The 56,900-nt window shown below is 68.9% G+C and carries 52 protein-coding genes (2 of these 52 running past the window's edge); 30 read left to right on the forward strand and 22 right to left on the reverse strand.

Translation table 11 applies throughout. The annotated features are described in order from the left end of the window. The 4 genes in view from AC04ME_RS12230 to AC04ME_RS12245 are tightly spaced (at most 55 nt apart) and all read left to right on the forward strand, a layout consistent with a single transcriptional unit that may run on beyond the window. Positions 1–465, forward strand: the 3' portion of a protein-coding gene (locus AC04ME_RS12230; protein ID WP_042541275.1) for a metal-dependent transcriptional regulator. Its footprint begins 168 nt before the window's first position; the window shows 465 of its 633 coding nt (coding positions 169–633); the start codon falls outside the window, past its left edge; the stop codon is at positions 463–465. A 55-nt stretch (positions 466–520) separates the two neighbouring features. Then, positions 521–1,330, forward strand: coding sequence for an HAD-IIA family hydrolase (locus AC04ME_RS12235; RefSeq protein ID WP_042541273.1), 810 nt, complete (start codon positions 521–523; stop codon positions 1,328–1,330). Between the two features lies 1 nt (position 1,331). After that, positions 1,332–1,901 carry a YdeI/OmpD-associated family protein gene (locus tag AC04ME_RS12240; protein WP_042541271.1) on the forward strand — a complete coding sequence of 190 codons (570 nt, stop codon included), beginning with the start codon at positions 1,332–1,334 and terminating at the stop codon, positions 1,899–1,901. Beyond that, the gene (locus tag AC04ME_RS12245) at positions 1,898–2,065 is read left to right on the forward strand and encodes a hypothetical protein (protein ID WP_194285971.1); all 168 of its coding nucleotides are present in this window, start codon (positions 1,898–1,900) and stop codon (positions 2,063–2,065) included. The genes AC04ME_RS12240 and AC04ME_RS12245 overlap by 4 nt, the downstream gene beginning before the upstream one ends. 27 nt (positions 2,066–2,092) lie before the next feature. Here AC04ME_RS12245 and AC04ME_RS12250 read toward each other — a convergent pair whose 3' ends face one another. From AC04ME_RS12250 to pyrE, 3 genes are all read right to left on the reverse strand, one after another. Next, positions 2,093–3,259 (reverse strand): anhydro-N-acetylmuramic acid kinase, encoded by a 1,167-nt coding sequence (locus AC04ME_RS12250; protein WP_475435200.1) that lies wholly within the window; start codon positions 3,257–3,259, stop codon positions 2,093–2,095. Positions 3,260–3,544: 285 nt separating this feature from the next. Then, a complete protein-coding gene (locus AC04ME_RS12255) occupies positions 3,545–4,447 on the reverse strand; it encodes an ROK family protein (RefSeq protein ID WP_475435202.1) in 903 nt (300 codons plus the stop codon). Beyond that, the gene (gene pyrE, locus AC04ME_RS12260; RefSeq protein WP_042541265.1) at positions 4,444–5,004 is read right to left on the reverse strand and encodes an orotate phosphoribosyltransferase; all 561 of its coding nucleotides are present in this window, start codon (positions 5,002–5,004) and stop codon (positions 4,444–4,446) included. The genes AC04ME_RS12255 and pyrE overlap by 4 nt, the downstream gene beginning before the upstream one ends. 37 nt (positions 5,005–5,041) lie before the next feature. Here pyrE and AC04ME_RS12265 point away from each other — a divergent pair, with 37 nt between their 5' ends. Next, entirely contained in the window at positions 5,042–5,890 is an 849-nt protein-coding gene (locus AC04ME_RS12265) for an exodeoxyribonuclease III (protein ID WP_475435204.1), read from the forward strand. A gap of 38 nt (positions 5,891–5,928) precedes the next feature. Beyond that, positions 5,929–6,744, forward strand: coding sequence for a Cof-type HAD-IIB family hydrolase (locus AC04ME_RS12270; RefSeq protein WP_475435205.1), 816 nt, complete (start codon positions 5,929–5,931; stop codon positions 6,742–6,744). A 64-nt stretch (positions 6,745–6,808) separates the two neighbouring features. Here AC04ME_RS12270 and AC04ME_RS12275 read toward each other — a convergent pair whose 3' ends face one another. The 4 genes from AC04ME_RS12275 to AC04ME_RS12290 form a co-directional block, all read right to left on the reverse strand. Further along, positions 6,809–8,737: an MSCRAMM family protein gene (locus AC04ME_RS12275; protein ID WP_475435207.1), complete on the reverse strand. Its 1,929-nt coding sequence runs from the start codon at positions 8,735–8,737 to the stop codon at positions 6,809–6,811. A gap of 139 nt (positions 8,738–8,876) precedes the next feature. Beyond that, complete coding sequence (locus AC04ME_RS12280) at positions 8,877–9,503, reverse strand: dihydrofolate reductase family protein (protein ID WP_475435209.1); 627 nt, start codon at positions 9,501–9,503, stop codon at positions 8,877–8,879. 69 nt (positions 9,504–9,572) lie between these two features. Then, complete coding sequence (locus tag AC04ME_RS12285; RefSeq protein WP_042541257.1) at positions 9,573–9,851, reverse strand: winged helix-turn-helix transcriptional regulator; 279 nt, start codon at positions 9,849–9,851, stop codon at positions 9,573–9,575. Next, a complete protein-coding gene (locus AC04ME_RS12290) occupies positions 9,848–10,252 on the reverse strand; it encodes a VOC family protein (RefSeq protein WP_042541255.1) in 405 nt (134 codons plus the stop codon). Before AC04ME_RS12290 ends, AC04ME_RS12285 begins: the two co-directional genes overlap by 4 nt. 110 nt (positions 10,253–10,362) lie before the next feature. Between AC04ME_RS12290 and AC04ME_RS12295 the strand changes: the two genes are divergently transcribed. The 6 genes from AC04ME_RS12295 (at position 10,363) to AC04ME_RS12320 (ending at position 17,066) form a co-directional block, all read left to right on the forward strand. Beyond that, complete coding sequence (locus AC04ME_RS12295) at positions 10,363–11,685, forward strand: sensor histidine kinase (RefSeq protein WP_475435211.1); 1,323 nt, start codon at positions 10,363–10,365, stop codon at positions 11,683–11,685. Continuing rightward, complete coding sequence (locus AC04ME_RS12300; RefSeq protein WP_367824446.1) at positions 11,682–12,410, forward strand: response regulator; 729 nt, start codon at positions 11,682–11,684, stop codon at positions 12,408–12,410. The genes AC04ME_RS12295 and AC04ME_RS12300 overlap by 4 nt, the downstream gene beginning before the upstream one ends. A 25-nt stretch (positions 12,411–12,435) precedes the next feature. Further along, positions 12,436–13,608 (forward strand): benzoate/H(+) symporter BenE family transporter, encoded by a 1,173-nt coding sequence (locus tag AC04ME_RS12305; protein WP_475435213.1) that lies wholly within the window; start codon positions 12,436–12,438, stop codon positions 13,606–13,608. A gap of 98 nt (positions 13,609–13,706) precedes the next feature. Beyond that, positions 13,707–14,903, forward strand: coding sequence for a hypothetical protein (locus AC04ME_RS12310; RefSeq protein ID WP_475435215.1), 1,197 nt, complete (start codon positions 13,707–13,709; stop codon positions 14,901–14,903). A gap of 172 nt (positions 14,904–15,075) precedes the next feature. Then, the gene (locus AC04ME_RS12315; protein ID WP_475435216.1) at positions 15,076–15,972 is read left to right on the forward strand and encodes an ABC transporter ATP-binding protein; all 897 of its coding nucleotides are present in this window, start codon (positions 15,076–15,078) and stop codon (positions 15,970–15,972) included. Further along, positions 15,969–17,066 (forward strand): ABC transporter permease, encoded by a 1,098-nt coding sequence (locus AC04ME_RS12320; protein ID WP_475435218.1) that lies wholly within the window; start codon positions 15,969–15,971, stop codon positions 17,064–17,066. Before AC04ME_RS12315 ends, AC04ME_RS12320 begins: the two co-directional genes overlap by 4 nt. Positions 17,067–17,163: 97 nt before the next feature. On the opposite strand, the gene AC04ME_RS12325 is transcribed toward AC04ME_RS12320, so the two are convergent. Continuing rightward, on the reverse strand, positions 17,164–20,661 hold the full coding sequence (locus AC04ME_RS12325; RefSeq protein WP_475435220.1) for a proline dehydrogenase family protein: 3,498 nt from the start codon (positions 20,659–20,661) through the stop codon (positions 17,164–17,166). 147 nt (positions 20,662–20,808) lie between these two features. On the opposite strand from AC04ME_RS12325, the gene AC04ME_RS12330 reads away from it, so the two are divergent. Next, positions 20,809–21,762, forward strand: a complete 954-nt coding sequence (locus tag AC04ME_RS12330) for a LysR substrate-binding domain-containing protein (protein ID WP_079113709.1) — start codon at positions 20,809–20,811, stop codon at positions 21,760–21,762. A 54-nt stretch (positions 21,763–21,816) separates the two neighbouring features. Here AC04ME_RS12330 and ppk2 read toward each other — a convergent pair whose 3' ends face one another. Beyond that, on the reverse strand, positions 21,817–22,644 hold the full coding sequence (ppk2, locus tag AC04ME_RS12335; protein ID WP_042536803.1) for a polyphosphate kinase 2: 828 nt from the start codon (positions 22,642–22,644) through the stop codon (positions 21,817–21,819). A gap of 262 nt (positions 22,645–22,906) precedes the next feature. Between ppk2 and AC04ME_RS12340 the strand changes: the two genes are divergently transcribed. Beyond that, on the forward strand, positions 22,907–23,494 hold the full coding sequence (locus AC04ME_RS12340; RefSeq protein ID WP_475435222.1) for a nitroreductase family protein: 588 nt from the start codon (positions 22,907–22,909) through the stop codon (positions 23,492–23,494). Between the two features lie 89 nt (positions 23,495–23,583). On the opposite strand, the gene AC04ME_RS12345 is transcribed toward AC04ME_RS12340, so the two are convergent. Further along, the gene (locus AC04ME_RS12345) at positions 23,584–25,806 is read right to left on the reverse strand and encodes an ATP-dependent Clp protease ATP-binding subunit (RefSeq protein WP_079113711.1); all 2,223 of its coding nucleotides are present in this window, start codon (positions 25,804–25,806) and stop codon (positions 23,584–23,586) included. Between the two features lie 78 nt (positions 25,807–25,884). Further along, entirely contained in the window at positions 25,885–27,099 is a 1,215-nt protein-coding gene (coaBC, locus tag AC04ME_RS12350) for a bifunctional phosphopantothenoylcysteine decarboxylase/phosphopantothenate--cysteine ligase CoaBC (RefSeq protein WP_475435224.1), read from the reverse strand. A 70-nt stretch (positions 27,100–27,169) separates the two neighbouring features. Here coaBC and AC04ME_RS12355 point away from each other — a divergent pair, with 70 nt between their 5' ends. Beyond that, positions 27,170–27,871, forward strand: coding sequence for an NRDE family protein (locus tag AC04ME_RS12355; RefSeq protein ID WP_475435226.1), 702 nt, complete (start codon positions 27,170–27,172; stop codon positions 27,869–27,871). Between the two features lie 85 nt (positions 27,872–27,956). Here the strand turns inward: AC04ME_RS12355 and AC04ME_RS12360 are convergent, their stop codons facing one another. Then, positions 27,957–28,931, reverse strand: a complete 975-nt coding sequence (locus AC04ME_RS12360; RefSeq protein WP_475435266.1) for a GlxA family transcriptional regulator — start codon at positions 28,929–28,931, stop codon at positions 27,957–27,959. 309 nt (positions 28,932–29,240) lie between these two features. On the opposite strand from AC04ME_RS12360, the gene AC04ME_RS12365 reads away from it, so the two are divergent. Both AC04ME_RS12365 and AC04ME_RS12370 read left to right on the forward strand, forming a co-directional pair. Further along, complete coding sequence (locus AC04ME_RS12365) at positions 29,241–29,768, forward strand: hypothetical protein (protein WP_475435228.1); 528 nt, start codon at positions 29,241–29,243, stop codon at positions 29,766–29,768. Between the two features lie 15 nt (positions 29,769–29,783). Continuing rightward, a complete protein-coding gene (locus AC04ME_RS12370) occupies positions 29,784–30,380 on the forward strand; it encodes a hypothetical protein (protein ID WP_475435230.1) in 597 nt (198 codons plus the stop codon). A 9-nt stretch (positions 30,381–30,389) separates the two neighbouring features. Here the strand turns inward: AC04ME_RS12370 and AC04ME_RS12375 are convergent, their stop codons facing one another. Together AC04ME_RS12375 and AC04ME_RS12380 are read right to left on the reverse strand one after the other, a co-directional pair. Continuing rightward, the gene (locus tag AC04ME_RS12375) at positions 30,390–31,610 is read right to left on the reverse strand and encodes a glycosyltransferase family 4 protein (protein WP_475435232.1); all 1,221 of its coding nucleotides are present in this window, start codon (positions 31,608–31,610) and stop codon (positions 30,390–30,392) included. Then, positions 31,607–32,833: a glycosyltransferase gene (locus AC04ME_RS12380; RefSeq protein WP_475435234.1), complete on the reverse strand. Its 1,227-nt coding sequence runs from the start codon at positions 32,831–32,833 to the stop codon at positions 31,607–31,609. Before AC04ME_RS12380 ends, AC04ME_RS12375 begins: the two co-directional genes overlap by 4 nt. 120 nt (positions 32,834–32,953) lie before the next feature. Between AC04ME_RS12380 and AC04ME_RS12385 the strand changes: the two genes are divergently transcribed. From AC04ME_RS12385 to AC04ME_RS12415, 7 genes are all read left to right on the forward strand, one after another. Then, the gene (locus AC04ME_RS12385; protein WP_475435236.1) at positions 32,954–33,544 is read left to right on the forward strand and encodes a hypothetical protein; all 591 of its coding nucleotides are present in this window, start codon (positions 32,954–32,956) and stop codon (positions 33,542–33,544) included. A gap of 83 nt (positions 33,545–33,627) precedes the next feature. Beyond that, positions 33,628–33,936: an SAV_915 family protein gene (locus tag AC04ME_RS12390; RefSeq protein WP_475435238.1), complete on the forward strand. Its 309-nt coding sequence runs from the start codon at positions 33,628–33,630 to the stop codon at positions 33,934–33,936. Next, positions 33,933–34,229, forward strand: a complete 297-nt coding sequence (locus AC04ME_RS12395) for a hypothetical protein (RefSeq protein ID WP_042536811.1) — start codon at positions 33,933–33,935, stop codon at positions 34,227–34,229. Before AC04ME_RS12390 ends, AC04ME_RS12395 begins: the two co-directional genes overlap by 4 nt. Beyond that, a complete protein-coding gene (locus tag AC04ME_RS12400; RefSeq protein ID WP_042536812.1) occupies positions 34,226–35,353 on the forward strand; it encodes a hypothetical protein in 1,128 nt (375 codons plus the stop codon). The genes AC04ME_RS12395 and AC04ME_RS12400 overlap by 4 nt, the downstream gene beginning before the upstream one ends. Before the next feature lie 4 nt (positions 35,354–35,357). Continuing rightward, positions 35,358–36,134 carry a hypothetical protein gene (locus tag AC04ME_RS12405; protein WP_475435241.1) on the forward strand — a complete coding sequence of 259 codons (777 nt, stop codon included), beginning with the start codon at positions 35,358–35,360 and terminating at the stop codon, positions 36,132–36,134. 34 nt (positions 36,135–36,168) lie between these two features. Then, entirely contained in the window at positions 36,169–36,654 is a 486-nt protein-coding gene (locus AC04ME_RS12410; RefSeq protein ID WP_475435242.1) for a MarR family winged helix-turn-helix transcriptional regulator, read from the forward strand. After that, positions 36,651–37,307 (forward strand): hypothetical protein, encoded by a 657-nt coding sequence (locus tag AC04ME_RS12415; protein ID WP_475435244.1) that lies wholly within the window; start codon positions 36,651–36,653, stop codon positions 37,305–37,307. Before AC04ME_RS12410 ends, AC04ME_RS12415 begins: the two co-directional genes overlap by 4 nt. Here the strand turns inward: AC04ME_RS12415 and AC04ME_RS12420 are convergent, their stop codons facing one another. Both AC04ME_RS12420 and AC04ME_RS12425 read right to left on the reverse strand, forming a co-directional pair. Continuing rightward, positions 37,308–37,718, reverse strand: coding sequence for an MmcQ/YjbR family DNA-binding protein (locus AC04ME_RS12420; protein WP_042536815.1), 411 nt, complete (start codon positions 37,716–37,718; stop codon positions 37,308–37,310). 60 nt (positions 37,719–37,778) lie between these two features. After that, positions 37,779–40,775, reverse strand: coding sequence for an alpha-mannosidase (locus AC04ME_RS12425; RefSeq protein WP_475435246.1), 2,997 nt, complete (start codon positions 40,773–40,775; stop codon positions 37,779–37,781). Between the two features lie 165 nt (positions 40,776–40,940). Between AC04ME_RS12425 and AC04ME_RS12430 the strand changes: the two genes are divergently transcribed. Continuing rightward, the gene (locus AC04ME_RS12430) at positions 40,941–41,972 is read left to right on the forward strand and encodes a LacI family DNA-binding transcriptional regulator (RefSeq protein WP_042536817.1); all 1,032 of its coding nucleotides are present in this window, start codon (positions 40,941–40,943) and stop codon (positions 41,970–41,972) included. Between the two features lie 32 nt (positions 41,973–42,004). On the opposite strand, the gene AC04ME_RS12435 is transcribed toward AC04ME_RS12430, so the two are convergent. Beyond that, positions 42,005–43,315: a glycoside hydrolase 5 family protein gene (locus AC04ME_RS12435; protein WP_475435248.1), complete on the reverse strand. Its 1,311-nt coding sequence runs from the start codon at positions 43,313–43,315 to the stop codon at positions 42,005–42,007. 211 nt (positions 43,316–43,526) lie between these two features. Here AC04ME_RS12435 and AC04ME_RS12440 point away from each other — a divergent pair, with 211 nt between their 5' ends. Genes AC04ME_RS12440 through AC04ME_RS12455 form a run of 4 tightly spaced genes read left to right on the forward strand, consistent with a single transcriptional unit; the run spans position 43,527 to position 49,929 of the window. Then, on the forward strand, positions 43,527–44,828 hold the full coding sequence (locus tag AC04ME_RS12440; protein WP_042536819.1) for an ABC transporter substrate-binding protein: 1,302 nt from the start codon (positions 43,527–43,529) through the stop codon (positions 44,826–44,828). A gap of 3 nt (positions 44,829–44,831) precedes the next feature. Beyond that, the gene (locus tag AC04ME_RS12445; RefSeq protein ID WP_197065931.1) at positions 44,832–45,758 is read left to right on the forward strand and encodes a carbohydrate ABC transporter permease; all 927 of its coding nucleotides are present in this window, start codon (positions 44,832–44,834) and stop codon (positions 45,756–45,758) included. Continuing rightward, positions 45,755–46,690: a carbohydrate ABC transporter permease gene (locus AC04ME_RS12450; protein ID WP_042536820.1), complete on the forward strand. Its 936-nt coding sequence runs from the start codon at positions 45,755–45,757 to the stop codon at positions 46,688–46,690. The genes AC04ME_RS12445 and AC04ME_RS12450 overlap by 4 nt, the downstream gene beginning before the upstream one ends. Then, positions 46,687–49,929 (forward strand): GH92 family glycosyl hydrolase, encoded by a 3,243-nt coding sequence (locus AC04ME_RS12455; RefSeq protein ID WP_475435251.1) that lies wholly within the window; start codon positions 46,687–46,689, stop codon positions 49,927–49,929. The genes AC04ME_RS12450 and AC04ME_RS12455 overlap by 4 nt, the downstream gene beginning before the upstream one ends. 38 nt (positions 49,930–49,967) lie before the next feature. Here AC04ME_RS12455 and AC04ME_RS12460 read toward each other — a convergent pair whose 3' ends face one another. Next, on the reverse strand, positions 49,968–51,176 hold the full coding sequence (locus AC04ME_RS12460) for an endo-beta-N-acetylglucosaminidase H (RefSeq protein ID WP_475435253.1): 1,209 nt from the start codon (positions 51,174–51,176) through the stop codon (positions 49,968–49,970). Between the two features lie 180 nt (positions 51,177–51,356). Beyond that, positions 51,357–52,988 carry a fucose isomerase gene (locus AC04ME_RS12465; RefSeq protein WP_079113723.1) on the reverse strand — a complete coding sequence of 544 codons (1,632 nt, stop codon included), beginning with the start codon at positions 52,986–52,988 and terminating at the stop codon, positions 51,357–51,359. 182 nt (positions 52,989–53,170) lie between these two features. Between AC04ME_RS12465 and AC04ME_RS12470 the strand changes: the two genes are divergently transcribed. Beyond that, positions 53,171–53,536: a hypothetical protein gene (locus AC04ME_RS12470; RefSeq protein WP_042536822.1), complete on the forward strand. Its 366-nt coding sequence runs from the start codon at positions 53,171–53,173 to the stop codon at positions 53,534–53,536. 16 nt (positions 53,537–53,552) lie between these two features. Here the strand turns inward: AC04ME_RS12470 and AC04ME_RS12475 are convergent, their stop codons facing one another. The 3 genes from AC04ME_RS12475 to AC04ME_RS12485 all read right to left on the reverse strand — a co-directional run. Then, a complete protein-coding gene (locus AC04ME_RS12475) occupies positions 53,553–54,548 on the reverse strand; it encodes a LacI family DNA-binding transcriptional regulator (RefSeq protein WP_475435255.1) in 996 nt (331 codons plus the stop codon). A gap of 65 nt (positions 54,549–54,613) precedes the next feature. Further along, complete coding sequence (locus tag AC04ME_RS12480; protein ID WP_475435257.1) at positions 54,614–56,311, reverse strand: long-chain-fatty-acid--CoA ligase; 1,698 nt, start codon at positions 56,309–56,311, stop codon at positions 54,614–54,616. 59 nt (positions 56,312–56,370) lie between these two features. After that, positions 56,371–56,900, reverse strand: the 3' portion of a protein-coding gene (locus tag AC04ME_RS12485) for a dihydrodipicolinate synthase family protein (RefSeq protein WP_042536825.1). Its footprint extends 340 nt past the window's final position; 530 of the gene's 870 nt are visible here — the last part of the coding sequence; the start codon falls outside the window, past its right edge; the stop codon is at positions 56,371–56,373.

Genomic DNA, 56,900 nt, shown 5'->3' on the forward strand with positions numbered 1-56,900 from the left:
CCCTACGGCGCGGTGCGGCTGACGGATGCCGGCACGCAGCGAGCTCTGGCCATGGTGCGTCGGCACCGCCTGATCGAGACCTGGCTGGTGCAGGAGTTCGGCTACGGATGGGACGAGGTGCACGACGAAGCCGAGGTGCTCGAGCACACGATCAGCGACCGTCTGCTCGAGGGCATCGACGCACGCCTCGGACGCCCGCGGTTCGACCCGCACGGCGACGCGATCCCCGATGCCGCAGGCGTCGTCGAACGCGAGCCCTTCGTGCTTCTCGCCGATGCGCCGTCGGGGCACGTCGGACGCGTGCTGCGCGTCGATGACCGAGACCCGGAACTGCTGCGTGCTCTCGAGGGGGCGGGCGTCACCGTCGCCGCGAACATCACGACGACCCCCACGGGCATCGAGCTCGAGGGCACCGCGACCGAGCTCCCCGACGGCGCCGCACAGGTCGTCTGGCTCAGCGCCTGAGAACCTCGTCAGAACCTGACACCTGCCCGTAACCGCCGCCGCATAGGCTGTGCACATGGCACACCGCGACAACATCGAATGCTGGCTGACCGACATGGACGGCGTGCTCGTTCATGAGAACGATGCCATCCCCGGAGCGTCCGAGCTGCTCGCAGGGTGGGAGCAGAACGAGATCCCCTACCTCGTGCTGACGAACAACTCGATCTTCACGGCGCGTGACCTGTCGGCCCGCCTCCGCGCCAGCGGGCTCATCGTGCCCGAGGAGCGGATCTGGACCTCGGCACTGGCGACGGCCGACTTCCTCGCGCAGCAGCTGCCCGGCGGCTCGGCCTTCGTGATCGGCGAGGCGGGCATCCTCACGGCCCTGCACGAGGCCGGCTTCATCATGACCGAGACGAACCCCGACTTCGTGGTCGTCGGCGAGACCCGCAACTACTCGTTCGAGGCGATCACCAAGGCGATCCGGCTCATCATCAAGGGCGCGCGCTTCATCGTCACGAACCCGGATGCCACCGGGCCGTCAGCCGACGGCGTGATGCCGGCGACGGGCGCGATCGCGGCCCTGATCACCAAGGCCACGGGCAAGGAGCCGTATGTCGTCGGCAAGCCGAACCCGATGATGTTCCGCTCGGCCCTCAACAAGATCGGCGCGCACTCGAAGAAGACCGGCATGATCGGCGACCGCATGGACACCGACATCATCGCCGGCATCGAGGCGGGGCTGCACACCGTGCTCGTCATGACGGGCATCAGCGACGAGGCCGAGGTCGAGAAGTACCCGTTCCGCCCCGACGAGATCGTCGACTCGGTCGCCGATCTGCTGCCGACGGTCACCGAGTCGATTCCGACGCTCGACGAGGACTGAGATGGGCGCGCTCGACGAAGGAGAACGGGTCGTCGCAGCGGATGCGGCCGCCTGGCGCGCCTGGCTCGAAGAGCATCACGAGCGCACCTCGGGCGTCTGGCTGTTGAGCGTGCGCGGTCAGAACGAGGGCAGGGTGGGATACGACGACGCCGTGCGTCAGGCTCTGTGCTTCGGATGGATCGACGGCCCCGTGCGCACGTTCGACGACGAGACCGTGGGTCAGTGGTTCTCGCCCCGCCGACGCGGCAGCGGGTGGGCGGCGACCAACAAGGCGCGGCTGATCGACCTCGAGGCCGCCGGGCTGCTCGCGCCCGCCGGCATCCGCGTGCTCGAGACCGCCAAGGCCGACGGGTCGTGGACTCTGCTCGACGGACCGGAGGCGGGCATCGAGCCGCCGGAGCTGACCGAGGCGCTGGATGCCGTGCCCGCTGCACGAGCCAACTGGGACGCCTTTCCGAAGTCGGTCAAGAAGTTCGGCCTGACGCACATCGCGATGGCCAAGCGTGCAGAGACGCGATCCGCCCGGATCGCGAAGATCGTGGCGGATGCCGCCGAAGGGAAGCGCCCATGAACCAGTCCGACCTGCTGTTCCTGGTGATCTTCGTGATCCTGCTCAGCTCGCTCACCGTGTTCATCGTGCAGTTCGTCCGCTCCCGTCGCCGCGGCGGAGGCGACGGCGACGGCCGCGCCGGCTGGTGGGAAGGTCCCTGGGACGACGACGACCGCAAGCGCTGACCGGCGGCGTTTCGCACCCGACGTGGATCAGCGCAGCGTCAGACTGCGCACGCGCTCGACCGGTTCCGGCATCCGCAGCGGCCCCGCACCCGGCGTGATCGTGCCGAGGATGCGCGGCTCGCGCGCTCCCGTGCCGCCGGGCGTCACCGCGGCGACTCCGTGCATGGTGCACCACCCGATCAGTGCGAACAGGATCGCCTCCTTGCTGTCCACCGGGGCACCGAGCTCATCGGCGAGCACGACCTCGACGCCGGGGAGAGCATCGCGCAGACCCTGCATGATCAGCGGGTTGTGGCATCCGCCCCCGGAGACGGCCAGGAATCGGATACCGGCGGCACGCACGTCCTGAGCCACCGTGCGGACGGTGAGTTCCGTGAGGGTGCGCACGAGGTCGGGGACTGAGATCTCTCGTCCGTCTGCGGTCATGCGATCGATGTGAGCACGCACATAGTCGAGGTGGAAGTGCTCCTTGCCCGTGCTCTTCGGGGCGGGGAGCGCGTAATAGGGGTCGGCGAGGAGCGTGGCCAGCAGCGCCTCGTCGACCGTTCCGGTGCGGGCGATCGCGGCGTCCGCGTCGTACCCGCGCTCGTTCAGGCCTTCCGCCACGACGACGGCGTCGACCAGCGCGTTCGCCGGACCGATGTCATACGCCGAGAGCCCGTCGGCGCCCACCACGGTCATGTTCGCGATGCCGCCGAGATTGACGGCCGCCGAGACGCCCGCTCGGCCACGCAGCAGCAGCTCGTCGAGGAACGACACCAGCGGAGCGCCGTGTCCGCCGGCGGTGATGTCGCGGATGCGCACGTCCGACACGACCGGCGCGCCCACCCGCTCGGCGATCCATGCCGGCTGGCCGATCTGCAGCGTGCCGAGCGCGTGGCCGTCGGCGACCCAGTGGAAGACGGTCTGGCCGTGCGTGCACACGGCATCCACTCCCCCGACCGCGTCGGATGCCGCCGCGGCGACCTCGGCGAAGGCCTGCCCGATCAGAGTGTCGAGCTCGCAGACCTCGGCGAGGGTGGTCGGTGCGGGTGGCAGCGCGGCGACGAGTCGGGCACGGAGGTCTGGCGAGTACGGGATGCTGTCCTCGTGCAGCACCGTGCCGTGCAGCGCGCCCTCGCTCTCCTCGAAATCCACGACCGTGACGTCGATGCCGTCGTGCGAGGTGCCCGAGAGCAGTCCGAGCATGCGCATGTGTGTTCCTTCCGTCGCCTGYTACGAGCGTAAGGCCGATTTGTTAGGGAGGCGAACGGAATCCATGTCGAACCCGTAATACTGCAGAATGCTTGGYGGGAGGGCACCATCGAACCATGCCCGACCCGGACTTCATCCTTGCCCTCATCGTCTCCGACATCGCCATCGTCGCGATACTCGGAACGGGGTTGCTTATCGGTTTCCGAAAGCTCGGCAGGAGCCTTGATGCACTCGAGGCGGATATGGGGGCTGCCCTCGACAGATTGGCGAAGTGCGGCGCTGACGTCAGCGCAGGACGAGCGCCGCGGCGCCGATGAGCGGCCCCTCGTCGCCGAGACCCGAGCGCACGACACGCGTGCGGCGGGAGTACTCGTGCGCCGCGCTCGCGGTGAGGGCCTGCTGCACGAGGTCGATGTAGTCGGCCGAGACCCGCGAGAACCCGCCGCCGATCGCGACCATGTCGAGGTCGACAAGGGTCGCGGCATCCGCCAGCGCTTCGCCGACCGCCTTCGCCGACCGTTCGATGGCCGCGCGGGCGATGGCGTCACCGGCAGCGGCATCCCGCGCCAGGTCTTCACCGGTGGCTCCGGTCCAGCCCTGCTGCTGCGCCCAGGCGGCACTCGCCGGGCCGGAGGCGATCTCCTCGAGCGTGAGTCCGCCCTCGCGGCGCACCTGGCCCAGGTGTCCGGCATTGCCGGTGGCGCCGGGAATGTATGCGCCATTGACGACGAACCCTCCACCGACTCCGGTCGAGACGACGATCGACAGTGAGGCACCGGCATCCTGCGTCGCACCGAGCCACGACTCGGCGAGCGCGAGCGCCCCGCCGTCGTGGCCGAGAATGGTCGGCACCTCGCGGCCGAGCGCAGCGGATGCCGCAGAGCGCACCGATTCCGCGAGCCCGAATCCCCGCGCAAGCGGCATGTTCACCGGCATGATCGCTCCGGCGCCGCGGTCGATCGGGCCGGCACTGCCCGCTCCCGCACCGACGAGTTCCGCGTCAGCGGGGAGCGCAGCCAGAGCATGCGTGACGATCGCGATGACGGCCAGGTCCAGCGATTCGAGCGTCGCCTCGCGTCCGGTCGCCTGACGCGAGCGGCTGCCGTCGACCAGCTCACCGTGCTCGCTCACGAGCGCGGCCTCCATCTTGGTGCCGCCGACGTCGACGGCGAGTGCGTAGCGGGTCACTGGGGGTCGAGTCCGAGGTCGTCGAGGTCGAAGGCCGCGCGCCATTCGAGACCCTCGGCTTCGATCGCGGCCTGAGCGCCGGTCTTGCGGTCGACGATCACGGCGACGGCGACGATCTCGGCGCCCTCCTTGCGCAGCGCCTCGACGGCCTTGAGCGCGGACTGACCCGTGGTCGAGGTGTCCTCGAGCACCACGACGCGCTTGCCCTTGACGTCTGCGCCCTCGATCTGGCGGCCGCGGCCGTGATCCTTCGGCTCCTTGCGCACCACGAAGGCGTCGAGCGGCTTGTCGGCGGCGACCGAGGCGTGCAGCACCGAGTTGGCGATCGGGTCGGCGCCGAGGGTCAGGCCGCCGACCGCCACGACGTCGAGGTCGCCGATCAGGTCGAGCATGATGCGGCCGATCGCGGGAGCGGCGCGGTGGTCGAGGGTGAGCTTGCGCATGTCGACGTAGTACGTCGCCTTCTTGCCGCTCGAGAGCGTGAAGTCTCCGTGGAACACGGCCTCGTCCTTGATCAGGTCGAGGAGGGTCTGGCGGTCAGCGTCGAGTGCGGTCACGGCATCCAGTGTAGGAGGTGGGCCCTAGGCTTGACGCATGCGCTTGGCCACCTGGAACGTCAACTCCATCCGCACCCGCGTCACCCGCACCGTCGAGTTCGCCGTCAGGGAAGACATCGACGTGCTGGCGATGCAGGAGATCAAGTGCAAACCCGAGCAGTTCCCCTATGCTCCGTTCGAGGACGCCGGCTACCACGTCGAGGTGCACGGCCTGAATCAGTGGAACGGCGTCGCGATCGCGAGCCGGCTGCCGATCACCGATGTGCGCACGGCGTTCGACGGCATGCCGGGCTTCGGCAAGGGGCATGAGGGGCCGGATGCTCCGCTCGAGGCTCGCGCCCTGGGTGTGCTCGTCGACGGCGTGCGCGTGTGGAGCCTGTACGTGCCGAACGGCCGCTCGCTCGACGACCCGCACTACGCCTACAAGCTGCATTGGCTCGAAGAGCTGAAGAAGTCGACCGCTGCCGAGCTCTCGGCGAACCCCGATCTGCCGCTCGCCCTGGTGGGCGACTTCAACATCATCCCGTTCGACGCCGACAACGGCGACCCCGACATCGTCGAGGGCGTCTCGACGCACGTCTCGCCGCAGGAGCGCCAGGCCTTCTTCGCGTTCGGCGACGCGGGAGTCACCGACGTCGTGCGCCCGCTGCTCCCTGAGGGCTACACGTACTGGGACTACCAGCGCCTGAAGTTCCCTCGCAACGAGGGCATCCGCATCGACTTCATCCTCGGCTCGAAGACGCTTGCAGAGGCCGTCACCGGCGCATCCATCCACCGGGAAGAGCGCAAGGGCGAGCAGCCCAGCGATCACGTTCCCGTGGTCGTCGAGTTCGACCTCGGCGGTGCCGACGAAGACGACGACGACCTGCCGATGATCTTCTCCTGACTTCCCCGTCGTTGAGCGAGCGAAGCGAGACGAAACGGATGACCCTGCGCCTGATCGCCACGGACCTCGACGGCACTCTGCTGACGTCGGCATCCGAGGTGAGCGTGCGCACGCGCGCGGTGCTCGACGCGGCGCGGGCACGCGGCATCCACGTCGTTCCGGTGACGGCCCGTCAGCCGATCGGCTTGCGCACTCTCGCGGGCGATGCTGGGTTCGACGGCTGGGCGCTGTGCAGCAACGGCGCCTACGCGACCCACCTCGTCGACGGGCGGATGCTGTTCGCCGAAGAGCTTCCGGCAGAGACCATCCGCACCCTGGCCGAGGCGCTGCGCGCCAGCATCCCCGGGCTGCTGTTCGCGAGCGTGCGGGAGGGCGGCGAGACGTTCGTGGCCCAGCACGGCTACTCCGAGATCGCCGACCTCGCCGACCACAAACGCGATCCTCGCACGATGGGCGGCGTCGCCCTCGACCACGTGCTCGCCGCACCGAGCCTCAAGTTGGTGATCCGGCATCCCGAGCTCGCCCCGACAGCGCTGTTCGACGCACTGTGCGCGCTCGAACTCACCGGCTTCGAGGCGACGCTGTCAGGCGCCCCGTTCCTCGAGGTCATGGCCGACGGCGTCACCAAGGCCACGGGGCTGGCTCGCCTCTGCGAGCACCTGGAGATCGAACGCCGCGACGTCATCGCCTTCGGCGATGCCCTCAACGACGTCGAGATGCTGCGCTGGGCGGGCCACGGCGTCGCGATGGCCGGCGCGGCGGACGTCGTGCACGATGCCGCGGACGAGACGACCACCTCGAACGACGACGACGGGGTGGCGAGGGTGATCGAGCGGGTGATCGGGATCGGCTGACCGGACATGACACGAGAGCCCGGCAGCTTCCGCGGAAGCTGCCGGGCCCTCGTCAGCATTCGGGTCAGTTCTGTGCGCGTCGACGACGGACAAGCAGCATGCCGGCGAGCAGCAGGCCGGATGCCATCATCACCGCGAACGCCGGCGCATCGGCGCCAGTGCTGGCCAATGGTGCGCCGGCCCCTGTCACCGCCCCCGTGACCGTGGCTCCTGGTGCCGCAGTCACCAGCAGCGGCGCACTCGCCACGACCTCCGACTGCGCGTTCAACGCCACGAGCGTGTGCGTTCCGGGCGACGTGCTCGCAGGGACGCGGAAGGTACCCGTCAACGCGCCGCTCGCATCGGCGGTCAGAGTTCCCAGCGCTTGAGGAGCCGAGTGCAACTCGAATGCGATCTTCGCGCCAGGGGCGAACCCCGTGCCCGAGACGTCGATGTCGCTGCCGGCCCGGATCGACCCCGTTGCGAGCGCGAGTGCCGGCTCCGGCTCCGGCTCCGGCTCCGGCTCCGGCTTCGTGATGGGCACGAGCGTGAAGTCGATGCCGCCCACTGTCGTGGACGCTGCCGCCGTCACGGGAGTCGCGAGATCCGCCGTCTCGACGCCGTCGTAGAACTGCGGCTTCGCCGTCGTCGGGCTGTCGTTGTAGAAGATCACGGATGCCTTGAAGATGTACGTTCCCGCCGGGATGTTGAGCGTGTATGACCCCGTCTGCCAGTCGGCGATCACATATCCGACACGCTCATCGCCATCCCAGGCTTCGACGAGCATCTCGCGGCCCTCCGAGCTCACCATCGTGACGGTGCCGGTGATTGTCGCTGCTGAGTCGAGCTGAGCGTCGGTGCCTGTGATGTCGTCGCCAGATTCGACGACCACTGGAGTCGCAGCCTCCTCGGTGGCGGCATCCTCCCAGTACTCGTCGAGCAGGCCGGAATCGAATGCGTCGAAGTGCACGACATAGGTCCCCGGTGCGACGGCCGCTCGATAGCTCCCGTCACCGTTGATCGAGACGACTCGCATGTCCCGGTCGACGCCGCTGACCATGACAGAACCGAAAGCGGGAGTCCCGTCGGCGCTCTTCGTCACGGTGCCGCTGATGTAGCCGACGGAGTCGAGCGCGGCATCCACGTTCATGATCGCCTGCGCCCCGGTGATCGTGACGGGCGTCGCTGTGTCCCAGCTGTATGCGTTGCTCCAGTATTCCGAGACGAGCTCCGGGTCAGGCGAGCCGAAACGTACGCGGTACGCGCCCGCAGGAAGTCCGCCGAGACGGTACTCTCCCGCGGTGTCCGCTTGCGTGGACGCGACGATCTCGTTGTTCGCGTTGAGCGCCGAGACGTCAGCCCCCGCAACCGGGGAACCATCCTGCGCTCGCGTGACGACTCCCTCGATGGCGCCTCCGGCACGCAGCGAAGCGTCGATGTCGGTGACCGACGCGCCGCCCGTGATGGCGACAGGCGTGGCGGCTGAGAAGTCCGTCACGCCTTGCCAGTACTCGCGCATGAGGTCCGTTCCTCCTCCCGCGAAGAAGGACACGACGTAAGAATCGTCCGCGAGTCCACTCACGGTGTAGTCGCCGTTCGCGTCGGTGAGGGCCGACGGGGTCACCCACCCACTCCCGGTCAGCGACACGCTGACGCCTGAGATCGGAGCCCCGTCGTCTTCGCGCGTCACTGTGCCGCTGATCGTTCCTGTGCCTTGTGGCACGGGCGGCGGCGGCGGAATCACTGCGGGGGTCGGTATCAGCGCCGGTGCCGATGCAGATGCCGGTGCGTCCTCGACGACGGCCGGGGCAGGTGCCGTATCGACGTCGACGTCGTCGGCGATGCCCTCGAGCGGGTCGGCGGTCTCGTCGGCGGCCGCAGCCAGCACGTCCGCGACCGCGCCCGTCGGGGGATCGTCCTCCACCGCTCCCGCTGCCGTCGCTCCCCCGAGTGCGAGGGCGATCGCCGCCACCCCACCCAGGACTGCATGAATCAGAGCGCGTCGTTGCGCCATAGTCCCACCCTCCGACGGAGGTCGAGCGCGCCGTGAGTGAACCCTGCGCCCGACCTCGGAACCGCTGCCGATGCGGCCGCGTTGGGTTGAAGTTATCCGATCACAGCACAGGAGGGAACAAGCGGGGCGATATTTCGATTCAGTCCTCGAACGTCCCGACCTCCGGCACCCGATCCGTTCGTCCGTAGCGCAGCAGCATCACGCCGCTGTCGTCGACGGCCGGCGGCTCGAGCAGGCGCAGCACCGACGGCATGGCACCGTCGTCGAACACCTTCTTGCCCGTGCCGAGCAGGATCGGATACACCCACAGGTTCAGCTCGTCGAACAGCCCGTCGGCGAGCAGCGAGTGCACGAAGTCGATGCTGCCGATCACGTGCACCTCGTCGTGCTGTGCTCTCAGTTCGGCGATCTCGGCGGCGAGATCGTCCCCGACGCGGTGACTGTTCTGCCACGCGAGTGCGATGTCGGGGTTCCGCGACGCGACATACTTCGGCACCCGGTCGAAGAGCCTGCCGATCTCCCCCGACGGGCCTTCCGTGTGATGCGGCCAGTACGACGCGAAGATGTCGTAGGTGCGGCGGCCGAGCAGCAGGGCGTCGAGCCGCTGCATCCCCTGCGAGACGGTCTCTCCCATGCCCGACGACGGATACCCCGCCTGCCAGCCGCTGAATTCGAACCCTCCGGACGGATCCTCGTCGGTGCCGCCCGGGCCCTGGGCGACGCCGTCGAGGGTCATGAAGAGGTCGATCAGGATGCGTCCGGTCATCAGAGTGCTCCTTCGCACAAGAGGGCGGCGATGTTCCCAGTATGCGCTCGTGCGATGCCGTCGCGCCGTCTACCCTTCTGCACCCCAGCGACCGAGCTGCTCGATCGCCTCGCGCAGCGCGAGACCACGATCAGTGAGCGCGTAGGCACGCGTGTTGTGCCGCAGCGGCAGTCGACTCAAGACCCCGGCCGCTTCGAGCTCGCGCAGACGGGTCGCGAGGATGTTGGTCGGCACCCCGAGCTCACGCTGCAGGTCGCCGTATCTCTGCGGCCCAGCGAGCAGCTGCTCGACGATGAGCAGCGCCCACCGGGCGCCGACGATGTCGAGGGCGGCAGCGAGGTCGCTCACGCGTTCTGATCGGAATCCGACTTCATCCAGAACGGCGAGTAGTGATACCCGTCGGGGTCGTCGAACTGGCGCTGATACATGAACGAGTAGTCGTCGGTGTCGCCGATCCTGCCACCGGCGGCAGCGGCACGCTCGACGAGCTCATCGACGGCCTCGCGGCTGCCGAGATCGAACGAGACCGTCACCTTCGACGGCGTATCGGGTCCACCGATCACGTCCTCGGTGCCGCCGACGCTCGCATACATCTCGCGGCTGCCGAGCATGACGTACTGCTCGGGCGCGATCGCGAAGCACGACACATTGTGATCGGACATCTCGGCATTGAGGGTCCAGCCGAGAGCGGTGTAGAAGGCGGTGGCCCGGTCGACGCTCTCGACGGGGCAGGTGATGAAGATGCTCATGCGCCCACACTTGCAAAATACAAGTAACACGTCAAGAGGTCTCCGCGGCGAGCACACGATCCCCCGTGCGGGGGATGCCACCGCATCCGCCCCGGCTCTACGGTGGGGGGATGCCTGCAGCGCCGTTCACCCGCATCCCCAGCGTCCGCGAGCAGCGCGGCGATATCGTGCTCGCTGCGGTCATGTTCGTCGGCGCCGTTCTGAGCGCCGCACTCTCGACGGTGGCCGAGATCTACGGCGACACCAGGGCAGAGCCGTGGACCGCGCTGGTCTACGCGGTCGCCGTCACCGCTCCGCTCGCCGTGCGCCGGCGCTGGCCCGCCCCGGTCGCCGTCGCCATCTCGCTCGCGTACTTCCTCGCGATCACGTTTCAGGTGCCCGAGATCTACGTCGGCAACATCGCGATGTTCGTGTCGCTGTACACGGTGGGCGCGTGGATGAACAACCGCAGAGCCGCGATGATCGTGCGCGTCTCGATCATCGTCGGCATGTTCGTCTGGCTGATCATCACGATGTACCGACAGGCGATCGAAGAGGCCGACAAGGCCGAGGTCGCGGCGGGCCTCCTCTCGCCCTATCTCGCCTTCATGCTCATCCAGCTGCTGCTGAACGTGCTGTACTTCGGCGGTGCCTACTACTTCGGGGAGCGCTCGTGGCACGCCGCACAGGAGCGAGCGGTGCTGGAGCAGCGCACGGCCGAGCTCGAGAAGGAGCGCGAGGTCACCGCTGCCCAGGCCGTCGCGCTCGACCGCGTGCGCATCGCCCGAGAGCTGCACGACGTCGTCGCCCACCATGTGTCGGTGATGGGCGTGCAGGCGGGAGCCGCCCGGCTCGTGATCGATCAGGATCCGGAGAAGTCCAAGAGCATCCTCACGGGGATCGAGGCATCGGCGCGTGATGCGATCCACGAGCTGCGGCAGCTGCTCGAGACCCTCCGCACCCCTGGCGGCGAGACGACGGATGTCGCATCGACGGTGACGCTCGACGACATCCGCTCGCTCGTCGAGGCGTCGACGGAAGCGGGCCTGCCCACGCACTACGTCGTGATCGGCGAGCCGGTGCCCGTGCCCTCGATCGTCGCCGTGAATCTGTATCGCATCGCCCAGGAGTCGCTCACGAACGCCCGCCGTCACGCCGGCGTCGGCGCCACCGCCGATGTGCGCGTGCGTTACGACGACGACGGCGTCGAGGTCGAGATCGTCAACACCGGCCGCGCAGTGGCCGTGCTGCGCCCCGGGCTCGGCCAGCTCGGCATGCGCGAGCGCGCCGCCGCATCCGGGGGCACGCTCGACGTCGCTCCGCGTGCGGCGGGAGGGCTGCGCGTGCGGGCACGCGTTCCCCTGACCGGCGACGGCAGCCAGACCGAGCCCACGGCCCCTACCGCCCCCGCGGCGCCCACCGAGACGTTGATCGAGACGAGCACCACCTCATGAGCCAGACCGATGCGCCGATCCGAGTCCTGCTCGTCGACGATCATGCGATGCTGCGAGCAGGATTCCGGACCATCCTCGACACGCAACCCGACATCACGGTGGTCGGCGAGGCGGCAACCGGCGCCGAGGCGGTCGCCCAGGCGTCTGCCCTGCGCCCCGACGTGATCACGATGGACGTGCAGATGCCCGACATGGACGGCATCGAGGCCACCAGGCGGATCGTCGCCGACGCGGGCGTCGGAGCGGCCATCGCGATCGTGACGACGTTCGACCGCGACGACTACCTCTACCAGGCGCTGGATGCCGGAGCGAGCGGCTTCCTGCTCAAGAACGCCGGTGCGGAGGATCTCATCGCGGCGGTCCGGGCTCTCGCAGCGGGCGACGGGATGCTGGCGCCCGAGGTCACGCGTCGGGTGCTGGCTCGATTCACGACAGCATCCTCTCGGGCATCCGGCCCGGCATCCGCTTCGGCATCCGCCGGGGAATCGACGCCGACCGCCGCGCCGTCACAGGTCGCCCCGACCGTGCTCCTCGACCCGCTCACCGAGCGCGAGGCCGAGGTGCTGGTGCTGCTGGCCGACGCCCGCAGCAACGCCGAGATCGCCGGCGCCCTGTTCATCGGAGAGGCCACCGTGAAGACCCACGTCTCGCGGATCCTGCAGAAGCTCGGTGCGCGTGATCGCGTGCAGGCCGTGGTGCTCGCGCACCGGATGGGACTCACGTAACGCCGACCCCGATACCCTCGGATCCATGACCACCGCCGCACCTCTGTCTCGACCGATCCTGGCCGGGGTGGTCACCGCACTGGTCGGATTCACGAGTTCGTTCGCCGTCGTGCTCACGGGTCTCGGCGCCGTCGGCGCCACACCTGCGCAGGCGGCCAGCGGACTGCTCGCCGTCAGCCTCACTATGGGACTCGCCTGCATCGTGCTCGCCTGGCGGTATCGGATGCCGATCACCGTCGCCTGGTCGACCCCCGGCGCCGCACTCCTCGCCGCGACCGGAGTGGTCGACGGCGGATGGCCTGCCGCCGTCGGCGCGTTCCTCGTCGCGTCCGCGCTCATCCTGCTCACGGCGCTCTGGCCGGCGCTCGGTGCGCTGATCGCCCGCATCCCGCCGTCCATCGCGCAGGCGATGCTCGCCGGAGTGCTGCTGCCACTGTGTCTCGCGCCGATCACCGGCCTCGTTGCGAACCCGTGGGGCGTGGTTCCGGTCGTGCTGACGTGGCTGGTGTTCGCACGCCTCGCGCCGCGGTGGGCCGTCCCCCTCGCCTTCGTCGCCGCAGCGATCGTGGTGGCCGTCTCGCTGATCCAGGAGCGCTCAGCAGTCGACGCCGGACTCCTCGTGCCCCGGCTCGAACTCACCGCCCCCACCTTCACGGTCGGCGCTCTCGTCGGTCTGGCTCTGCCGCTGTTCATCGTCACGATGGCCTCGCAGAACGTCCCCGGCATCGCCATCATGCGCAGCTTCGGCTACGAGGTCCCCTGGCGTCCTGCGATGCTCGTGACGGGTGTCGGAACGGCGGTCGGCGCGACCGCCGGCGGCCACGCCATCAATCTCGCGGCGATCAGCGCCGCCCTCGCCGCCTCGCCCGACGCCGACCCCGATCCGAAGCGCCGTTGGGTCGCCGGGGTCTCGACCGGAGTCTCGTACCTGCTGCTCGGCGGGTTCTCGGCGGCCTTCGCCACGCTCGTGCTCCTGGCCCCCGAGGCGGTGATCCCTGCGGTGGCAGGTCTCGCGCTGTTCGCCGCCTTCGGGTCGTCCGTGCAGCAGGCGATCGACGACCCGGGCGAGCGCATCCCCGCGGTCGTGACCTTCCTTGTCGCGGCCTCCGGCATCGCGGTGCTGGGAGTCAGCGCCGCCTTCTGGGCTCTCGTCGCGGGCCTCGTCGTGCGCACGGCGCTGCATGCCGGGCGCCGCTGACCCCGGCCAGCACTGGCACCGGCCAGCACTGACACCGGCCAGCACTGGCACCGCACGGCGCCGGCACCTCACGGAACGCCCTCGGCTACCGTGGACGCGTGACAGTTCCCACGCCTGCTCCTGTGCCGTCGGCCGGTGCGCCAGTCGGATACTTCGACGCACGTGCACTGCTCGACCCGGTGAATCCCGCCGAGGTCGACGCCTTCGCCCGAGCGCAGCGCGCGGCGAACCCCACGCCGGCCGGTCGGATCGTCGCGTGGGTGGTCGCGGGGTTCGCCCTGCTGTGCGTGGTGCCGGTCCTCGCGATCATGATCCTGGGCCTGGGCTATGCGATCGGTCGTGAGACGGGGGTCGCGGTCGCCGCTCTCCTCGGACTGATGCTGCTCGCGGGCCTCGTCATCGGGATCGTGATGCTGGTGCGTCGCAGCATCCGTCTGCGCAATCTCACCCGATTCCGCCTCGCGCGCTTCGCCGGGGCGAACGCGATGAGCTACATCGAGCGGATCGACGACCCGCCGTTGCCCGGCATGATCTTCTCGTCGGGGTCGAGCCGCATGTCTACCGACGTGCTGCGAGGGGTCGAACCGCGCTTCGTCGAGTTCGGCAACTACCAGTACACGACCAGCAACGGCAAGCAGTCGACGACCCACCGCTGGGGATACGTCGCGGTGAAGCTCGACGTGCCGCTGCCGAACATCGTGCTCGACGCGCTCGGCAACAACACTCTCGGCAGCACGCTCGCGGCCGCGTTCAGCAGCGACCAGCGGCTCTCGCTCGAGGGCGACTTCGACCGGTACTTCTCGTTGTACTGCCCGACCGGATACGAGGTCGACGCCCTGTATCTGTTCACCCCCGACGTCATGGCGCGGTTCATCGACCACGCGGCGCAGCTCGACGTCGAGATCGTCGACGACTGGCTCTTCCTCTATGCGCGCCGCAACCTGTCGACGCTCGACCCCGCGACCTGGGCCTGGCTCTTCGGCGCGGTCGGGGCGCTGCTCACCAAGCTCGATCAGTGGGCGCGCTGGCGCGACGACAGGCTGCGGCTCGCGGCGCAGCATCCGTCCCTCCCGACCTACGGCGCCCCGGCTCCGGCGCCTGCCGGAGCACCCGCCTTGCCGTTCGCCGCTCCGGCGGGGATGCTGACCCCTCCGCCCATCGGCGTCGCCCCGCCCGGTCAGCGCCTCAGGCGACGGAGTCCCTGGCTGATCGTCGGGATCATCCTGGGGATCACGTTCGTCGTGACCGCGGCGCCGTTCGCGCTCGGGATCTTCTCGGTGCTGTTCCTGCGCTGAGCACTTCGCTCTCCCGCCCGCGCTTCACCGCTCTCCCCCGCACGGCTGACGACTGCCCACGGGGGAAATCGCAGATCCCCCGCACGGATCCGCCGCAGGGGGGATGCCGAGGCCGATCACCGCGCCATAGCGTGAGGGCATGCGATGCACTGAGCGAACGGAGTAAGTCGAAGTGACCACAGGAAAGCTCGTACTCACCGGCATCACCAAGAGCTACGGCTCTCGGCGCGTGCTCGACGACGTCTCGTTCGAGGTGTCCCCCGGGCGCCTCACCGGGTTCGTCGGCGGCAACGGCGCCGGCAAGACCACGACGATGCGCATCGTGCTGGGCCTGCTCGGCTCCGACGGAGGACGCGTCGAACTCGACGGCGTCGCCCTGACCAGCGCAGACCGCCGTCTCTTCGGCTACATGCCCGAGGAGCGTGGCCTGTACCCCAAGATGAAGGTGCTCGAGCAGATCGTGTACCTCGCCCGACTGCACGGGATGAGCAAGGCGGATGCCACGGCACGGGCGACCGCGCTGCTCACCGAACTCGGGCTCGAGGAGCGCCTCGACGACACGATCGAATCGCTGTCGCTCGGCAACCAGCAGCGCGCGCAGATCGCCGCAGCGCTCGTGCACGACCCCGAGGTGCTGATCCTCGACGAGCCGTTCTCGGGCCTCGACCCGCTCGCCGTCGACGTCGTCGCGTCGGTGCTGCAGGCGAGCGCCGCCAAGGGTGCGTCGATCCTGTTCTCGTCTCACCAGCTCGACGTCGTCGAGCGGCTCTGCGACGACCTCGTGATCCTCGCCGGAGGCACGATCCGCGCGTCCGGCTCCCGTGACGGGCTGCGCGCGCAGCACGCCGGCAACCGGTACGAGCTCGTCTCGGCAGGGGATGCCGGATGGCTGCGCGCCGAACCCGGCGTCACCGTCGTCGACTTCGAGGGCGGCTACGCCCTGTTCGACGCCGACGACGTCGACACCGCCCAGCGCGTCCTGCGCACCGCCGTCGACCGCGGCGATGTCGCGAGCTTCGCGCCCAAKCATCCGTCCCTCGCCCAGATCTTCAAGGAGGTCATCCAGTGAGCACCTCGAACACCACCGGCTCGCCGTCGCAGGCATCGCTGATCTGGCTCGTCGCCGAGCGGGAGATCGGATCGAAGCTGCGCAGCAAGGCCTTCCTGATCTCGACCGGCATCCTGCTGTTCCTCGCTCTCGCCGCCATCGTGATCGGCGGCTTCGCGAGCAAGAACACCGACGCGATGCCCGTGGCCGTGACCTCTGAGACCGCATCCGTGGTGTCTGCCCTGCCCGACCTCGAGATCACGGAGGTGGCCGACCAGGCCGCGGCCGAAGAGCTCGTGCGCTCGGAGAAGGTCGATGCCGCGGTCGTCCCCGGCGAGGGCCCGACCGGGGTCACGATCGTCGCCCTCAAGGACGCGCCCACCGGTCTCGTGTCTGCGCTCTCGCAGGCTCCGGACATCGAGATCCTCGAACCCGCGACGACGAACCCGCTGCTGCGGTACTTCATCGCGATCGCATTCGGCGCCGTGTTCATGGGTGCGGCCGCGACCTTCGGCGGCACGATCGCGCAGAGCGTCGTCGAAGAGAAGCAGACCCGCGTCGTCGAGATCCTGCTGTCGACCATCTCGGCCCGCACCCTGCTCGCCGGCAAGGTGATCGGCAACACGATCCTCGCGATGGGGCAGATCCTCGCCCTGGCGGCGGTCGCGACGATAGGGCTCATAGCGACGGGTCAACGCGAGGTGCTGTCGACCCTCGGCGCCCCCATCATCTGGTTCGCGGTGTTCTTCCTGTTCGGGTTCATCCTGCTCGCGGCCCTGTTCGCCGCCGCCGCATCGATGGTGTCGCGTCAGGAGGACATCGGCTCGACCACGACTCCGATCACGATGCTGATCATGGCGCCGTACGTGCTCGTGATCGTCTTCAACGACAACCCGCTGGTGCTGACGATCATGTCGTACGTGCCGTTCTCGGCTCCGGTCGGCATGCCGATGCGGCTCTTCGTGGGCGAGGCGCAGTGGTGGGAGCCGCTGCTCAGCCTAGTGATCCTGCTGGCCAGCTGTGTCGCGGCGATCGTGATCGGCGCGAAGATCTACGAGAACTCGCTGCTGCGCATGGGTTCGCGGGTCAAGCTGGGCGAGGCGCTGCGCGGCTGATCACAGCCCCGCCCCGGACGCCCGCTCCGACGACGAGGCCCCACCCYGCAGAYRTCTGCGGGGTGGGGCCTCGTCGTTCAGATGGTCACGGACCGGTTCAGATCAGGCCGTCCGACAGGGTGGTGGGGTTGCCGAACCGGTGGTTGGTGATCGACACGGCCTGCTCGTGCAGGAACGGCAGCATCTCGACGCGACCGGCACCCGTGACCGCATGCGACCAGACGGCGACATCGGGCGTGCCGCCGAGCGCCTCGAACAGCGCAGCCGCATCGCCGCCGACGAGACGCACGCGCTGCCAGCTGTGCTCGGCCTTCGCCGCCGCCTTCGCGTAGCGCTTGACCCAGGCGGCGTCGTTCTCGAGCTTCGGAGTCACGCCCTGGGCGCGCAGCGCCTTCTCGACCCGCGAGGGCAGGGCCGATGCGGACACCGTGAACGGGCTGCCGCTGCGCAGGGCCGCGGCGATCACGCGGATGCCGTCGGCGAGCGGTGCGTCCTCGGCGATGCGCACGTCGACGGCGACCGGGCGGTACCGGAACACGTTGCGCTCGACGCCGAGACCCGACTTGTCGCTCACGGCGCCGAACTCGTCGACCCAGGCGCGCTCGTCGGAGGCGGCGGCACGGTGCAGCCACTCGATCTCGACGGCGCCGAGGTCGGAGCCGGCCGCGGCGAGCACCGCCTCGACCGAGGGGTTCACCGCAGCCCCGGGAGCCGCGGCGGGGAGCTCGGCCGGAGCCCACTCGCCGAGACCGAACAGGTAGTTCGGGCCTCCGGCCTTGGCGCCGGCGCCGACTGCCGACCGCTTCCAGCCGCCGAACGGCTGGCGCTGCACGATCGCGCCGGTGATGCCGCGGTTGACATAGAGGTTGCCGGCCTCGACGCGGTCGAGCCAGGTGGCGACCTCGTCGGAGTCGAGTGAGTGGATGCCGGCGGTGAGGCCGTAGTCCACGGCGTTCTGCAGGCGGATCGCCTCGTCGAGGTCCTTGGCGTGCATGATCCCGAGCACCGGCCCGAAGAACTCGGTCAGGTGGGTCGTCGAACCGGGGGCGACGCCGATCTTGACGCCCGGCGTCCACTGCGTGCCCTCGTCGTCGAGCTTCTTCGGCTCGACGAGCCAGCGCTCGCCCTTCTCGAGGGTCGTCAGCGCGGTGAGCAGCTTGCCGTTCGCCGGCTCGATGATCGGACCCATCTGCGTGGCGGGGTCTTCGGGCAGTCCGACGCGCATCGAGGTGACCGCATCGACGAGCTGACGCTCGAACCGCTGCGAGTCGGCGACCGAGCCGACGAGGATCGCGAGCGATGCGGCCGAGCACTTCTGCCCGGCGTGGCCGAATGCACTGCGGGCCACATCGGCGGCCGCCAGGTCGAGGTCGGCCGAGGGCGTGACGATGATCGCGTTCTTGCCGCTCGTCTCGGCGAGCAGCGGCAGGTCGGAGCGGAACGAGCGGAACAGCTGCGCCGTCTCGTATGCACCGGTGAGGATCACGCGGTCGACCTCGGGGCTGGCGACGAGGCGGGTGCCGAGGTCGCGGTTCGCGAGATCCACCAGTGCGAGAAGGTCGCGCGGAACGCCCGCGGCCCACAGCGCCTCGACCATGACCGCGCCGCAGCGCTGCGTCAGCTTGGCCGGCTTGATGATCACACCGGAGCCGGAGGCGAGACCCGCGAGCACGCCACCGGCGGGGATCGCGACCGGGAAGTTCCACGGCGGGGTGACGACGGTCACCTTCGACGGCACGAACTCGGCGCCCGAGATGTTCTCGAGGTCGAGGGCGCGCTCGGCGTAGTAGTGCGCGAAGTCGATCGCCTCGGAGACCTCGGGGTCGGCCTCGGCGATGGTCTTGCCCGCCTCGTGCGCCATGATCTCGATCAGCTGACCACGGCGGGCGGCGAGCTCATCACCCGCGCGGTGCAGCACGGCGGCACGCTCGGCGGCAGGAAGCGCCGCCCATCGAGCGGCGGCGGCGGATGCGGCGGCGAAGATCCCGTCGAGCTCGTCGGTCGTCTCGACCTTGGCCAGGGCGATCGAGTCCAGACCCAGCGTCGAATCGACCGAGCGCTGCAGGATCTCACGACCCCAGGTGCGGTTCACGGCGATCGCCGGGTCGCTGTCGGGCTGGTTCTCGAAGCCGGTGGTGACGGCCGCGCCCGCACCGGCAGCCGCCTCAGCGGCGCGGTCCTGCACGCGGTTCGACGAGGGCACCGAGCGGTCGGCCTCGAGGCCGGCGAGCGAACGCTCGAACCGCTCGCGCTCCCGGGTGAGCAGCGCCGGGTCGGAGGCCAGCTCGAACACGGCAGACATGAAGTTCTCGGGGCTGGCGTTCTCTTCGAGGCGACGCACGAGGTAGGCGATGGCCACGTCGAACTCGGCCGGGTTCACGACGGGTGTGTAGAGCAGCAGCTGACCGACGTCCTTGCGCACGGCCTCCGCCTGGCCGGTCGCCATGCCCAGGAGCATCTCGTATTCGACGGCGTCCGTCACGCCACGCGCCTGCGCGAGCAGCCACGTGTAGGCGATGTCGAACAGGTTGTGGCCTGCGACGCCGATGCGCACGGCATCCAGTCGCTCGGGAGTCATCGACCAGTCGAGCACGCGCTTGTAGTTCGTGTCGGAGTCCTGCTTGGTGCCATAGGTCGCCAGCGGCCAGCCGTGCACCTTCGAGTCGACCTCTTCCATCGCCAGGTTCGCGCCCTTGACGACGCGGACCTTGATGGGCGCTCCGCCCTTCGCGCGCCGGGCGGCGGCCCACTCCTGCAGGTGCTGCATCGCGCCGAGCGCGTCGGGCAGATAGGCCTGCAGCACGATGCCGGCCTCGAGCTTCTCGAGACCCGGCTGGTCGAGGATGCTGGTGAACGCCGCGATCGTCAGGTCGAGGTCGCGGAACTCCTCCATGTCGAGGTTGATGAACTTCGTCTTGCCTGCGGCCTCCGAGGTCGCCGCGAGCTCGTAGAGCGGGGTGAGCTTCTCGACGACGTCGGCCACGGCCTCGTCGAACGACCACATCGACAGCTGGCTGACGACGCTCGAGACCTTGATCGACACGTAGTCGACGTCCTTGCGGGCGAGGAAGTCGTAGGTGCCCTGCAGGCGACGACCGGCCTCGCGCTCACCGAGCACGGCCTCGCCGAGGAGGTTGAGATTGAGGCGGTTGCCGCTCTTGCGCAGCTTCGTGATCGCGGGGCCGAGCTTCGACGGGGTCGCGTCGAGCACGAGGTGTCCGACCATGGCGCGCAGCACGCGCCGCGAGATCGGCACCACGACGCCGGGGAGCTTCGGCGCCCAGAACCCGCCCGTCTTGATGGCGGCACGCAGGTATCCGGGCAGCAGCGAGGGGGTGATCTCCGAGAGGTCGGCGAGCGCACGGCCCGCGACGCTGAGATCTTCGGGGCGCATCACGCCGTCGACGAAGCCGACGGTGAACGCGAGTCCGTTCGGGTCCTTGAGGACCTCCGACAGGCGCTGGGCTGCGGGCTCGACGGGGTGGGTCTCGCTCTCGGCGAGCCAGCGCTGCACGAGGGCGGCGACCTCTTCCGTGCGGGGGGTGGCGCCGCGGGAGGTGGCGTCGGGGGTGGTGGTGTCGGCGGCGACAGTCATCGGGGAACCTTCCAGGGGGATCGCACACCCGGGTACGTGTGCGGCTCGATCATTGTCAGGCGCGCGAGTAGGCTACGTCTATCAACCGATTCGCGAGCATTCTGTTCATTCAGAGTGAACGATTCGAACCACTCGGAAAGGGAGCGGATGCTCGACGTCAACCGACTGCGGATGCTGGTCGAACTGTCGCGTCGAGGAACCCTCTCAGCCGTCGCCGACGCGCTCTCCTACAGCAAGGCCTCGGTGTCTCAGCAGCTCAGCGCGCTCGAACGAGACGTGGGAGTCCCGCTGCTCCGCCGCGTCGGGCGAGGCGTGCAGTTCACCCCGCAGGGCAACGTGCTCGTGGGTGAGGCCATCGGCATCCTCGATCAGCTCGAGCACGCCGAGGTCGCCGTCGCCGAGTCGCTGACGGAGGTGACCGGAACGGTGCACATCGCCGTCTTCCAGTCCACGGCGCACTCCCTGCTGCCCGGCGCGCTCAACACGCTGCGTGAGCAGCATCCCGCGCTCCGCGTCGAGGTGACCGAGAGCGACCCCGAGACCGGACTCGTGGGCGTCTCGAGCCGCGACTTCGATCTGATCCTCGCCGAGCAGTACCCCGGTCGCACCCGCCCGATCCACGCCGACCTCGACCGGGTGGTGCTCGTGCACGACTCGATCGCGCTCGCCCGGCGCCCGGGCACGCCGGAGTCCGCCGCTGCCACAGCCACCGCTGTCACAGCCGCCGCTGTCACAGCCGCCGATGCCACTGCGGCGCTGTGGTCGACGAGAGACGAGCCGTGGGTGCTCGAGCCCGCAGGCACAGCGTCGCGAGCCTGGGCCGAGCAGCTTTGCCGCACGGCCGGCTTCGAACCCGACGTGCGCTTCGAGGTCGCCGACCTCACCGCGCACGTGCGCCTCATCCGCGCGGGCCTCGCCGTCGGTCTGCTGCCCGAGCTCGTGTGGGCCGGCGAGGCGCCCACCGTGGCGCTCACGCCCTTGCCCGATGAGCCGCGTCGGGAGATCTTCTCGTCGGCTCGCCGGGTGTCGGCCGCCGCCCCGTCGATCCGCGCGGTGCGCCGCGCACTGGCATCCGCCGCATCCCGCAACCTGCTGGACTGAGCCGACGAAGAGTCGGGCACGGTCGGGCGCGCGCGGGGCGCGACGTCAGGTCGTCTACAGGGTCGCTGCGTGATCGGGCACGAATGCGTGCTCGTCGATCGGCGGGCGCGGAGCTCCGGACGCCGCGGGACGATCGGGAAAGTGGACCTCTTCGGGGTCGAGCCGGCGATAGGGGATCTGGCTCAGAAGGTGGTGGATGGTGTTGAGCCTGGCGGCCTTCTTGTCGTCGCTGTCGATCGACCACCAGGGCGCTCTCTCGCGATCGGTGACGTCGAACATCGCGTCCTTGGCCTGGGAGTAGTCCTCCCAGCGGGAGATGGAGGCCAGGTCGGTGTCTGAGAGCTTCCAGCGTCGCATCGGGTCGTTCAGGCGCGATCGGAATCTCTTCTCCTGCTCGATGTCGGATACGGAGTACCAGTACTTCAGCAGGATGATCCCGTCGTCGACGAGCATCTGCTCGACGACGGGAACCTGCGCGAGGAAGCGATCGTATTCCTCGTCGGTGCAGTAGCCCATCACCTTCTCGACGCCGGCGCGGTTGTACCATGAGCGATCCATCAGCACGATCTCGCCCTTGGTGGGCAGCCGTTCGATGTACCGCTGGAAGTACCACTGCCCCTTCTCGCGCTCGGACGGCTGCGGCAGGGCGACCACCCGGGCGTGCCGTGGGTTGAGGTACTGCATCACACGCTTGATCGCACCGCCTTTGCCCGCAGCATCGCGGCCCTCGAAGATCACCAGAATCCGCGCGTCGGCCGCGATGACCCACTGCTGCATGCTGACGAGCTCGATCTGCAGGCGCCGCAACTCCTTCTCATAGAGCTTCTTGTCGATGCGAGCGTGCTTCTGCTTCTTCTTCTTGTCATGGGTCTTGCTGGCCATCTTGTTCTTCCGTCCGTGGCGTGGGTGAAGGGCGGCCGCCCACGCCCGATCTCGAGAGACAACCAGACCTCGGTCGACCGGAGAAGCCCCTTGCTTTCGGGCAGCGCAGCGGATCGCGCGCCGAACACGGACGCCGCGATGCCCGGTGACAGACGAGCTGGACGTCACGCGGCGTCATCGGGAATATGCATTCACATGCATCTGTTGAGATCCTCGTACCCGGACGAAGGAGTCCGATCGATTCCTTCTGAAAGGCACTTCTGTGAGCACTCCCGTGATCGACCGCACCGCCCCCACCGAGCACCCCGTCCTCGACGTCCTCGCCGGGCGCTGGAGCCCGCGCGCGTACGACGCCGAGAACTCGATCGACGACGCCAAGCTGAACGCCGCCCTCGAGGCCGCTCGCTGGTCGCCCTCCGCCTACAATCTGCAGCCGTGGCGCTTCATCGTCGCTCGGCGCGGCACCGCTCTGTTCGACCAGGTCGTCGACTCCCTGGTCGAGTTCAACCAGCTCTGGGCCTCGAAGGCCTCGGCTCTGATCGTCGCGATCGCCGAGACCGAGTCCGAAGACGGCAAGGCCATCAGTCACGCCGTCTACGACCTCGGCCAGGCCGTGGCGCACTTCTCGGTGCAGGCCCACCACGAGGGTCTCCTCGTGCACCAGATGAGCGGTTTCGACCCCGAGGCCGTCCGCGAGTTCGCCGACCTGTCGCCGCGGTTCGCCGCCATCACCGTGATCGCGGTCGGCGAGCTCGGCGACGCTTCGGGCCTTCCGGAGGGCCTCCAGCAGGGCGAGACGGCGCCGCGCGTGCGTCGCCCGATCGCCGAGACGGTCATCCTCAGCGCCTGACACAGCGCCAGGCACAGCAGTCGCCCCCATCAGGGGGCGCACAAGAGGGGCGGATGCCACAGCATCCGCCCCTCTTGTCGTATTCGGTTCTACTCGTCGAGCAGCTCGGCCTCGATCACGTCGTCGTCTTCGCCGGACCCCAGGTCGGGTTCGGGCTCGGGCGAGGTCGACGTGAGCACGAGGCCCGCGCCGTCGACCGCGACATCGACCCTCACCAGATCGCCGTCGTGCACGCCGCCGGAGAGCAGCGCCGTGGCCAGCTTGTTCTGCACCTCGGTCTGGATGAGACGGCGCAGCGGGCGAGCACCGAACATCGGGTCGTATCCGCGCTCGGCGAGCCACGCCCGAGCATCGGGAGTGACCGCCAGCGTGAGTCGCCGGTCGCGCAGCCGGTCGTGCAGCTGATCGATCGACAGCTCGACGATCTGGGCCAGATCGTCTTGGCTGAGCGCGGAGAACATCACGATGTCGTCGAGACGGTTGAGGAACTCGGGCCGGAACGCCTGGTGCACGAGAGCCATCACCTGCTCGCGCTTCTCATCGGGAGACAGCGTCGGGTCGATGAGGATGGGTGAGCCGAGGTTCGAGGTCAGGATCAGGATCACGTTCGTGAAGTCGACCGTTCGCCCCTGCCCGTCGGTCAGACGGCCGTCGTCGAGAACCTGCAGCAACACGTCGAACACCTCGGGGTGCGCCTTCTCGACCTCGTCGAGCAGCACGACGCTGTACGGACGCCGCCGCACGGCCTCGGTGAGCTGCCCACCCTGCTCGTAGCCGACGTATCCCGGAGGGGCGCCGACGAGCCGCGAGACCGAGTGCTTCTCGCCGTACTCCGACATGTCGATGCGCACCATGGCGCGCTCGTCGTCGAACAGGAAGTCGGCCAGAGCCTTCGCCAGCTCGGTCTTTCCGACGCCTGTCGGCCCGAGGAACAGGAACGATCCGGTCGGCCGACCGGGGTCACTGATGCCCGCCCGCGAACGGCGGACCGCATCGGACACCGCCTTGACGGCATCCTTCTGCCCGATGAGGCGCTTGCCGAGCTCGGATTCGAGGTGCAGCAGCCGCTCGCTCTCACCCTGCAGCAGTCGACCGACGGGGATGCCGGTCCACGCGGCGATCACGGCGGCGATGTCCTCGTCGGTGACCTGCTCGTTGACCATGCGCCCCTCTGTCGAGACCGTGGCCTCGGCCTGCTCGGCTTCGGCGATGTCGCGCTCGAGGCGCTTGATCGTCTCGTATTCGAGCTTCGAGGCGCGGGTGTAGTCGGCCTCGCGCATGGCGAGGTCGCGCTGCGTGATCGCGTCGTCGAGCTGCTTCTTGAGCTCTCCGACCCGGTTCAACCCCTGGCGCTCGCGCGCCCAGCGGGCTTCGAGCTCGGCCAGCTGCGCTTCCATGCCCACGAGCTGCTCGCGGAGGGCCGCGAGTCGTTCTTTCGAGGCGGCGTCCTTCTCGCGCTTGAGAGCGAGCTCTTCGAGCTTCATGCGGTCGACCTGGCGCTTGAGCTGGTCGATCTCGACGGGAGACGAATCGATCTCCATCTTGAGACGCGACATCGACTCGTCGATCAGGTCGATCGCCTTGTCGGGGAGCTGCCTCGCGGGCAGGTACCGGTTCGACAGTGCAGCGGCGGCGACCAGCGCACTGTCGGCGATCGTCACCCCGTGGTGCGCCTCGTAGCGCCCCTTGAGCCCTCGCAGGATCGCGATGGTGTCTTCGACAGTGGGCTCGCCGACGTAGACCTGTTGGAAGCGCCGCTCGAGAGCGGCATCCTTCTCGATGAACTCGCGGTACTCGTTGAGGGTCGTCGCGCCGATCAGTCGCAGCTCACCCCTGGCGAGCATGGGCTTGAGCATGTTCGACGCGGCCACCGAGCCTTCACCACCGCCGGCGCCCATCAGCACGTGCAGCTCGTCGATGAAGGTGATGATCTGCCCGTCGGATTCGGTGATCTCCTTGAGCACGCTCTTCAGCCGCTCTTCGAACTGCCCGCGGTACATGGCCCCGGCGACGAGGGCCGAGATGTCGAGCGACACGAGCTCTTTGTCCTTGAGCGACTCTGCGACGTCGCCCGCGACGATGCGCTGGGCGAGGCCCTCGACGACGGCGGTCTTGCCTACGCCCGGCTCGCCGATCAGCACCGGGTTGTTCTTCGTGCGGCGCGTGAGCACCTGACTGACGCGGCGGATCTCACTGTCGCGTCCGATCACGGGGTCGAGCTTGCCCTGGCGGGCGCGGTCGGTGAGGTTGATACCGAACTGCTCGAGGGCGGACTGCTGGTCGTCGTTCTGCGTGCTCTGTGGGCTGGGCATATGTTCCTCCTGGGGAGACTCCTTCTGATCACTGTCTTGTCGTCATGGTCCGAAAAGTTGAGTGGACTTGACTCAAGTTTAGCGCATTCCGCGCACAGCATCCAGAATGGTTCGCGCGACCGCGCGCTTAGAGCCTGACGCGGATGCGACGACGGCACCACCCCCTCCTACGATCTCGACGGCGTTGTCTCTTTTCTCGAAACCGTGATCGGCGTTCGCGAGGTTGACGGCGAGCAGATCGACGCCCTTGCGCTCCCGCTTGCGGCGAGCACGTTCCCGGCGCTCGACCGGATCCTCCGAGGTCTCGGCGGCGAAGGCGACGATCGTCTGGCCCTGCGGTGCTCGGCCGTCGGCGCGCGATGCGGCGAGCGCGGCGACCACGTCTTCGTTCTCGACCAGATCGAGGCGCGCCAGCACGCCCTGCTCCTTGGTGAGCTTGTGCTCGGACACCGTCGCGGGGCGATAGTCGGCGACGGCTGCGGCCATGATCACGATGTCGGCCGCCCGCGCCGCCTCCTTCATCGCGTCGGCGAGCTCCGCTGCGGTGCCGACCGGGACGACTCTGATGGACGGATGCCGCGCATCGGCGAGCACATCGGCCGAGATGTTCGCAGCGACCACCGTCACGTCGGCGCCGCGCGCCGCGGCATCCGCGGCGAGCGCGATGCCCTGCCGACCACTCGACCGATTGCCGAGGAAGCGCACCGGATCGATCGGCTCACGCGTGCCGCCCGCCGAGACGACGACCCGAAGCCCTTCGAGGTCGCGCGGCGCGAGCAGCGCGAGGGCCGCCTCGAGGATCTGCTCGGGCTCCGCCATGCGGCCGGGTCCGCTGTCGCCGCCGGCGAGCTCGCCGTCGGCCGGGCCGACGAGGTGCACCCCGCGCGACGTCAGCGTCGCGATGTTCGCCTGCGTGGCGGCGTTGCGCCACATCTCGGCGTGCATCGCCGGCGCGAGCAGCACCGGCGCTTCGGTGGCGAGCAGCGTGGTGCCGAGCAGGTCGTCGGCGATGCCCGCGGTGATCTTCGCGATCGAGTTGGCCGTCGCAGGGGCGACGATCACGAGATCGGCACCCTGACCCAGCGCGACGTGCCGCACGCGGGCGACGTCGTCATGCACGCTGGTCGTGACCGGATGCCGACTGAGCGCCTCCCAGGTGGGGGTGCCGACGAATCGCAGCGCGTCCTCGGTCGGAACCACGGTCACATCGTGTCCCGCCTTGGTCAGCAGACGCACCAGGTGCACTGTCTTGTATGCGGCGATGCCACCCGTAACCCCGACGACGATGTTCACGGTTCGATTCTGCCCCAGCATCCGAGGCCGCGGGCCCGAGACTGCTCGACCCGCTTCTAGACTGAAACGCGTGTGCACCGTGGTGATCGATGTGGCCGGCCCCGAGACCGCGCGGCTGCTCGCGGTGCGGGATGAAGACCCTCAGCGTGAGTGGGACGCCCTCGGCGAATGGTGGCCCGACGCCTACCCCGGAGTCTCGGGCATCCGCGACCGGCGGGCGGGCGGCGCCTGGCTCGCGGTGAACCCCGCCGAGCGACGACTCGCGGTGCTCCTCAACCGCGCCGACGTCGTCGACCTCGCCGACGACGTCGCGGTGTCGCGCGGTTCGCTCGCCCTGGAGTCGGTCATGGGCCGCTCGCCGGCCGCTCCGCTGCCCATGCACGGCTTCAACCTGCTCGAGGTGCGGCCGGAGGGAACGCGCGTGCTCAGCTGGGACGGCGCCGAACTGCGGGAGACATCGCTCGCCGACGGCATCCACATGATCGCGCACGATGACCTCGACGATCTCGACACTCCGCGCATCGCCGCCTGGCTGCCCGAGTTCCGGGCCCTGGGCGCGACCGCCGACAGCCCCGACTGGTCAGGTGCGTGGACCTCGCTGCTCGCCTCGTCCGCTCGGCTCGACCCAGAGGATGATCGGGCGATCATCCGCGACAACCGCCCGCATGGCTATCCGACGCAGTCGCTGCTGTACTGCACCGCGTCGGTCACCCCCGAAGGCGTCGACGTGGACTATCGCGCCCTCCCGAGCCCAGGACACTGGGACCACTGAGCGCAGCGCTCGTCACAGCGCCGTTCACGGGGCTCGTCGCAGCGCGCTTTGCGCGCTCGTCACCGCGCGGCAGGCGATCGAGCGGTCACGCCGCAGACGACTCCGACTCCTCCGCGCACGAGAAGCGCGCGCGGTAGGCCGTCGGAGTGGTTCCGAGCACCCGCGAGAAGTTCTGCCGCAGCACCGCGGCCGACCCGAAGCCGCATTCGTCAGCGATCTGCTCGAGCGACAGATCGCTGCGCTCGAGCATCCGCTGGGCGTGCAGCACGCGCTGACGCGCGAGCCAGGCCGCAGGAGTCGCACCGTACTCAGCCTTGAACCGGCGGGCGAAGGTGCGGGGAGACATGAGAGCGCGGGCCGCGAGCTGATCGACGCCCAGGTCGTCGCGCAGGTGCTCGACCGCCCAATCGGCGACGGCAGCGAGCGAGTCGTTCTGGGCGACCGGGACCGGGCGGTCGATGAACTGCGCCTGACCGCCGTCGCGCTGCGGCGGAACGACCATGCGGCGGGCGATGCGATTGGTGAGCTCGGCGCCGAGCTCGATGCGCAGCAGATGCAGGCACGCGTCGATGCCGGCCGCGGTGCCGGCGCTCGTGATGATCCGGTCGTCCTGCACGAAGAGCACGTCGGGGTCGATGTCGATCTGGGGATACATCTCGGCCATGACCTCGGAGTACATCCAGTGCGTGGTCGCGCGTCGCCCGTCGAGCACACCGGCGGCACCGAGGATGAACGATCCGCTGCAGATGGTCAGCACCCAGGCCCCCCGCGCCACCGCGTCGCGCGCGACCTCGAGAAGCAGCGGATCGATCTGCGTCCAGTACTCGCGAGGCACGGGGCAGAAGATGACGAGGTCGGCCTCGTAGGCGAAGGACAGGTCGTGCTCGACGTTGATCGAGAAGCCCAGCTTCGACGTCACGACGCCGGGATGCGGCGCGATGACCCGGAAGTCGAAGTTCGGCACGCCGTCGTTCGACCGGTCGAGGCCGAAAGCCTCGCAGGCGAGACCGAACTCGAACGGCGCGAATCCGTCTTGGACGATGCAGGCGACGGTCTCCATCATGGCTCTCTCCCGGCTTTGGCAGTTTTCCTACGAGGAGAGTCTATTCTGCCACTCGTGGCAGATCAAGAGTGATCGTAGCGTTTCTGCCATGATCCTCCTCATCGCACTTCTCGCCCTCGCTGTCTGGGCCGTCGTCGCCACCATCATCGAACTCCGCCGTGACGGACATCGACGCGTTCCCACCGACTGGACTCGCGTCGCGCCGAAAGGGATGCCCTCGACCGCGCGGAGGCCGGCCACGTCTATCGGTGACCCGGGGCGAGCAATCTCCCCCATCCGATGACGCGCGCGGCTACGCTCGGGAGCATGAGCGAGCCTCAGCAGCCTCCCGCGCAGCCACACGGAACTCCCCCGCAGTTCGCGGGCTCGCACTATCCGGCACAGCCGCCGCAGCCGGCACAGCCGTCCCAGCCGGCACAGCCGTCCCAGCCGGACACCGGCCAGCCCTACGGTGGGCAGGCGTACGCGGGGCATCCATACCCGGCGCAGCCTTATCCTGAGCCACAGCGTGCGGCTTCCTCTGGCAGCTCAGGACTCGGTCGTCTCGCCTTCCTCCTCGCCGTGATCTCGCTCGGAATCGGACTCCTCGTCACGCTGTCGTTTCCGCTGATGTACCGGATGATGGGCGATCCATCAGCCATCGGCGCGTTCGGAGCGGTCGGCAACGGGCTCGTGCTGATCATCGCCGTCGTGGGGCTCATCCTCGGTCTGATGTCGGTGCGGCGACCAGGGCCGCAGATCCTCGCGGGCATCGCGATCGGCGTCACCGCCTCGCAGCTCGCCGGGATCGTCATCTCGTGGGTGTCGAACCTCTTCTACGCGTTTTCCTTCTGATCGTCCGGAGAATCGATGAGCGAGCAGCAGCAGAATCCAGACCGGCCGCAGCAGCCCGGCCAGCCCTATGCACAACCGGGCCAGCCGTATGCCCACCCCGGCCAGCCGTACACGCAACCCGGCCAGCCCTACACGCAACCCGGCCAGCCGCATGCCCACCCCGGCCAGCCCTACACGCAACCCGGCCAGCCGTATGCCCACCCCGGTCAGCCGTACACGCAACCCGGTCAGCCGTATGCCCGACCGGGCCAGCCCGATGTAGTCGCGGCGGCGGCCTATGCTCCGGGCCAGGCGACCGCACGCCGTTCCGGAGGTCTCGGTCGCACGGCATTGGTGATCGCCGTGGGCGCCGTGGCGATCGGGCTGCTCTGGCAGCTCGTCACCCCGTTCCTGTATTCGAGCGTCGGCTTCGGCGTCGTCGACCTGCTGTCGAACCTCGTGAACCTGCTCGTGATGGCAGGCGCAGGTGTCGCCCTGGTGCTCGGAATCATCGCGCTTCGACGCCCGGCGCCTCATCTGCTCCCGGCGATCGCGATCGGCGTGGGAGGCAGCACGGTCATCGGCACGCTCGTCGCATGGGTGTCGAACGTGTTCTACTACTTCGGGTTCTGAGTCCGAGGATCAGCCCGCGAGCACGCGCTCGTAGATCTCGATCATCGCCGCGGTGCGCGACGACTGGCGGAACGACTCCGAGACTTCGCGCATCGGCTGCGGTGCGATGCCGGCGGCGATGTCGGATGTCGCGCGGCGCAGCGTCTCGACGAGACCCGCTCGTCGCTGATCCTCGGTGCCGGCGGCCCCGGGCGCGGCCCAGAGTCCGCCCCCGAGCTCTGCCGCGATGTCGGGGTCGCTGATCACCGACGGCGTGCCGAGGGTGGCCGCCTCGAACGGCGTCATGCCCTGCGTCTCGAAGCCGATCGACGTCTGCACGAGTGCGTCGGCGGCGGCGATGCGGGCGAGAGTGTCTGCGTAGCTGAGCTTGCCGGCGAAGTGCACGTTCGACAGGCCCGAGACGATCTTCTCGGCGGCGGCGCGCTGAGCGCCGCCCCCGATGATCTCGAGGTCGGCGTCGATTCCCGACTCGACGAAGGCCTCGAGGAACGGCAGCAGGCGCTTCTCGGGGCTCATGCGCCCGAGCCAGACGAAGCGGGGACGCCCGGGGGCGCGTCCCTTCGGTGCGGCGGCGAGCGTCGCCTCGCGCACGTCGTCGTCGATGCCGTTCCACACCACGTCGACGGGACTGAAGACCCCGTGCTCTTCTAGGCGGCGTGCGAAATGCGTCGAGGGTGCGGTCACGGCCGACGAGCCACTCGCGATGCCACTCAGGAAGGCCCAGCCGTCACTCCCCCGCACCTGCTCCGCCACGCCCCGCAGCGCGCGGCGGCGCCAGAGGTTGAGTGCTCGAAGCACCGGGCCGTGCAGCGGCGTGACGGCGGCGATCCCGACATCGACGCGGTTGTGCATGGTGTGGACGACGGGGATGCCGTGACGAGTCGCATACCGGTGGCCGATGAAAGCGCCCCAGAAGTCGGCCTGGACATGCACCAGATCGACCGGAGGGCGGTGCGTCATCGCGCGGTCGAGCGCACGGTCGGTGGCGCGGCCGGGCCAGCTCATCGAGTACTCGCGGTCAGTGGTGATCGGCACGGACGGCAGATCGACGTTCGACGAGTCGGCGACGCGTGAGGCGCGAGCCCCGTGCATCTTCGGTGCGACGACGGTCACCGTGTGGCCGGCGCGCTCGAGGAACTGCCGCTGCAGCCGCATCGACACCTGAGCTCCGCCGAGGGAGTCCAGGTGCTGATCGCCGAAGAAGACGATGTGCATGACGGGCGTCGTCACTCGGGAAGCGGCTCGTCGCGGTACAGCGCCTCGAACGTGTCGAGCGTGCGGTTGATGTCGTGGATCGCGACGCCGTCGAGCGATGCCTGCTGCATCCGCGCGTACTCGCCTGGCGATGCGGTGAGCACGTCGGTCAGTCGCGCGGCGAGGGCATCCGCGTTGCCCGGCTCGAACAGGTAGCCGTTCTCACCGTCGTGCACGAGGTGCGGCAGGGCGACGGCATCCGCTGCGACGATCGGCAGCGCCGAGGCCATCGCCTCCATGGTCGCGATCGACTGCAGCTCGGCGATCGAGGCGATGGTGAACACCGAAGCGCGCGACAGCAGTGCACGCAGCTGCTCATCCGTCGTGCGGCCGTGGAAGGTGACACGGTCGGCGATCCCCAGCTGAGTTGCCAGGTTCTCGAGCTGCTTCCGCTGGTCGCCGCCGCCGACGATGTCGAACGTCGCCTCGAGCGCCGGGTCGAGCTTCGTCATCGCCTCGAGGATGACCTCGACCTGCTTCTCGGCGGTCAGGCGTCCGACGAAGATGATGCGGTTCTTGTCGCGAGGAGCGATCACCGGGGTGTACTGCGTGCGGTCGATGCCGCAGCTGACCGGGATGACGCCCGTGACTTCCACCGTGCGCTCGAGGAAGTCCGCCGCCCGACGGGTCGGTGTCGTGATGGCGCGCACCAGACCGAACGTACGCTTCGCGTCGGCCCAGGCGAACCGCAGCACCAGATCGTCGATGAACTTCGGCATCGTGGTGTGGTCGAGGATGTTCTCGGCCATCACGTGGTTCGTGGCGATCACCGGGATGCCACGTTCGTGCGCGATGCGAGAGAGGCCGCGGCCGATCACGATGTGCGACTGGATGTGCACGATGTCGGGCTGCACGCTGTCGAAGATCTTGCGGGCATAGTGCTTCACCCGCCACGGCCACACGAACCGCAGCCAGTCGTGGGGTGCCCAGCGCACCGACGGCAGCCGGTGCAGGGTCATCGGCTCACCCTCGATCACCTCGGTGTGCGGTGCAGCTCGGCGGTAGGCCTGGTTCGGTGCGACGACGTGCACGTCATGACCGCGCTGCACGAGTCCGGCCGCGAGACGCTCGGCGAAGCGGGCGGCGCCGTTGATGTCGGGCGCGAAGGTGTCGCAGCCGATCAGGATGCGAAGCGGACGCTGCCCGGAGTCAGGGGCGACGTCGGGAGCGCTCGTCGGATCGGAGGTAGAGGAGGACATTCTGCCTTACGGTACGGCGGTCAAAGAGCCCGATCGGGCGCTGGCCACTCTACCTGAGGGGCCTGATCGGGCCGCCGAGGCATACCGGCATCCCTCAGCCTCACCCCCTAGCGTGGAGGCATGCGACTGACTGCCGACGCCGACCCCCGGCTGTGGATCCCCGTCACCGATTCGCTCGGCTGGAAGGGACGCCGGCATCGCAAGGCTGCGATAAGGATGCTGCTGGGGCAGGTGAACACGGCGATCGGCGTCACCGAGCGCCCGGGTTCGCGGATCGGCGCGTGGGCGATGAGCCAGGCCGCGCCGATGCTGATGCGCCGGGCGGACGGTCGCGTGCTCGTGTGGACGTGGAAGGCTGATCCGGAGCTGGTCGTCGCGATGGCGACCGCGCAGGCGTTGACTCCGCAGGTACGGGTCGCTCGCGCGTCGATGCCGATGGACTATGACGACACCCAGTCGTTCTCGAGCCGGTGGCTGGGCACAGGAGAGAAGCTCGTGGTGGCGATGCCGCCGTCACCCGCGTCTCCGCCGTTCGCCACCTACACCTGGGACACCGGCACGCACCTTGTCACACTCACAGCGATGTGCAGCGACCGCGAACGCTTCGGCACGCTCGACGGTGCTCTCGACGACCTGGCGCGCAGCATCCGCGTCGCCGACGAGGTCGCGGGAGGCGAGTCGCCTGAGGTGCTGAGGCTCGACCCGGCGTGACGATCCGAGCGTCGCAGCCGGACGGCTGAGCCGCCACGGGCGGGTATGATCGGCGCCATATCCACGACCGAGGGGGCAACGAGATGTGGAACAGCCAGCCGATAGCGGCGACCGGAGGCACGATCATGCCGCCGGTGCTCTACCTTCCGGTGATCGATCTTCCCGAAGACCAGGGAAGGCAGTTTGCCGTCCGCCCGCTGACCGACGGACGGAACGGGCTTCTCGCCTACACGGCGCTCGATCGCCTCGCGGCGTGCTGCGGCGAGGCGCAGCCGTGGGTCATGCTGCAGACTCCCGAACTCGGCCGCGTGAAACAGGTCCAGGCGTTCGACATAGTGGCATTCGATCTCCCCGTTCCGGCATCCCTGCGCACGGGAGGGCGACTCGGGTGACGGACATCTATGTGGATCGGGACGGCATGGAGATCCGCCTTCGAGAGGTGATCGCCCGCATCGACGAGTCCGACGCCACGCTCTCGGATCTTCCCTCCGCGCCCGACGCGGGTATCGCCACGTCGATCATCGCTCTGATCGCGTCGGCTGGAGCCGAGGCGGCCGGCGTCGCGAACGACGCCACGAGGGGGCTGTCGGCGATCACGAACGACGTCCTCGACGACATGACGGTGAAGAACGAAGAGATAGCCGACCACATCCGCGACATCGAAGAGGAGCTGGACGGGCGATGAGCATCAGTCTCCGCATCCCCGGCGATCCGACAGCCGTCCGGGCGCTCGGTGATTGGATGTCCCGCATGAGCTCCTCGCTCGTCGAGGTCGACCTCGAGCTCGCCTACGTCGCGGGCCAGAGCGAGAACTACCTGCGAGGGGAGGCGGGCAGCGCGTTCCAGCGCACCGCCACCGCCGTGCGGAACCGCTGCAGTCCCGCCATGAAGTACCTGGGTGATGCCTCACCCGTGATCCACGCCTATGCGAATCGGCTCGACCGTGGCCGCGAGGACTTCGACTCCTACCTGACTCAGGCGGCCGACCGCGGGCTCACCGTCCACGGCAAGGTCGTGATGGAGCCGACAACCGATCTCTCCGCGTGCCCGGCGCCTGACGCCGACCCTCAGCTGACCGCCGAATGGGATGCCTTCATCTCGAAGGTGACCACGTACAACGACCTCGCCACGCGCGTCGGTACGTGGTGGGGTGAGCTCGAGACGTGGTGCTCGGAGAACTTCGCCCCGCTGATCGCGTGCCTCGGGGATCTGTCGCCGCTCGACGGACTCCTCGGCGAACTCAGCGCCACGGATCCGAACAAGACAGTCGTCGACGCCGCGCTCGAAACCGCCGACGCTCGCACCGAGCGCGACCTGGCGGAGTGGCGGACCCTGGCTCAGCAGATGCAGACCGACGCCGACACGTTCACGGACCAGCTCCGATCTGGCAATCCCGCTACGCATGCAGCGGCCGAGGCCGCCAATCCGCGAGCCATCCGCGAGGGCATGGAAGAGCTGCTCGACCACGTCGAACAGGTGAGTCGGATCGGCAAGATCATCCCCATCGTCGGACCGGCCATCGAGATCGTCACGATCGGCGCCGCGATCGCAGAGGGCGAATCGGGCTCGTCCCAGATCGCCGGAGCGCTCGGAGGAGCGGCAGGCGGTGCGGCGGCCGGCGGCGCCATAGCCGCAGCAGGAGGACCTCTCGGATGGGTCATCGGCGGCGCGGTCGTCGCCACGGTCACTGTCGGGTCCGCAGCGACGTGGGCCTGGGAGGCGTGGGTGCCGGTCGATGCCCGCGAGTCGATCGACGAGTGGCTCGAGGACGGCACGCGCTTCTGGCAGCCGCCTCAGCTGGCAGGCTGAACGGATGCTGATGAAGACGATCGCCCGATCACCTCGCATCGTCGACGGTTCCCGGTCCGTACATCCGAAGGGGCACTTCCCCGTTGCAGCACTGATGCTCGTCGGCGTACTCCCGCTTCTGCCCCTGCTGCTCGCCATAGTCGACGGGCGGTCGGGATTCCGACTCGTCATGCTGTCACTCGCCGTCTACGCCGGCACGCTGGCCGTCGCGCTCGTCGTCCGCGCGAGGTCGCTGCGGGAACGCCTCGTCCGGATCTCGGCAGTCGGTCCCCTGCGTTTCACGCCGTCCGGCGGCGCGCGCGCGGTGCTCTGGCTCGTCCCGACCGTCGGCGTGCTCCCCGCCGTGGTGAATCTCCTCGTCCAGACACTCGAGCTTCCGACGATGGGCGGACGGCTTCTCGAGTGGGGTCCGTACGTGCTCGGACTCGTCTCGCTCGTCGGACTCGGACGGGAGCTCCTGTCCCTCCGCACGCCGCTCGGTCTCGTCCTCGACCGCCGCGGATTGCACGGTGTGCGCGGAGCCTCGTCGTTCGACGTCCCTTGGGAGGAGATCGGCGCCGTCGACCTCGTCGGACCGCATGGCCCGAAGCTGACGGTCTCGATCGCCGGTCGCACGCCCGCGATCATCGACGCCCATCATCTGGGGTCGGACCCGGCGGCGGTCGCAGCCGTGATCACGCTCTTCCGCGACGCCCCCGACCGTCGCCAGGCGCTGACGGACGGCATCACGGCGATGCGGGCGGTCGAGCAGAGCCTCGCACCCGGCTCAGCGACAACCTAGTGAAGATAGGTAACTATGTAGTACCATCACAATCATGGAACCGCTCTTCGTCGATCGCCTCCTGCTGATCGCAGACCTCTTCCAGAGGGACATGGCCCGCGCTTTCGACGGCACCGGACTCACGACAGCCCGCGTGCACCTGCTCTGGGTTCTTCAGCACGCCGGGCCGTCGACGCAGCAGACACTGGCACAGCTCTGCGATGTCACCCCTCGCAACATCACGGGGCTCGTCGATGCTCTCGAGAAGTCGGGGCATGTCCGGCGCACCCCGCACCCGACCGATCGACGCGCCGTCCTGGTCGAGCTGACCGAGGCCGCCACCGCGACGATGGCGCAGATGCAGGACGAGCACGCGCAGCTCAACGAGACTCTGCTGTCGGCGATCGACCCCGCCGACCGTGCGGCCGTCGAGCGCGGCCTCTCGGCCGTGGCCGCACACCTCGAGCACCTCGTGACCACCGCCGCCACGCCCGCTCCCGAAAGCGCGGGCGCCCCCTCCCCTCGCGGAGACGCCGCATGACCGAGCAGCTGCAGACGACCGCTCCGAGCCCGACCCCGATCACGCGCATCCTCAGCTTCCTCCATCGCGCATGGATCGCCGAGCTGCGGGTGTACTCGAGCATCGCCCGCGCGATCGCCCGCCGCCCCGCAGTCCCGAAGGGCGGCACGGGAATCGGCTACCACCGCCCCGTGCTCACGGTGCTGTTCATCTTCATCGGCCTCTCCGCTGTAGAGATCCCGATCCTCGACCTCATCGTGCACCAGTGGCCCGCCGTGCGGATCACGCTGCTGGTGCTCGGCATCTGGGGCGTCACCTGGATGGTCGGCCTGCTGTGCGCGATGCTCATGCGGCCGCACGCGGTGGGGCCTGACGGCGTCCGCGTGCGCAGCGGACTCGAGCTCGACGTGCCGATCGGCTGGGACGACATCGCGTCGGTCGCTATCAGCCGCCGGGTCGACGAACCCAAGCAGCCGCGCATCACGGGCTCGGAGTACGCCGAGCGGATGCAGGACGAGACCAACATCGAGATCGAGCTCGAACGCCCGGTCGCGATCCGCCTCCCTGGTCTCGCACCGAAGGGCGGAGTGCACCACGTCGACCGCATCCGGTTGTGGGCCGATGAACCTCGCGCCTTCCTCGACGCGGCTCGGCCGTTCTTGACGGCGACCTGATCAGTCGAGACCGCGCTCCGCGAGCCACTGCTTCGCGACGAGCACCGGAGCCCGCACGAGCCACGCGTCCGCGATGATCTCGGCCAGCCGGTCGCGCTCGACCGCGTCGAGCTGCACCAGCAGGCCGGGGTATCCGTCGAAGTGCGGAATCGAGAACAGACCCTCGGGCTCTGCCGCCAGCAGCATCGCCTTCTCCTCGAGGCTCGCGACTCGCACGCCCAGCACCGGCCCGTCGGGCCAGACGAGCCCGAGATCTGCGAGCTGGCGCAGATCGACCTTGCTGGCGCCGCGCACCCAGGCGATCTGACCGCTCGGCAGCCGCCAGGAGGGCTCGCCCGTGTGACCACCGACGCGCTCGGTCACACCGGGCAGCGCGAGCGCGATCTCTCGAACGTCATCGACTGTCGCCATCCGCCCATCGTCCTCCCATGAGGCAGCCCGCCACAATGGCGACCGCGGATGACGCAGGTCTCAACGCACGATGCGCAGCGTCCGCACCTCGAACGGCCGCAGACGCAGCTCGCCGCCCACGCGCCCGTCGTCCAGCGCGTCCTCGATCAGAGAGACCTCCCGAATCTCCTGATGCTCGAAGTCGGCAGCGAGCGACCCGACCGCACGGCGCCCGAGCGCCTCGTAGAGTCGCACGATCACGTCGCCCGAGCCGTCGTCGGCGAGCTTCACACCCGAGACCACGATGCCCTCACCCTCGACGCTCACGAGCGGCGCGACCTCGTGCGCGCCGCGCACCAGGGTCGGCAGCGAGTTGAGGCGGATGCCCTCGGCGGTCGCGATCGCGGCGTCCGCACCGACCACGAAGCCGATCTCGATCTGGTGGTGGCCGTGGTCGGTGTCGGGGTCGGGGAACCGCGGCGCGCGCAGCAACGAGAGCCGCACAGTGGTCGTGACGGCCTCATCCGACACCTCGCGCGACGTGTCGTACCCGTAGATCGAGTCGTTCACGAGCGCGACGCCGAAGTCCTGCTCGCGCACCAGCACGAAGCGGTGCATCGAGGTCTCGAACTTCGCCGCCTCCCAGCTGGTGTTGGTGTGCGTCACGCGCGACTGGTAGCCGAACTGCGTCTCGGCCTCGGTGTGCGTTGCCTGCACGTCGAGCGGGAACGCGAGCTTGAGCAGCTTCTCGGTCTCGTGCCAGTCGATGTCGTTGCGGAGCAGCACGGTGCGCTGACCGGGCGCGAGGGTGATGGTCTGCTCGATCGTCGACTCGGAGAACGACCGGGTCACGACGACCGAGGCTGTGCCGTCGACGACGGATGCCGAGATCGAATCGACCGCGGTGAGGTCGTCGACGCTGTTGCGGTAGTACTTGTCGATGTCCCACGCGTCCCACATGTTCGGGAAGTCCTGGTGCAGCTGGAACAGGTTCGCCGCGCGCCGCTCGGCCACCGCCTCGCGACCCGACGTCTTGTCGACCGCTGAGACGATGAGCCCCTCGGAGGAGATCAGCACGGAGACGAGCTCGTTCTCGAGGCGCCACCCGCCGTCTTCGCCGGAGAGCATGACGGATGCCGGGGCAGGCGCCTCGACGAAGCCCGCCCCGAGCGCGCGTCCACCGCCACCGACCGACGTCGGCACGAACCGCAGCTCGCGATCCCCCTCGCCCGCGAGCGAGCGACGAGCGGCAACCGATATGTCCTCGGCATCCGACAGCACGTTCGTGAGGACCTCGACGGCCTCGCGGTGCACCCACGCGATCGACGTGCCCGGCAGGATGTCGTGGAACTCGTGCAGCAGCACGGTCTCCCACAGCCGATCGAACTCGGCCTGCGGGTATGCGGCGCCGGTGCGCACGGCATCCGTCGCCGCCCACAGCTCGGCCTCGACCAGCGCGTGCTCGGCCCAGCGGTGCAGCGCCTTCGTGGCGTGCTGGCTGGTGAGGGTTCCGCGGTGCAGCTCGAGGTAGAGCTCGCCGACCCAGACGGCCGGGTTCGGCAGCTCGGCGCGGGCGGCGTCGAAGAAGGTGTCCGGGTGCTCCCAGACGACCCGCGCGCTGCCCTCGAGGTTCTCGAGGCGCTTCGCCTTGCCGGTCATCTCACGCGTGGTGCCTCCACCGCCGTCGCCCCAGCCCACCGGGGCGATCGACCGCGATGTCACACGGTTCTCCTTGAACTGACGCGAGGCCTTGGCGACCTCCATGCCGCTGAGCTGGGAGTTGTAGGTGTCCATCGAGGGGAAGTGCGTGAACACCTGCGATCCGTCGATGCCCTCCCAGAGGAAGGAGTGGTGCGGGAAGACGTTCTGCTGGTTCCAGGAGATCTTCTGCGTGAAGAACCACTCGAACCCGGCACGGCGCATGAGTTGCGGCAGAGCCGGCGAGTAGCCGAAGCTGTCGGGAAGCCAGACGCCCTTCGAACGGATGCCGAACTCCCGCTCGAAGAAGCGCTGCCCATAGGAGAACTGGCGCACGAGCGATTCACCCGTCGGCATCACGGTGTCGGATTCGACCCACATTCCGCCGAGCGGCAGGAAGCGCCCCTCGGCGACGGCGGCCTTGACCCTGGCGTACACCTCGGGCCGGTGCTCCTTGAGCCACGCGTACTGCTGCGCGCTCGACATGCCGTAGAGGAAGTCCGGCTGTTCGTCGATGAGCGTCGTCATCGACGAGGTGGTGCGGGCCACCTTGCGGATCGTCTCGCGCACCGGCCACAGCCAGGCGGAGTCGATGTGCGCGTGGCCGATCGCCGAGATGCGGTGCGCGCTGGCCTCGGCGGGCGCTGCGAGCACGTCTGCCAGGCGAGCGCGGGCGTCGGGTGCGGTCTGCACGATGCGCTGCAGATCGAGCACATCGAGGGCGTCGTCCATGGCCTGCAGGATCTGCATGCGTCTCGGCGACGTCGCCGGCAGCTCGGCCTGCAGCTCGAACAGCACCTCGAGGTCGAGGGACAGCTCGAAGACCTCCTGCTCGAAGACGGCGAGGTCGATGCGGCGGGTGCGATAGAGCGGCTCTCGGGACGACGTCCGGATGTCGCCCTCCTGCGTCGGCAGGAAGGGGTGGTAGTCGAGCAGCACCGGGTTGGCGGCCGCCTCGAGATACAGCTCGACGGGCTCGTCGCCGTGAGCGTCCTCGGTGATGGGCAGCCACTGGTTGCGCGGGTTGATGCTCTTGACCGGACTGCCGTCGGGCCGGTAGACGAGCGCCTCGCACTGGAAGCCGGGCATGTTGATGTCGAATCCGAGGTCGATGACGGCCTCGACCCGGCGGCCGGCCCATTCGGCGGGCACGCGACCGGTGATCTTGAACCAGGTCGTCGACCAGGCGGGGCCCCACATGCTCGGCACGGAGGCCGGGGCGAAGTCGAGGGCGAGCCCGTCCGCGGGGCTGATCGGCTCACCCGGGAGCTGGTTCACCTCGATCGTGAGGGGCACGGATGCGGAGTGGACGGCCGGGCGGATGCGCTCGTCGAGCACCCGCTTGACGCGGCCGACGGTGAGCGAGGTGTCGTCATGCATGGTGTGATTCTCCGGGCTCGACGGTGAGAGGGGACCTGACTCGCGCCCGGGAGTCGGGCGGTTGCCGACAATGCTATCGGATTTACTAAAGCGATCTAGTAAACCCGCCCGGAATCACGCTCGACAGCTTCCGAGCGGCTAAACCGATCAAGTAGTGTGAGGCGCATGACCTCGGGCAAACGCGTCACCATCGCGGACATCGCGCGCATGGCCGGAGTCTCGCCCGGAGCCGTGTCGTTCGCGCTCAACGGACGCCCCGGCGTGAGCGACGAGACCCGTCAGCGCATCCTCGCGATCGTCGAGGAGAACCACTGGCAGCCCAGCTCCGCGGCGCGCGCCCTGGTCGGCGCCCGCGCCAACACGGTCGGCTTCGCACTCGCGCGTCCCGCCCGTTCGCTCGGATCCGAGGCGTTCTTCACCGACCTCATCGCCGGCATCGAGTCGCGGCTCTCCGAGAGCAAGGTCAGTCTGCAGCTGCGCCTGGTCACCGACATCGCCGAGGAGATGGAGGTGCATCGGCAGTGGCGGTCGTCGAACCAGGTCGACGGCATCATCCTCATCGACCCTCGCGACGACGACCCCCGCAGTGACCGGATCGCGGCGCTCGACGCCCGCGCGGTGATGATCGGCTCGAAGCCCTCCCCCGAGGGAGCAGTGCCGAGCGTCTGGATCGCCGACGACGAGGTGGCCGAGACGCTCTTCTCCTACCTCGCTGCCCTGGGGCACACGCGCATCGCCTACGTCGCCGGCCCCGCCGAGCTCGAGCACACCCGTCTGCGCGCTGAGGTGCTGCACGCCATGGCATCCGACGGCATCGCGGGCGAGGTGATCACGACCGACTTCTCCCCCGCCAGGGCCTCCGCCGTCACACGCTCCCAGCTCTCGGGCCGCCTGCGCCCGACGGCGATCGTCTACGACAACGACGTGATGGCGGTGGCCGGCCTCAGGGTCGCCCAGGAGATGGGCCGCGCCGTTCCGCGCGACGTCTCGATCGCATCCTTCGACGACTCGGTGATCGCCGGTCTGATCAACCCGTCGATCACCGCGATGACCCGTGACACGTTCGAGCTCGGCGAGCAGGCCGCGACACTGCTGCTGCAGCAGATCGTCGCCGGCCTCAACCTGCCCAGCGCTCAGGGCCCGACGCCGACCCTCACCGCCCGCGAGAGCACGGCTCCGCCGGCGGCAGCATCCTGACGACGACTCTCCGGCGTCTCGCGACGTCGTCGTCAGCCGTCGACGACGGTGTTGACGGAGCCGTAGGGGTCGACCCCGCTCGTCGAGAGATCAGGACGGATGAGGCGACGGATGCCGCGCGCGGCGAGCGCCGCGTCGTCGAGAGCCGTCTGCGACGTCACGAAGGCAGGGTCGAGGCCGGCGTCGCAGGCATCCACCCAGGCCTGGAAGACCGCACCGCCCGGGCTGAGAGCCGCGCGACTCACGGGCACCTCGCGCTCGTCGACGTCGACCACGATCGCCGTCTCGCGGGCGGGCACCGCGCGGCGCTCGCGCAGTTCGGGGATCAGCTCGGCGAACCGGCGGCCGAGCGGCTTGGCCGCACCGCTCTGATCGATCAGGCCGAGCGAGTACTCGAGCTCGGGGAAGTCGCCGAGCTCACGGCTCACATCGTGCGAGCACCACCAGGTCACGCCCCAGAGATTCTCCGTTCGCACCGCCGACCGCAGCGTCGCCTCGAGGAAGCCGGGCATCTCGCTCTCGTCGAGGCAGTTCGACGGGGCACCCACCTCCTGCAGCCAGACCGGTCGCTCGCGATCGGTGGCGAAGGCGCGGGACAGCTCGATGAGGTACTCGGCGTGGCGGTCGGCGGCGACCGACCTGCCGCCGTAGCGCTGAGCCGTGCCGTTGAAGATCCAGGAGTGGATCGTGGTCATCTCGCCCAGGCGCGACGCATGCGCGGGGGTGAAGCCGTGCCCGTCCATGTACCAGACCGCGTCGTACTCGCTGTGGACGTGCGAGAGGCCGGGTGCCGCTCCTTCGGCGGCAGCGAGCAGCGACTCGATCCAGTGCCCCGCTTCGTCGGTCGTGACCGGCCAGGGCGACGGATGCGTGTGCGCCGAGAACTGGTTCGTCTCGTTGCCGAGGGTCAGCCCGAGGAAGTTCGGGGCGTCGCGCAGCGCGCCGGCGAGCGTCTGCACGAGGTCGACCTGCCCGCTGAGCGCTGTCGGGTCGGTGAACATGTTGCGGTCGTGCCAGGTGTAGAGCCAGGAGGGCACGAAGTCGAAGCTCGACAGGTGCCCCTGGATCACGTCGACGCTCGCGTCGAGCTCGAACTCGGCAGCGATGTCGACCATGGCGCGGACATCGTCGATCGCCTTCGTGCGGATGAGCGTGCGGTTCGGCTGCAGCACCGTCCACAGCGGGAAGACCCTCACGTGGTCGAGTCCGAGCTCTGCGAGAGCCGCGAAGTCGCGCCGCACGTCATCGGGGGTGAAGTCCAGCCAGGAGTGCATCCAGTCCTTCGACGGCGTGTAGTTCGCCCCGAATCTCAGGCGAGCATCGAGAGCGCGGCGCTGCGTCATGTGTCCGGACCTTTCCGACAGAGCCCTCCGGCGAGGACATTTCGCACCACTATAACGCTTGAGCACGAGGCCGCCACCCGAAATTCCGCTATCTGCATGCATGCGGAGCGTCGAGACCTTGACAGAGACCGCGACGGATGGTTTCATCTGCTAAAGCGTTGTAGTCCGCCGGACGGACACCGCCAATCGCCCGCCTCGAGGAAGAAGCACGATGAAAGTTCCCGCACGCATTGTCGCTCTGGCAACATTCACGATCGGCGCCATGGCGCTCGCCGGCTGCACCGGAGGCGGCGCCACATCGGGTGCCGCCGGTCCGATCGACACCTCCGGTGAGCTGAGCGGAACCATCCAGTTCCAGACCTGGTCGCTGAAGAACGAGAAGTTCACCCCCTACTTCGAAGACCTGATCGACGCGTTCGAGAAGGAGCACCCGGATGTCACGGTCGAGTGGCTCGACCAGCCGGGCGACGGCTACCAGGAGAAGATCCTGAGCCAGGCGAACGCCGACACCCTCCCCGACGTGCTGAACCTGCCGCCGGACATCGCGTACCCCCTCGTCGCCGCCGGCAAGCTCGTCGACCTCGAGACGGCGGACCCCGACCTGAAGTCCGGGTACAACGCCGGCGCATGGGATGCGTACAGCCAGTACCCCGGCGTCGAAGGCACCTACGGTCTGCCCTGGTACCTCTCGAGCGACGCCTCGTGGTGGAACCTCGCGCAGCTCGCCCCCTACGGCGTCACGGAGGAGAACCTCCCCACGACGGTCGACGAGCTGCTCACCCTCGCGAAGGACGTGGCCACCGAGTCCGGCGGCAAGGTGCAGCTGCTGTCGTCGATCCCCGCTCTCGACACCTTCACCTCCGCCGGCATGGAGGTCATCAACGACGAGGGCGAGTTCGACTTCAACACCGAGGAGGCCGCCGCGATCATCGAGAAGTACGCCGACGCGTATGCGGCCGGGGCGATGCCCGCCGAGGCTCTGACCGGCGACTACGGCGGAAACGCCGAGGCCTACATCCAGGAGAAGGTCGCCTTCACCACCGGCGGCACCGGCTTCACGACCGACCTCGCCAAGGACGCCCCGGCGCTGCTGGAGAACACCGTCGCCACGCAGCGTCTCGGCATCCCTCCGCTCTATGTGCAGGGACTGAACGTCTCCGCCGACTCCGACAACAAGGAGGCTGCACTCGCGTTCGCCGAGTTCGCGACGAACGAGGAGAACCAGGTCGCCTTCTCGTCCCTCGCCGTCGGCACGGCGCCCGGCACGTCGTCGGGTGGTGACGCCGTGGTCGAGAACATCTCGTCGTCGATCACCGACGAGAAGCAGCTGTCGGCGATCGACACCGTGTTCACCGCGATGGAGGATGCCAAGGCCATCCCGTTCCAGTGGACGTCCGACATGGCTACGTACATGACTCAGCAGATCGCGCTCGCCGTCAACGGCGAGGCCGACGCGCAGGAGCAGCTCGACAAGATCGTCGAGTACGCCAACGCGAACCGCGTGGACCAGTAAGCCATGAGCACGGACACCAGCATCCGGAGCCGGAGGAAGAGCATCACGTCCCACCGGTGGTTCACCCCGTGGCTGCTCCTCGGCCCCGCCGTCATCTGGGTGCTGGTGTTCGCGCTCTGGCCGTTCCTCAACACCGTCTTCCTGAGTTTCACCGACGCCCGCCCCCTGCGCACGCCCGAGTTCGTCGGCGGGGCGAACTACGAGCGGATGTTCGGCGACGAGATGTTCTGGAACGCCCTCACCACCTGCATCATCTACGTGGTCGTCTGCGTGCCGCTGCTCACGATCCTCCCGCTGCTTCTCGCTCTGCTCGTGCAGAAGAAGCTGCCGGGTATCGCGTTCTTCCGCACCACCTTCTACTTCCCCGTCATCGCCTCGGTGGTCGTGGTCGCGCTCATCTGGACCTGGCTGTTCGACAGTCGCGGCATCATCAACCAGACGCTCGAGTTCCTCGGCCTGGTCGACAAGCCGATGGCGTTCCTCGTCGACCGCTGGCTGCTGCTCGGCTGCGCGATCCTGCTGACGGTGTGGAAGGGCCTCGGCTACTACATGGTCGTCTACCTCGCCGCCCTCGGCAACGTCGGCAAGGAGCTGCATGAAGCGGCGATGCTCGACGGAGCAGGGTCGTTCCGCCGTTTCCTCTCGGTGACGATCCCCTCGGTGCGCGGTGCCATGCTCCTGATCGCGGTGCTCATAGCGGTCTCGGCGATGAGGGTGTTCGCCGAGCTGGACGTGCTCTCGAAGAGCACCGGCGGGCCGGGCGGCTACGACATGTCGCTGGTCATGCTGATCCGTCAGGTCGGCTCCGGTCTCAACGGCAACATCGGCTATGCCTCGGCGATCAGCGTCGCCCTGTTCCTCCTCACCCTGATCCCGCTCGCCGCGATCGCCATCATGAATCGCGAGAAGAAGGCGAAGGTCCCCGCATGAGCACGCTCACCCCGCCGCGCGTCGACGACGACCGGCGTCCCGACGATCAGACCGCCGCGACCACACGCGAACGCATCTTCCGCCGCCGCGGCTCAGGCGATTTCAGCAAGCCGACGCTCGGCGGGCTGATCGGCCGCTACGCTCTGCTGCTGTTCGTGCTGGTGATCGTCATCGGCCCGTTCCTGTGGCAGCTCTCGACCTCGTTCAAGGGCCCGCAGGAGAACATCTACTCCTTCCCGCCGAACCTCATCCCCCGCGAGCCGACGCTGCAGAACTACGCCACCGTCGCCGAGATCGTCCCGGTCTATCTCTACGCCTGGCACTCCCTGCTCGTCTCGGTCGGCACGGTGCTCAGCAACGTGATCCTCGCCACGTTCGCGGGCTACGCCCTCGGCTGCATGCGCTTCCGCGGCAAGTGGATCGTCATGGCCATCCTGCTGTCGACCCTGCTCTTCCCCGGCGAGGTCACCGTGACGAGCAACTTCCTCACGATCCGCGCACTCGGCCTCGCCGACACCCTGTGGGGCGTGTTCCTGCCCGGCGCGATCAGCGCCATGAACGTGCTGCTCGTCGCCACCGCGTGCCGGATGATCCCCCAGGACGTGCTGGATGCCGCGACCGTCGACGGCGCCACGACCTGGCAGCGCATCCGCCATATCGTGTGGCCCAACATCCGGGGCATGGTCTCGGTCGTCGCCGTCTTCGCCTTCATCGGCGCGTGGGACGACTACCTCTGGCCCCTCATCGTGCTCTCCGACCCGTCGAAGTACACGCTGACCGTCGGCATGGCGTATCTGAACAGCAGCTTCTCCGTCGATCCGCGTCTGATCGCGGCGGGCACCATGATCGCGCTCGTGCCGATCGTGATCATGTTCTCGTTCACGCAGCGGTTCTTCTTCAAGGGCGTGCAGGAGGGCGCGGTCAAGGGGTGAGCACCGTGCACCTCATCCCCGCCGACGGGCCGGTCGATCCACCGTCATCTCGTCCTCGGGCAGGCGTGATCCCCGGGCAGGTCTTCGCCTTCTCCTTCGACCCCTCGGCAGGCGAGCAGCGGATCGACGTGCCCGGACTCGCAGACATCCCCGTCACGCCGGACACCGTGCTGCACTGGGCGTTCTATGCCGACGGCGCCGACGCGACCCTCGCCCCGCATGCGGCGCTCGCGGTGACCGTCGATGCGCGGCGTGCCGACGGCGCGAGGCTGAGTGACATCGCCGCCGTGCGCGACCGGTACGACTTCCCGCTCACCGCCGATGCGCAGTTCGGGGCCCGCTGGAGTCTGCCGGAGCAGTGGAACGCCGACACGGTGTCTCTCGGCCCGCTGTGTTCGGGTTCTGTGCCGCACACCTCGGTCACCGTCGAACTCGTCCTGGGCACAGGATCCCTGGCGACCGACGCGGATCTCCCCTCGCGCGTCAGCGGCTTCGTGCAGTGCGTCGTCGAGGAGATGCCGGAGCAGCCCGCGGCGGCGGACCTTCCTCCCGTCGAGCGCGTGGACACCCGTCGAGGCACGCACTCCGGACCGCGCTTCTCGCGCGGCAACACGATCCCCGCGGTCGCCGTTCCGCACGGCTTCACGTTCGTCACTCCGGCGACCGATGCCTCGGACACCCGTTGGCCGTACCGCCCCAGCATCCACGACGACCCGCCGGGGCGACGCCTCGAAGCGCTGCAGTTCTCCCATCAGCCCAGTCCGTGGATCGGCGATCGCTCGGTGCTCCAGCTCATGCCGTTCGACGGACGCCCGATGTCTGACCGTGGAGAGCGTCGACGCTGGATCACCCCCGGGTCCGAGCGCGCCCGCCCGCACGAGTACGCGGTCGACCTCGGCGGACTGCGCGCAGAGATGACCGCGACCTCGCACGCCGCCGCCTTCCGGGTGCGCGGCGCCGAGGCCGACGCCATCGTCGGGTTCGTGATCGATCAGCCGACCGACGAGGGACGCCTGACCTGGACCGATGACGGCGGCTTCGAAGGGTGGACGCCCGAGGGCACCGAGGACTGGGGCAACGCTCCGCGCTGCTACTTCGCGGGCGTGGTGCTGCGCAGCGAGGGTGACGACGCGTCGGGCCCGCGCGGCGCGCTCGACGACGCCGTGCGGGTGCACGTCGCCGGCTATGTCGGCGGGCGCGGTTCGCTCGAGGTGCGCGTGGCGGTGTCGTTCGTGTCGATCGAGCAGGCCAGACGCAGCCTCGACCTCGAAGCGCCGGCCGAGGTGACCTACGACGAGGTGCGGGCGGCATCCGCAGCATCCTGGAACCGCGTGCTGGGGCGCGTGACCATCCCGCCCCTCCCCGAGGCGGAGGCTCCGTATCGCCGACTGGCGCACGACGAGCATGTGAGCCGGATCGCCGCGGCCCTGCACCGGATGCATCTGTATCCGAACACCGCCGCCGAGAACGCGGGAACCGCCGATGCCCCGATCCTTCGATTCGCCGACGCCTTCGCGGGGCGAGAGCCGTTCGGCGAACGCACCACCAGCGCCCCGATCGTCGACGGCGAGCTGGTGGTGAACAACGGCTACTGGGACACCTACCGCACCGAATGGCCGGCACTCGCGCTGCTCGACCCTGCGCTGACCGGCAGGCTGCTCGACGGACAGCTCGAGCAGTATCGCCGTGGAGGCTGGATGGTCCGGTGGAGCGCCCCGGGATACGTCGACAGCATGGTAGGAACGTCGAGCGACCAGATCTTCGCCGACGCCGCCCGGTGGGGAGCGGAGTTCGACCGTGCGGAGGCGTTCGAGAGCGGCTGGCGCAACGCCTGCGAGCCGGGGCCCGATGCGCTGCGCGGTCGCAAGGGCATCGCCCGCGGGCGCTTCACCGGATTCATCTCGTCCGACGAGCCGGAGGGCATGAGCTGGACCATCGAGAACGCCGTGAGCGATGCCGCACTCGGCCGGTTCGCCGCGCAGCTCGCCGCCGATGCGGAGTCCGCACAGGATGCCGCGCGCTACCGCTCTTTCGCCCGGTACTTCGCGAACCGGGCGCTGTCGTACCGCACCCTGTTCGATGCGGACTCCGGCTTCCTCCGCGGCAAGGACTCCGCGGGCGGCTTCGCGCCGGCCTTCGACCCGCGGACCTGGGGCGGCGACAATGTCGAGACGAACGCCTGGGGCATGTCGGTCGGCGCCGTGCACGACGGAGTCGGACTCGCGACGCTGCATGGCGGCCGCGACGCCTTCGGCCAGCATCTCGACGACCTCTTCGCGGAGCCCGAGACAGCCGACAAGCGCTTCGGCGGAGCATACGGCGCGGTCATCCACGAGCAGCGCGAGGCGCGGGCGCTGCGCTCCGGCATGTGCGCGATCTCGAATCAGCCCGCCCACCACATCCCCTTCATGTACGCGTTCAGTGACCGGCCATGGCGCACCGCGGGGATCGTGAACGAGCTCGCCGCCCGCCTCTTCGCGGGCGCCCACATCGGTCAGGGCTTCCCCGGCGACGAGGACAACGGCGAGATGAGCGCGTGGTGGCTGTGGGCGGCTCTCGGGCTCTACCCGCTCGAGCTCGCGTCGGGAGTGCTGCGGATCGGGTCTCCCCTCTTCGACGACATCCGCGTCGATCGCGCCGACGGCTCCTCGCTGCGCATCCGGTCTCACCGCAGCGAGCCGGCCGCCCACGTGCTGGAGAGCGCGCGACTGGACGGGGTCGATCTCGATCGCRCCGAGCTCCCCATCGCCGCGCTGGCCGGTGACGCCGACCTCGAACTGATCTTCGTCACCGATCCTTCGGATGCCCTCGAGACGGGCGAGCACGCACCGGCAGCCCACTCGACCTGGTGTCGCGATCTGACGGCCGAGCGAGCCGATGTGATCGCAGCGGCATCCGTCGTCGATGCCCGGCGCCTCTTCGACGACGGCGAGCATGGCGGTTCGAGCGGCGTCGTCCTGGCCGCCGGTGAATGGGCGGGATGCCGCTTCGCCGAGCCCCGCGCCGTGAGCGACCTCACCGTGACGATGGTCGCTGCAGCCCCATCGTCGCGCCTGCAGTGGGAGGTCGTCGATGAGGACGGGAACTGGACCGCGGCACCGACCACGCACGACGCGGAGCTGGCCGCAGACCGCACCACCCCGTTCGAGCTGGCGGCACCGGTCGTGACCCCGGCGATCCGCGTGCGGGCGGAGGCCGGGGTCACGATCCGTCAGATCGAGGTCTTCGACCTCGGGTGATCGCTTCGATCTCAGGTGAGCATTTTGATCTCAGGTGATCACTTCGACAGGACGAACGACACCTCGGTGGCGTTCCCAGCGACGTCGACGACCCGCAGCGTGTTCGCGCCAGTGACCGCTCCGAAGGCGCCCGACTTCACGAAGTTCAGGTCGCTCCACTCGTTGTCTGTGAGATCCTTCTCGACGCCGTTGACGTAGAGCCTGTCGATCTTGCCCTCGTCGTAGAGCGTGAAGCTGACCCGCTGATAGCCGACCGCCGCATCGCCCTTCGTGAACCGCGCGCCCTCCTTGACCGTGACGGTCGGGGGCGTCGTGTCGCGGGGCGCCGCCCGATACTCGGTCGCCTCGCCCTTCAGCGCCTCGGTGATGCCCGAGAGATACGCCGACTGGTCGGTCGCGGTGAGGTTGTAGGCGACATAGACACCGTAGCCGTCGGCGACAGTGCGGGTCGCGAAGTCCGCGGCGGTGGCTGCGCTCGTGTTCGCCAGGTCGATGGCCGCAGCCCCGAGCAGACCGCGGTCCTCGAGGCCGGGAACGACGGGCGCATCATAGGTCGGGTAGTAGGGGTTCCAGGCGTAGTCGAGCACACTCGCTGCATCGAACAGCGTGAAGTCGGTCGTCGTATAGGTCGGGCCGATCGCGTACAGGCTGATGATCTTGTCGGGGCCGAGGCGGTCGCGCAGCGCGGTGGCCAGCCATCCGAACGACTCCGCATTGGGCTGCGGCGTGCCATTGGCGCCGTAGTTCGTCCACTCGTCGTCGAAGTCGATGCCGTCGAGCCCATAGGTCGTCACGGCGTCGGCGAGCTGAGCGGCGAACGCATCGGCCTGCGCGAACGAGGTGAAGTTCGCGAAGCCGGCACCCTGGTGGTTGCCGAGCACCGAGAGCAGCACCTTGGTGCCCTTCGCCTGCACAGGACGGATCTGCGTCTCGGCATCGTCGAGCGTCTCGGTGACCCGCTCGTTGAAGTGCAGGTATGCCTTCTCACCGTCGTAGTTGATGTTCGCAGCGAAGATCATCGCCATGTCGATGGCTGCATCGCCGGACTCGGCGAGCGTGTAGTCGGCGACGTTGGCTAAATCGTTCGAGTTCACCTCGACATAGACGGCGAGCTTCGGGTCGGCCGGCTCAGCACTCTCGGCGGCAGCCCCCAGCGAACCGGTGAGAATGCCTGCAGCAGCGGTCGCGAGCACCCCCAGCCCGGCGATGCTCTTTCGCAATCGGTGATTCCTGACGTTCTGACTCATGACGGATCGTCTCCTTCGGCGTCGTTGTCGAATCCGGCCGCACCGTCGCGACCTGCGGCCGACTATAGCGCTTAAGTACGCCACGCGGAAGAAGTCCGGCCCGACAGCCAGGAGGGGGCGGATGCCGCAGCATCCGCCCCCTCCCCCSGTCGCCCTCCGGAGCTCACCCTCACCCAGCGGTCAGATCGTCACGTCTCCGACCAGGTTGACCTTGATGCCCATGCCCGCGAACATCGCAGCCTTGGCGACCAGCGCCTTGTCGGCCGTCTCGGCATCCGGCGCATAGACGAGCTGAGCGTGGTTGGCCTTGTGCCGCGCCATGAACTGATCGCGCGAGATGCCGTGCAGCACCACGTGCGCGATCGGCCACTCGGGGTTCGTCGCATCCTTGCGGCGCTGGGTCTCCTCCGCCGGGAGCTCGACGACGGAGGCGCGGAAGATGTCGGCCTGCAGGATGCCATCGGCGATGAACACGCGCGACAGCACGATCTCGCCGGGCTTCGAGACGCCGTTGATCGTCGCGCCGCCCGCCGGGAAGAACACGTGGCCCTGACGCCATCCTTCGGCGTTCTGCCAGCCGCCGAGGTGCGACGCGGGCACCGACCCCGAGATCTCGTAGACCCAGACGAACTGGCCGTCGTGATCTTCGCCCCAGCGCACGTCGTGCAGGGTGTTGTCGGGCACGAGTCCCATCGCGCGCCACACCCGATCGGTGACCAGCGCGTCGACCGCGACGCCCTCGTCGGCCTCGTTGAAGTGCGGGAACGCACGCCCCTCGTGCAGCACGCGCGAGCCGTCACGGGAGGTGACGGGCGGGCGCTCGGTCGAGTTCAGGATCCCCTCGGCCAGATCCGATGCCGGAACCAGGTCCTTCAGGCCCTGCTGATACTGGATGCCGACCGCGTCGAGGCCGAAGTCGTCGGCGATGCGGAGCGCGGCGATGTACATCTTCAGCTGCCACTGCACCTGCTCGCGGGTCAGCTCGGTCTCGGCGTCCTCGCCGTACCGGAACGTCATGCCCGCGTCGATCAGCCAGTCGTAGGCGGCATCCGCCTCGTCGTCGCCCACCTCGAGCATCTCGGCATACAGAGCCGACTGCGAGAGGCGCTCTTTGTAGATGCCGGTCTTGTTGAGCAGCTCGTCGTCGAAGATCGCGTTGTACATGCCCATGCAGCCCTCGTCGAAGACGCCGATGATGGCCTTCTCGGCGCGAAGCTCGGCGGCCAGCGCCTCGCCCAGCAGCTTCTCGGGGCTGTCGGGAAGTTCGGGCAGCGGGCGCACGTGCGACGCGTCGTGCGTGATCGAGCCGGTCTCGGTCCACTCCTCGATCCCGGCCCGGAACCAGTCGTCGGTGAAGTCGACCGACCAGATCGTGGCGTAGGGCTTGTCCATCTTGGTGAGGCCGGCGTTCAGACCGAGGAGCCCGACGAGGCCGGGCCAGTCACCCGCGAAGTTCGCGACGGTGAGGATCGGACCCTCATGCGTGCGCAGACCTGCGAGCACGTGATGCGAGTACTGCCACACCGCCTCGGCGACGATCAGCGGGGCATCCGTCGGGATGTTCTTGAAGACCTCGAGACCCATGCGCTGGCTCGAGATGAAGCCGTGGCCGGTCGCAGGGTCGACGTCGTTGGCGCGGATGACAGTCCACCCCAGGTCGTTGAAGACGCCGGTCACGCCTGCTTCGAGCTCGACCTGCACGGGCCAGCCGCCGGTGTTGGCGGCTTCGCGCAGGTCGCCCGAGGCGATCAGGTACGCGGTCTTCGGCGCGGACGCCGGTCGGGATGCCGGTGCCGGCAGGGTGTAGGTCATGACTCGCGTCCTCCTTGATCGCACGTGTTGTGCCACTGTACGTGAAATCGGTTTCAGACCGCAACCGGCCATCCGTTCTGCACTGTCGCCAACATCGCCGACTTGTGCACACCGAGTGTGAACTCCGGCATACAGCGCGGGAGCCCGGTGACATCCTGAGTTCCGCGCCGAACAATGGAGGTATGGACTTGAGCGATCCGCAGGCCTGGACGATGATCGGCATCTTCGCGAGCGCGATGCTCGGCGGCATGACCCTGATGACGACACAGTTCAGCCGGGTGCTTCGCGCCGAGATCGGGGGCCTTCGCGGCGAGCTCGGCGGCGAGATCGTCGGCCTTCGCAGCGAGCTCGGCGGCGAGATCGGAGGGCTTCGCGGCGAGTTGCGCGGCGAGATCGACGTGCTGCGCACTGAGATGCGAGCCGGTTTCGAGGTGATGAACGTGCGGCTCGACTCCCTCGACACCCGACTCACTCGTGTCGAGGGCAAAGTCGACGACCTCGACACCGAGCTCACGCACCTCGCGACCCGGTTCTGGCGGTCTCAGTGAGGGACCGCGGGTGCTGTCAGCCCCTGGCCGTGGCGACGGCGCTGGCCGGCTGGATCTCGTTGCGCAGCACCACCGTGCGCGACGGCTGATCATCGCCGCCGATGCGCTCCAGCAGCATCCGCGCCGCCGTCACTCCCATGTGACGTGCGGGCAGCCGCACGACCGTCACGGCTGTGGGCGAGAGCGTCGTGAAGGGCAGCGAACCGATCACCGCCACGCCGACCTGCGGCGGGGTCAGGCCCTGCTCGGTCAGCACCTGGATCGCTCCGACGCCGATGAGGTTGTTGCCGGCCACCACGGCATCAGGCGGCTCGGGGAGTGCGAGCAGCTGCTCCATCGCCTCTCGCCCGCCGTCGACGCGGAACGTGGTGAACCGCTCGAGGTCGTCGAGGTCGAGATCCGGATGCGCTGCGCTCAGCGCCTGTCGCCAGCCCGCGGCCCGTTCGGCCGCCGTGTCGATGTGCTCGGGACCGCCGATGTAGGCGATGCGCCGGTATCCGGCATCGATGAGGTCTTTCGCGGCCGAGGCGCCGGCCGCCCGGTTCGCCATGACGACGCCGTCGATGTCGTAGGTCGTGCTGCGGTCGACGGCGACGACCGGCCGCCCCGTCGCGAGGATGCCGCGGAGGTCGGAGCGCTCGTCGGCGGTTGCGATGATCACGCCGGACATGTGCTCGGAGATCGCGATCTGCAGATAGGTCGCCTCCTTCTCGAGCTGCGAGTCGGAGTTGCAGAGCACGACCGAGTACCCGGCCTCCGAGGCGACGTCTTCGACACCTCGGGCCATCTCGGTGAAGTACGGGTTCTCGATGTCGGGGATCACGAGGCCGATGACCTCGGAGCTCTGCCGCCGCAGGGTGCGAGCGGTGCGGTTGGGGGTGAAGCGCAGCTGTTCGGCGGCTCGACGCACCGCCTCGACCTTCGACGCCGAGACGCTGGTGCCGTTGAACACGCGCGAGACGGTGGCCGGCGAGACCTGCGCGAGTCGAGCGACGTCGTAGATCGTGACCATCGGCACACTGTAACCGATTTCAATCCCGTCGGGGAGCTCGCGATCGGGCGCACGAGGTCCGACGGTCAGTCGGCGAGCATCTGATCCCGCACCTGCCTGCGCAGCACCTTGCCGATGAGCGAACGAGGAAGATCATCGACCGCCGTGATGCGCTTGGGCACCTTGTAGGGGGTCAGCCGGGTGCGACAGAAGTCGCGCAGCGCGCCCGAGTCGAGTGTCGCACCCTCGCGGAGCACGACCGCGGCGGCGACCTCTTCGCCTCCGCTCGCTCTCGGAAGACCGACCACGGCGGCGGCGGCCACGTCAGGGTGCGCCTCGAGCGCATCCTCGACCTCGCTGGGCGAGACGTTGAAGCCGCCCGTGATGATGAGCTCCTTGAGGCGGTCCACGATCGTCACGAAGCCGTCGGCAGAGACCTCGGCGATGTCGCCGGTGCGCAGCCAGCCGTCGGCGAGCAGCACGTCGGCGGTGTCGCTGGAGCGGCCCCAGTAGCCCTGGAACACCTGAGGTCCGCGGATGAGCAGCTCACCCCGCTCGCCCACCGGCATGTCGACGTCGGTGTCGGCAGGATCGACGACGCGGATCTCGGTGCTCGGGAACGGCACGCCGACGGTGCCGGGGCGGCGGCTGCGGCCCATCGGGTTGCCGAGCGCGACGGGCGAGCTCTCGGTCATGCCGTATCCCTCGACGAGCAGGCCGCCGGTCGCCTCCTCCCACCGCTGCACGGTCGCGACCGGCAGGCTCATCGCACCGGAGATCGCGAACCGGACCGTGGAGAGATCGATGGTCCCGCGTGACGCGGCACGCGCGAGCTGGTCGTAGATCGGCGGCACGGCAGGGAGGAAGGTCGGCGGACTCGTGCGCGCCGCCTTCGTGACGAGGCCGAGGTCGAAGGTCGGGAACAGCACGAGCTTCGCGCCGATGCTCATCGCGAACGTCAGGCACAGCGTCATCCCGTAGGCGTGGAACAGCGGCAGCACACCGTAGAACGTCTCCTTGCCGTCGACGAGTCCTGGCACCCATGCGCGACCCTGCATCGCGTTGGCGCGCAGGTTCGCGTGAGTGAGGATCGCGCCCTTCGGGTCGCCCGTCGTCCCACTCGTGTACTGCAGCAGCGCGGTGTCGCCCAGCGAAGGGCCCTCGATGCGACGCGAGAGCGGACGATGGTCGACCAGCTTCTTCCAGGCCAGCGCGCGACGCGTCTTCGGGGTGGCTGTCAGCTTGGCCCTCGACGCCCGCGCCTTGGGTATGGGCAGTCGCAGGAGCATCCGCTGCGAGGCGGGCATCGCCTCGGTGAGGTCGACGCTCACGATGTGCTCGACCCGCAGGTCCGAGGGGAAGTCCGCGATCGTGTCGACCGTCTTGTCCCAGACGATCGCGACCTTCGCGCCGTGATCCTCGAACTGGTGCCGCAGCTCCCTCGCCGTGTAGAGCGGATTGTGCTCGACCACGATGGCGCCGAGACGGAGTGCCGCATAGAAGACCACGACATGCTGCGGGCAGTTGGGCAGCACCAGCGCGACGCGATCGCCCTTGCGCACGCCCAGGCGCCGGAGCCCCTCGGCGGCGCGCGTGATCTGATCGCCGAGCTCGCGGTAGGTCGTCACCGCGCCGAAGAACTCGAGCGCCGGGCGACGCGCGAATGCGGAGACGCTGGCCGCCATCATCTCGGGCAGCGTCTGAGTCGGAGCCTCGATCTCCGCAGGAACGTCATCTGCGTAGGAGGCGAGCCACGGCCGGGATTCGTGCGGGTTGACGGACATGTCCTCCATCCTGCCCCGGTCGGCTGTGAGGCGCCCCCGCCCTGCCCCGACGCACGCGTCTAGCGGTGCACCGCCACGACCCGCGCGACGGCCTCGCGCTCGGCATCCGTCGGCTCGGCGATCGCCATGCGGCAGTGCGTGTCGACGACGTCGAGCACGCGGTAGGCCTCCTTCATGCGCGCCATGTCGCCACCGATCAGCGACACGACGTCGTCGACGGCGGCCTGGGCTGCGGCGATCGCATCCGCATCCCCTGAGCGGCCGGCGTCGGCCAACGCGCGGAACGGCTTGGGAGTGACGGAGGAGACCCCTGAGACGACACCCTGCGCACCCGAGCGCACCGCAGCGATCAGGTCGCGGTCGGCGCCGGTGTAGAGGTCGAAGTCGTCCGGGACCGCAGCTCGGTAGGCGGCGATCTCGTCGAGAGACAGTTCACTGACCTTCGCGCCCACGATGTTCGGCAGCGCGGCCAGGCGCGTGAGCAGCTCGACCGACACCGGATTGCCGCTGCGCGCCGGGTAGATGTAGACGTAGAGCCGGCCGTCGCCGACCGCTGCCGACAGCGCTTCGAAATAGTCGAAGATCGACT

Source organism: Microbacterium sp. LjRoot205 (assembly GCF_056175745.1).

Coding starts and splice junctions, on each gene's coding strand:
- AC04ME_RS12235 (WP_042541273.1), top strand. CDS start 521: ATGGCACACCGCGACAACATCGAATGCTGGCTGACCGACATGGACGGC.
- AC04ME_RS12240 (WP_042541271.1), top strand. CDS start 1,332: ATGGGCGCGCTCGACGAAGGAGAACGGGTCGTCGCAGCGGATGCGGCC.
- AC04ME_RS12245 (WP_194285971.1), top strand. CDS start 1,898: ATGAACCAGTCCGACCTGCTGTTCCTGGTGATCTTCGTGATCCTGCTC.
- AC04ME_RS12250 (WP_475435200.1), bottom strand. CDS start 3,259: ATGCGCATGCTCGGACTGCTCTCGGGCACCTCGCACGACGGCATCGAC.
- AC04ME_RS12265 (WP_475435204.1), top strand. CDS start 5,042: ATGCGCTTGGCCACCTGGAACGTCAACTCCATCCGCACCCGCGTCACC.
- AC04ME_RS12270 (WP_475435205.1), top strand. CDS start 5,929: ATGACCCTGCGCCTGATCGCCACGGACCTCGACGGCACTCTGCTGACG.
- AC04ME_RS12275 (WP_475435207.1), bottom strand. CDS start 8,737: ATGGCGCAACGACGCGCTCTGATTCATGCAGTCCTGGGTGGGGTGGCG.
- AC04ME_RS12280 (WP_475435209.1), bottom strand. CDS start 9,503: ATGACCGGACGCATCCTGATCGACCTCTTCATGACCCTCGACGGCGTC.
- AC04ME_RS12290 (WP_042541255.1), bottom strand. CDS start 10,252: ATGAGCATCTTCATCACCTGCCCCGTCGAGAGCGTCGACCGGGCCACC.
- AC04ME_RS12295 (WP_475435211.1), top strand. CDS start 10,363: ATGCCTGCAGCGCCGTTCACCCGCATCCCCAGCGTCCGCGAGCAGCGC.
- AC04ME_RS12300 (WP_367824446.1), top strand. CDS start 11,682: ATGAGCCAGACCGATGCGCCGATCCGAGTCCTGCTCGTCGACGATCAT.
- AC04ME_RS12305 (WP_475435213.1), top strand. CDS start 12,436: ATGACCACCGCCGCACCTCTGTCTCGACCGATCCTGGCCGGGGTGGTC.
- AC04ME_RS12325 (WP_475435220.1), bottom strand. CDS start 20,661: ATGACTGTCGCCGCCGACACCACCACCCCCGACGCCACCTCCCGCGGC.
- AC04ME_RS12330 (WP_079113709.1), top strand. CDS start 20,809: ATGCTCGACGTCAACCGACTGCGGATGCTGGTCGAACTGTCGCGTCGA.
- ppk2 (WP_042536803.1), bottom strand. CDS start 22,644: ATGGCCAGCAAGACCCATGACAAGAAGAAGAAGCAGAAGCACGCTCGC.
- AC04ME_RS12345 (WP_079113711.1), bottom strand. CDS start 25,806: ATGCCCAGCCCACAGAGCACGCAGAACGACGACCAGCAGTCCGCCCTC.
- AC04ME_RS12360 (WP_475435266.1), bottom strand. CDS start 28,931: ATGGAGACCGTCGCCTGCATCGTCCAAGACGGATTCGCGCCGTTCGAG.
- AC04ME_RS12365 (WP_475435228.1), top strand. CDS start 29,241: ATGAGCGAGCCTCAGCAGCCTCCCGCGCAGCCACACGGAACTCCCCCG.
- AC04ME_RS12370 (WP_475435230.1), top strand. CDS start 29,784: ATGAGCGAGCAGCAGCAGAATCCAGACCGGCCGCAGCAGCCCGGCCAG.
- AC04ME_RS12380 (WP_475435234.1), bottom strand. CDS start 32,833: ATGTCCTCCTCTACCTCCGATCCGACGAGCGCTCCCGACGTCGCCCCT.
- AC04ME_RS12385 (WP_475435236.1), top strand. CDS start 32,954: ATGCGACTGACTGCCGACGCCGACCCCCGGCTGTGGATCCCCGTCACC.
- AC04ME_RS12390 (WP_475435238.1), top strand. CDS start 33,628: ATGTGGAACAGCCAGCCGATAGCGGCGACCGGAGGCACGATCATGCCG.
- AC04ME_RS12400 (WP_042536812.1), top strand. CDS start 34,226: ATGAGCATCAGTCTCCGCATCCCCGGCGATCCGACAGCCGTCCGGGCG.
- AC04ME_RS12405 (WP_475435241.1), top strand. CDS start 35,358: ATGCTGATGAAGACGATCGCCCGATCACCTCGCATCGTCGACGGTTCC.
- AC04ME_RS12410 (WP_475435242.1), top strand. CDS start 36,169: ATGGAACCGCTCTTCGTCGATCGCCTCCTGCTGATCGCAGACCTCTTC.
- AC04ME_RS12415 (WP_475435244.1), top strand. CDS start 36,651: ATGACCGAGCAGCTGCAGACGACCGCTCCGAGCCCGACCCCGATCACG.
- AC04ME_RS12420 (WP_042536815.1), bottom strand. CDS start 37,718: ATGGCGACAGTCGATGACGTTCGAGAGATCGCGCTCGCGCTGCCCGGT.
- AC04ME_RS12425 (WP_475435246.1), bottom strand. CDS start 40,775: ATGCATGACGACACCTCGCTCACCGTCGGCCGCGTCAAGCGGGTGCTC.
- AC04ME_RS12430 (WP_042536817.1), top strand. CDS start 40,941: ATGACCTCGGGCAAACGCGTCACCATCGCGGACATCGCGCGCATGGCC.
- AC04ME_RS12435 (WP_475435248.1), bottom strand. CDS start 43,315: ATGACGCAGCGCCGCGCTCTCGATGCTCGCCTGAGATTCGGGGCGAAC.
- AC04ME_RS12440 (WP_042536819.1), top strand. CDS start 43,527: ATGAAAGTTCCCGCACGCATTGTCGCTCTGGCAACATTCACGATCGGC.
- AC04ME_RS12445 (WP_197065931.1), top strand. CDS start 44,832: ATGAGCACGGACACCAGCATCCGGAGCCGGAGGAAGAGCATCACGTCC.
- AC04ME_RS12450 (WP_042536820.1), top strand. CDS start 45,755: ATGAGCACGCTCACCCCGCCGCGCGTCGACGACGACCGGCGTCCCGAC.
- AC04ME_RS12460 (WP_475435253.1), bottom strand. CDS start 51,176: ATGAGTCAGAACGTCAGGAATCACCGATTGCGAAAGAGCATCGCCGGG.
- AC04ME_RS12465 (WP_079113723.1), bottom strand. CDS start 52,988: ATGACCTACACCCTGCCGGCACCGGCATCCCGACCGGCGTCCGCGCCG.
- AC04ME_RS12470 (WP_042536822.1), top strand. CDS start 53,171: ATGGACTTGAGCGATCCGCAGGCCTGGACGATGATCGGCATCTTCGCG.
- AC04ME_RS12475 (WP_475435255.1), bottom strand. CDS start 54,548: ATGGTCACGATCTACGACGTCGCTCGACTCGCGCAGGTCTCGCCGGCC.
- AC04ME_RS12480 (WP_475435257.1), bottom strand. CDS start 56,311: ATGTCCGTCAACCCGCACGAATCCCGGCCGTGGCTCGCCTCCTACGCA.